The organism is Janthinobacterium sp. NKUCC08_JDC (genome assembly GCF_019345575.1).
GTDB classification, from domain to species: Bacteria; Pseudomonadota; Gammaproteobacteria; order Burkholderiales; family Burkholderiaceae_D; genus Janthinobacterium; species Janthinobacterium aestuarii.
The window spans coordinates 1,199,103-1,254,984 of the sequence record NZ_JAHKQW010000001.1 but is presented as its reverse complement, the minus strand read 5'-3'; the positions used below and the strand labels follow the sequence as shown (position 1 = coordinate 1,254,984).

The following is a 55,882-nucleotide window of genomic DNA, read 5'->3' as shown; positions in this document are numbered from 1 at the left end:
CCAAGCTGGCTTCCGCGCCTGCCGCGAAGGTGAACTAGGCACGACGATTACGTGAGCGTGGCCGGTGGCGGTGTCGCCGCCGGCCCGTAGCGTTCCAGCAGAAAATCGATGAAGGTTGTCAGCTTCGGCGTAGGCTGGCGGTCGCGCGGATACAGCACATGCATCAGGCGCGGCGCCGGCACGTAGTCGGCCAGCAGCGGCACCAGCCGTCCCGCCGCGATATCGTCGGCCAGTAAAATCTCCGCCTGCATGACGATGCCGAAGCCGTGCAGGGCCGCCATGCGCAGCGCCTGGCCATTGTTCGAGAGGAAGCGGCTCTCGGCCGCAGCGCCATCGTGGCGCGCTGTCTTGCCGCTCAGACGCCAGCGCATGTGGCGCGACCACTGCATGAAATCCACGCATTCGTGCCGCGCCAGGTCGTCCGGCGTGCGCGGCGTGCCGTGCTTTGCCAGGTAGGCGGGCGAGGCGCAGATCACCATCGCATAGGGCCGCAAGGGCCGCGCCACCATGCCGGAATCTTCCAGCTTGCCGATGCGGATGGCCGCATCGAATCCTTCCTCCACCAGGTCGACCATCCTGTCATTCAAATTGAGCTCCAGGCTCACGTCCGCATAGGCCGTCAGATAGTCGGCCATCAGCGGCGCGATGCATTCGCTGCCGAAGGACACGGGCGCCGTGATCTTCAGCTTGCCGCGCGGCGTGGCGCGCATCGCTTCCGCGCCCGTTTCGGCCGCCGCGATCTGCGCCAGGATCTGGCGGCATTGCTCCACGTATTGCCGGCCGATTTCCGTCAGGCTTTGCCGGCGCGTCGTGCGCGCCAGCAGGCGCGTGCCCAGCCGCTCTTCCAGCTGTTTGATGTGCTTGCCCACCATCACGGGCGAGATGCGGAAGGTGTCGGCGGCCGCCGTGAAACTGCCCTGGTCGACGACGGACACAAAGATCTCCATGCTGCGCAATTTATCCATGGCGCCTTGATTGCAAACTGTGGGTTGGTAATCTTGTAAATTCTAGCGCATTTATTCCTTTCTGGAAGCGGCGCATACTGGCTCCATCGTTCAACCCACACAAGGAAGCAGCATGAAAATCGTCATCATCGGCGCCAGCGGCACCATCGGCAAGGCCGTCACCGCGCAACTGGCGCAACGCCATGAAATCATCGAAGTGGGCAGCCGCACGGGCACGCACCAGGCCGACATGGGCGACATCGCGCAAGTGCGCGCCCTGTTCCAGCGCATCGGCAAGGTCGACGCCGTCGTCGTCACGGCCGGCAAGCTGCATTTCGGCCCCCTGGCAGAATTCACGCCCGAGCAGTTCCAGCTGGGCCTGGACAGCAAGCTGATGGGCCAGGTCAACGTGGCGCTGGTGGCGCAGGAATACCTGAACGACGGCGGCTCGATTACCTTGACCAGCGGCATCGTGGCCGAGCAGCCGATCCGCTTCGGCGCGGCCGCCAGCATGACGAATGCGGCCGTGGAAGGCTTTGTACGGGGCGCCGCCATCGAACTGGCGCGCGGCGTGCGCATCAATGTCGTCAGCCCGACGGTGCTGGAAGAGTCGCTGGAAGCGTATGGCCCGTTCTTCTATGGCTTCGAGCCGGCCGCCGCCAGCCGCGTAGCGCTGGCCTACAGCCGCAGCGTGGAAGGGGCGCAGACGGGGCAAGTCTACCGCGTGTGGTAGGTCTAAAGGCCTCAAAAAGGCTGCTTTTGACCGGCCTCAGGCAGCCTGCTTCCATTCATGATAAATTAACTTTTATTTCCAAATGTCAACATCATGGTGATGAAGAATTTGGACATTTTCATGAATGAATGGATGAGACGGATATGCAAAGCACCAAAATCAGCACACGGCTTTATACGGGATTCGGCCTGGTCCTGTTGCTGCTGATCATCGTTACCGCACTCGGCATCAACCGCGTGCAAAAGATCGACGCCATCCTCACCAGTATCAGCGACGTCAACAACGTCAAGCAGCGCCATGCGATCAATTTCCGTGGCAGCGTGCATGACCGCGCGATCGCCCTGCGCGACGTGGTGCTGGCGGCCGACGCGGCGTCGGCCAAGCCGGAAATCGCGCGCATCGAAACGCTGGCCGCCAATTACGCGCAGGCCGCCGCACCGCTCGACCAGATCATCGGCAGCGGCAAGGGCGTGACCGAAGCGGAACGCACGGCCCTGGCCGCCATCAAGGCCAGTGAAGCGAAGGCCCAGCCGATCATCGCCAAGGTGATTCAATTGCGCCTGGCCGATGATGTGGCCGGCGCCACCGCCTTGCTGCAGCAGCAGGGCGCCGCCGCCTTCACGGGCTGGCTTGCGTCCGTCAACCAGCTGATCGACCTCGAAGAAAAGATGAGCCGCGAACAGGCCGACAGCGCAAGCACGGTGGCGCGCAGCTTTTTCTTCTTCATGGTGCTGCTGTGCCTGGGCGCGATCGCCATCGGTACCATCGCGGCCTGGCGCATCAGCCACGGCTTGCTGCGCCAGCTCGGCGGCGAGCCCGACTACGCGGCCGCCATCGCCGGTGAAATTGCCGCTGGTAACCTGGCAGTGACCATCACTACCGGGCCGAACGACCGCAACAGTTTGCTGTACGCCATGCGCGGCATGCGCGACAGCCTGGTGGCCATCGTCAGCCAGGTGCGCGCCGGCACGCAGACCATCGCCACCAATTCGCGCGAAATCGCGGCCGGCAACCTGGACCTGTCGAACCGCACGGAACAGCAGGCTGGCTCGATCGAGGAAACCGCCACGTCGATGGAGCAATTGACGGGCACCGTCAAGCAGAACGCCGAGCACGCGATCGAAGCGAATCAGCTGGCCGTATCGGCCTCGGGTGTGGCCGTCAAGGGCGGCGCCGTCGTGGCGCAGGTGGTGCAGACCATGGCCGCCATCAACGAGTCGTCGAAAAAGATAGTCGACATTATCGGCGTGATCGACGGCATCGCTTTCCAGACGAATATTCTGGCGCTCAATGCCGCCGTGGAAGCGGCGCGCGCCGGCGAGCAGGGCCGCGGCTTTGCCGTCGTCGCCACCGAAGTGCGCAGCCTGGCCCAGCGTTCCAGCCAGGCCGCCAAGGAAATCAAGTCGCTGATCGACGACTCGGTCGAGCGCGTCGGCACGGGCGCGCGCCTGGTCGATGAAGCAGGCACGACCATGCAAGATATTGTCGACAGCGTCAAGCGCGTGACCGACATCATGGGCGAAATCAGTGTGGCCACGCGCGAGCAGTCGTCCGGCATCGAACAGGTCAACCAGGCCGTCGGCCTGATGGACCAGGTGGTGCAGCAGAATGCGGCGCTGGTGGAGCAGTCGGCCTCGGCCGCCGCGTCGCTGGAAGCGCAGGCCGGCAGCCTGTCGCAGGTGGTCAGCATCTTCAAGCTCGACAACTCGCAAGTGCCGCTGCAGGCGCCGCGTCCGGCCGCCGTGACTGCTGCCAGGCCGGTCCTCAAGGCGGCAGCGAAGCCGGCACCGAAAAAGCTGGCCTCCAAGGTGCCCGCCGATGACGCATGGGAAGAGTTTTAAGCGGCGCTCGTTTACAATCGGGACCTTACATTGTTTGCTGAGGTCCCCATGAAACGTATCCTGTTCCCCCTGCTGATGGCTGCCGCCGTCGGCAGCGCTTGCGCCGCAACGCCGGCCACCCCGGCCACCGCGCAACAACTGGCGGCCATGAGCGCCCGCTACGCGCCCGTCGCGCTGACGGCCGATGTCACGCACCTGTCTGCTGGCGACCGCCAGGCCATCGCCAAGCTGGTCGAGGCGGCCAAGCTGGTCGACGTGCTGCAGCTGCGCCAGCGCTGGTCCGGCAATGAAGCGCTGTGGGCAGCGCTGAAGAAGGATAGGTCAAAGCTGGGACAGGCCCGTCTGAACTATTTCTGGATCAATAAAGGTCCCTGGTCGGTGCTCGACGCGCATGCCTCGTTCATGCCGGCCAGCTATGCCGGCATCGCCATTCCCGCGCATAAGCCGGAAGCAGGCAATTTCTATCCGCAGGGCGCCACCAAGGCCAGCCTGGAAACGTGGATGAATGGCCTCTCGGCCGACGACAAGCAGCAGGCGCAATGGTTCTTCACGACGATTCGCGCGGGCAAGGATGGAAAATATCAGACCGTCAAGTATTCGGACGAATACAAGGTGGAACTCAAGCAACTGGCCAAGCTTCTTGATGAAGCTGCCGCCGCCACGGATAACGCGTCGCTGAAGAAATTCCTCACCCTGCGCGCCAAGGCTTTTCTCGACAACGACTATCTGCCGTCCGATTTCGCCTGGATGGACCTCGATTCGCCCGTCGACATCACCATCGGCCCGTACGAGACGTATAACGATGAGCTGTTCGGCTACAAGGCCGCGTTCGAAGCGTACGTGAACATCCGCGACCAGGCGGAAACGCAAAAGCTGAACTTCTTCGCCAAGCACATGCAGGAACTGGAAGACAACCTGCCGCTCGACGCCCGGTACCGCAACCCGAAGGTGGGCGCGCTGGCGCCGATGGTGGTGGTCAACCAGGTGTATGGCGCCGGCGACGGCAACATGGCCGTGCAGACGGCTGCCTACAACTTGCCCAACGACGAGCGCATCATCAGCGCGCGCGGCTCCAAGCGCGTCATGTTGAAAAACGTGCAGGAAGCCAAGTTCAAGGCCACCCTGACGCCGATCTCGAAACTGGTGCTGACGCCCGAAGCGCAGCAGGACGTCGATTTCAATTCCTTCTTCACGCACATCCTCGCGCATGAAATCATGCACGGCCTGGGCCCGCACGCGACCGTCGTCGACGGCAAGCCATCGACGCCGCGCCAGGACTTGAAGGAAGCGTATTCGACCATTGAGGAAGCCAAGGCCGATATCACGGGATTGTTCGCGCTGCGCTACATGATGGACAAGGGGCAGCTCAAGGATACCCTGGGCCAGGGCGACGCGGCTGAGCGCAAGCTGTACAACACGTTCCTCGCCTCCGGTTTCCGCACCCTGCATTTCGGCCTGACGGATTCGCATGCGCGCGGCATGGCCATCCAGATGAATTACATCCTCGACAAGGGCGGCTTTGTCTCGCTGGGCGACGGCAAGTTCGGCGTCGATTTTTCCAAGATCAAGCAGGCCGTGATCGACCTGGACCGTGAATTTTTGACCATCGAGGCGACGGGCGACTATGCGCGCGCGAAAGACATGATGAGCAAGTACGTGGTCATCCGCCCCGAAGTGCAAGTGGCGCTCGACAAGATGAAGGCCGTGCCCAACGATATCCGCCCGGAATTCGTCACGGCGCGTGCGCTGGACCAGGCGGCGAAGAAATAAGCTGACTTTGATTATTACCAGTCTGGAAAGCCGGCGCCTCTGCGCCGGTTTTTTTTTGGTCTTTATTTATGAAAAGTTGCCAGTTTTTCCTTGTGGAAATATTTTCACCGCTTACTCTGCAGTAGTAAATCCCCATTTCTCCTGTTGATCCCATGTTGAAACTGTTCCCGCTGTTAAGTGTGTCCCTTGCCTTGCCCGCCGTGGCTGCCGCCCAGCTTACCGATCTGGAAACCCGCTGGCTGCAGGCGGGCCAACCCGTCATCGCGTTTGCGCGTGCGCAAGGCTTGCCCATCGATATCATCGTGCAGCCGCAGGATGCGCCCGGCGCCGTGCCGCTGGCGCTGGGCTACGAAGCGGGACGCTGCAAGCTGGTGCTGTCCTTGCGCGGCAATGCGCAGGCGGACAGTGTCTTGCAGGGCGTACCGGCCGCGCGCCACGGCCTGATGATGGAAGCGATGACGGCGCATGAGATCGGCCACTGCCAGCGCTATGCACAGGGCGACTGGCATGCCTTGCCACGCGGCTTTGTCGAGCCGCGCAGCACGCAGCGGGGCAAGTTGACACCGCTGGCGCAGGAGTTGCGCGAGACGCGCCGCGAAGAGGGCTATGCGGACCTCGTGGCCTTGGCCTGGATGCATGGGCGCCACCCGGGGCAGTACCAGGATGTACTGGCCTGGATGCGCGGCGTGCGCGATGGCGGCGAGGCTGCGGGCGGCGGTGCAGGCGGTTCCCACGCCACGCAGGCATGGCTGGCGCTGGCCGATGGCGCCGGTGTATTTGATGGGTCCGCTTCAATATTTGAACAGGCGCAAGTATTGTGGCGAAAAGGCTTGAGCGGCGACAAATAAACGATGATTTTTATGTGAATGGACGGTCAGCGTGTGCTGTCGCACGGAGCTTTGCTTCCGGCAGGGGTCTAATCTGGGCATCAACTAACCAGAGAGGAACCATCATGAACAAAATGATCGCACTCATGCTGGCCGCCAGTGCCAGCGCCCTGCTTGCCGCCACGCCAGCGTATGCGCAGGATGCCTCGTACAAGAGTTTGACGGACAAGGCAACGGCCGACTACAAGCAGGCCAAGGCCGCCTGTGACGCCCAGAGCGGCAACGCGAAAAAGGTCTGCGTGGAAGAAGCCAAGGTGGCGCGCGCCAAGGCCGAATCGGATGCCGTGGCGCAATACCGCAACACGCCGCGCGAACTGGGCAAGGCCCGCAAGGACGTCGCCAATGCCGAGTATGACCTGGCCAAGGCCAAATGCGGCGACCACACAGGCGCCGACAAGACATCGTGCATGAACGATGCCAAGGCGGCGAAAACGGCGGCGCTGGCCGATGCCAACACGGGCGCCCGGGATGGCACCAACGTGGCGCAGAATCCGCCCGCCACGACGAAGGAAAACTGCGACGCCATGGATGCGACGGCCAAGGCCGCCTGCGTGACGCGCAACGCGGCCGGCAGCACCAAGACGGCCGTGGCCGACTCCGTCATCACCACGAAAATCAAGGCTGACCTCGTCAAGGACAATGACTTGAAAGCGCTCGACGTGCACGTGGAAACGGTCAACGGCGTCGTCATGCTCAGCGGCTTCGTGCCATCCCAGGCGCAAGTGCAGAAAGCCGCCGACCTGGCCCGTGGCGTGGAAGGCGTGACGGATGTGAAGAATGGCTTGAAGGTGAAATAAGCCCATTCCGCACATGTCTCAAAACGAGGACTGGAGCCGCACGCAGCAGTGTGGCTCCGGGTTTTTTTTGATTGTATAAATTACGATCATAATATAACATGAGAAAAATCCCGTCAGCTGGCACTGATCGGCATCTACTTTTTCTCATGAGGACTGCATGCTTTCCTATCCCTTTTCGCAATGGCTGGAGCGGCGCGGCGTGCACTTTGCCTGGGTCATCGTCGCCATCACTTTCCTCACGGCATTAACCTCGTCCGCCGCGCTGGGCTTGCCGGGCGCGTTGATGCAGCCTCTGAGCCGCGAGTTTGGATGGGATGCCGAGCAGATTTCCTCGGCCCTGGCCGTGCGCTTCGTGCTGTTCGGTTTGATGGGGCCGTTTGCCGCCATCCTGATGGAACGCTTCGGCTTGCGCAACGTCATCTGCGTGGCCCTGGGCTTGATCGCTGCCGGCATGCTGCTGGCCACGCGCATGACGCAGTTCTGGCACCTCGTCGCCTTGTGGGGCATCCTGCTGGGTCTTGGTTCGGGCATGACGGCGCTGGTCTTGAGCGCCGTGGTGGCGAACCGCTGGTTCGAGACGCACCGCGGCCTGGTGGTGGGCGTGCTGACGGCCAGCTCTGCCACGGGCCAGCTGCTGTTCCTGCCCGTGGGCGCCTGGCTGATCGAGCACTACGGCTGGCGCACGGCCGTCATGCCCGTGTTCGTCGCCTGCGCCCTCGTCGCCGTGCTGGCCTTCCTGTGCATGCGCAACCGTCCGCAGGATATTGCCTTGCGTCCGTATGGCGCCGACCCGGCCACGCCCCTGGTGGTGGCGCCGGCAGTAAAAATGACGTTTGCCACGCCGTTCGTGATCCTGCGCAGCGTGGCGGGGAACCGCACTTTCTGGATACTCTTCGGCACCTTCTTCATCTGCGGCCTCAGCACCAATGGTTTGATCCAGACGCACTTCATTTCCCTGTGCGGCGACTCGGGCCTGTCCGCTGTGCCGGCCGCGTCCGTGCTGGCCATGATGGGCGCGTTCGACCTGTTCGGCACGATCTTGTCCGGCTGGCTGTCGGACCGCTATGACAACCGCAAACTGCTGTTCTGGTATTACGGCTTGCGGGGCTTGTCGCTGTTCTGGCTGCCGTATTCGGAATTCACCTTGTACGGCCTGTCGCTGTTCGCCATGTTCTATGGCCTCGACTGGATCGCCACCGTGCCGCCGACCGTCAAACTGGTGGGGGCCACGTTCGGCCGGGAGCGGGCGGGCATGGTGTTCGGCTGGATTTTCGCCGGCCACCAGCTGGGCGCCGCCGTGGCCGCCTATGGCGCGGGCCGCATCCGCACCTTGATGCTGACCTACAACCCGGCCCTGTTCGCGGCCGGCGCCGCCTGCCTCGTGGCCGCGCTGCTGGTGCTGGCGATCCAGCGCCAGAAGGCGGCCGCGCCCGCCGTGCAAGCGGCATGAAAAAAGCCAGGCCCGCGTGTGCGGAGCCTGGCTTCTGTTTATCAAGAACGTTTCAGTATTTATTTGAGGTATTTAGCCAGCCACCCTTCAACCTCGCTATAGAAGAAGCGGCTGTTCTCTCCCTTCACAATCCAGTGGTTTTCGTCCGGGAACACCAGCAATTTCGCCGGCACGTTCAGGCGCTGTTGCACGGCAAAGTTCATCAAGGCATTGTTGGCCGGCACGCGGTAGTCGAGCTCGCCCACGGTGATCAGGATCGGTGTCGTGAAACCCGTGCCTTTTTCGTGGTTGCCCGCTTGCATGATGGGGCTTTGGTCGCGCCACACGGGCAAGTTCGACCAGACGGGGCCGCCCGCATTCGTTTCACGGCCGAAGCCGCCATCGCTGGTGCCCCACTGCATGATCAGGTCCATTTCGCCCGCGTGCGAGACGATGGCCTTGTAGCGCGTGGTGGTTGCCTGCAGCCAGTTGGCCAGGTGGCCGCCATAGCTGGCGCCGCCGGCGGCCAGTTTCGTGCCGTCGATGAATGGGTATTTCTTGATGGCTTCATCAACGCCCTGGTTGACTTCATCGCCCGGGCCCTTCAAGGGGTCGAACTGAATCGAGCGCGAGAATTCCTCGCCATAGCCGGTGGAACCCTTGTAGTCGGTCAGCAGCACGACATAGCCTGGCTTGGCCAGCAAGTGATAGTTCCAGCGCAGCACGAACTGGTCGCGCCACATGCTGGCCGCGCCGCCATGGATGACGGTAAACAGCGGGTATTTCTTGTTCGGATCGAAATTGGCCGGCTTGACGAGCATATTGTGGATCTTGCGGCCGTCGGCCGTGGTGAACCAGAAGTGCTCGGGCGCCTGCCAGTCGATTTTATCGGCCTTGTCCGTGTTGAAGGCCGTCAGCCGCTTCGGCTGCTTGCCGTTGAAGGCATAGATTTCCGGCGGGTTGATGGACGACTCCCACACACCGACCAGGGCCTTGCCGCCGCTGCTCAGCGAGTTGATGGTACCCGTCGGCAAGGATGGCTCCTCGCGCACGTCGCCACCCTTGGCATCGATCGAGTACAGCTTTTCCAGGCCCGCATGTTCATAGCTGAAGATGACGCGCTTGCCGCCTTCGGGCAGCACGAAGCGGGAGATTGAACGGTCCAGCTTGGCTGTCAGGATGGTCGGGGCAGGGTTGCTCATCGGCCAGGCGAAACTGGCCAGGCGCTTCACGTCATACACCTTGCCTGGCGTTTCCGCGTCGCTCAAGGCGAACAGGGTCTTGCCGTCGGCCGCGAATTTCAGGCTGCCATAGCTGTGCTTGTCTTGCGTCAAGCGCTGCGCTTCGCCACCGGCCACGGGCAGCAGATACAGTTGCGAGACGACGGCTTCGCGCTGGGCCGCGTCGCGGTTGGTGGCAGCGTTGAAGACGACAGCCTTGCCGTCCGGCGTCCAGACGGCGTCCAGTGATTGTCCTTCGTCGCCCTGGCCGCCGCCAAAGCCCGGCAGGGCGGCCAGTTGCGTGCCCGACAGGATGTCGCGCGGCTTGGCGTCCGCTTGCGCATCAACGACGAACAGGCGCACCTGCTTGTCGGTCAGCCATTTGTCGAAATAGCGCGGTGCCGTCGTTTCATACGAGCGGGCGCTGACTTTGCGCTCCTTGCGTTCTTTCGCGCTTTGCTTGACGTCGGCTTCCGTCTTGTTGCCTGGATAGATATCGCTGATGAACAGCAACTGCTTGCCGTCCGGGCTCCATTTCGGCATGCGCGCGCCCAGGGTGAGCGAGGTCAGGCGTTGCGCTTCGCCGCCGGCTGCCACGTCGAGGCGGTAGATCTGGCCCGCGTCATCGCCGTCGCGCTTGGCAACGAAGACCAGCTGGCGGCTGTCCGGCGACCAGGCCACGGCGCTTTCGCCGCCCTTGGAATAGGTCAGGCGGCGTGCGGGGCTGTCGTCAAGCAGCGACTTGATCCACAGGTCCGACCATTGCTCTTGGCTAGAGTAGGCGCTGTCGACCACGGAAAACACGGCCCACTTTCCATCGGGGCTGGCGACGGGCGCGCCCACCCGTTTCATCAGCCACACGTCTTCATGCGTAATGGCGTGTCTGGCCTGCGTTTGCGTAGCGGCAACGGGGGTGGTGGCTTTGGTATCGGCGGCCTGGGCAAGAGAGGCACAGGCCGCTGCGATCAGCAGGGAGCCGAGGGAACGGCGAAGACGGGGTGAGGTCATGGGCGTGGTCCGGAGTAGTGAAAAAAGTACAGCGGGCAACATTATTGCCCATGCTTTCCTGCACTGCCAAGGCTGGGTACCGTTACTTACCAAGCAGGATGGCAACGTATCGGGCGGGTGCGCCATGGCTGATCAGTTAAACTTGTTCTTTTACTGACGCTACCTTTGGCCGGCCATGAAAATTAGTCTACCCTTATTGAAAACGATATTGCTGGGCGCGAGCTGCCTGCTGGCGGCCCCGGTTTTTGCCGCCGCACCCGCTCCCTACCCGAACACGAGCGCCATGGGCGTCGGTCACGCGGAAAGCACGGCCTGGTATGCAGGCTGCTTGAAGGTCAAGGATGCGGCGCCGCCGCCCGCCGACCTGCCGGCGCCATCGGCCGTGGCGTCCCTGCAGCAATGCCAGGCAACGGACCTGTATTACGATACCAAGAGTATGTCCTCGCCCAAGCCGGCCGACTGGCGTCCCGTGCGCCATTGCGCCATGGCCACGCAAAACAGCGCCGTCCTGATGATGCTGTACCAGAATGGACAGGGCGTGCAAAAAGACCCGTTGCTGGCGCTCAAGTATGCGTGCAGCATCGATGCGGCGCCGGCCGAGATGCGGGGCCGTATCGAGCACTTGCAGCAGATCAATGCCAGCGGACGCGGCATGATCGACCTGTGCGACGACATCACGAGCGGCTACATGATGGGCGTGTGCAGCGCCATCGATGCGCGCCAGAAACAAAGAGTGCGCGGGCAGGCGACAGCCAAAGTCAGCGAAGCAATGCCGGCCGTGGCGCAAGCGTCGCTGCAAAAGCTGCAGGCGGCGGCAAGCAAGTTTGCCGATGCGCGTGCGGCCAATGAAACGGACTTGAGCGGCACGGCGCGCGCCGCCCTGAGCATCGCCGCCCGCACTGCCGAGCTCGATTTGCTGGCGCACGATCTGCGTGAGTACGAAGCGGGCAAGCTGCCGGCCAGCATGTCCAAGGAACAGGCTGCAGCGCTCGACAAGGAGCTCAACGCCATCTACGGCAAGCTCATGAAAAAGCCGGCGCAAACCCATGCGGGCGCCGTGAGCAAGGATGGCATCCGCGCCACCCAGCGCCTGTGGCTCGCGTACCGTGATGCCTGGATGAACTTTGGCGCCGTGCGCTATCCATCCGTGACGAGCGAGACCTGGGCCGGCCGGCTGACGTCGCGGCGCAATGTGCAACTGCAAGACTTGCTGGAGAACTAAAACATGCGGGAAGCGTACTACCACGAAGACGATTTTTGCATGATCGAACTGCTGCCGCTCGATAACTTGCAGCACTGTTTGACGCAGATGGGCGAGCAAGAGGCGTTTGCCGACGCGCACCGCAGCGGTGCCGGCTGGACGCAGATGTACGTGCCCGAGGCGCCGCCGTCGCAGATGGGTGCGCTGGGCCTCACGATGGAACAGCTGCGGCTGGCGCTGGCCGACGCCTTGCCGCCGTATGACGCCGTCTACACGGGCTACAGCACTTACCGCGTGGAATGCAAGAACGTGCTGGCCTTTGGCGGCGAGAACACGGAGACCTTGTTTGCCGGCCTGGACGACAAGGGCATCGTGTGCGACCTGTGGTGCAGCGACGCCATGCCCGAGCTATTGCTGCTGCCCTTGAAAGAGCAATTGCTGCTGGCCGACTGGGGCGCGGGGTTTGCGTGTCCGCTATCCGATGGGGAACTGTTTGCCCGTTATCTGCAGGAATACGAACTGGACTAGCGTAGGTAAACTTACTACTCGCAGGCGATGGCGTTCGGCTGCGCCACTTTGATGACCGACGCCAGGCGCGCCATGTCGTTGCCGTCGCCTTGCTCCACATATGGCTGATAGCTGTCGATGACGATGCGCGCACGCGCCTGCCAGCCGCAATTGTCGGTCTGGCGTGCGGGCACGCGCAGCAGCCGGCGCGCCTCGCCATCGTTGGAAAAACAGAACCACGCATCGTGCGTGGCGGCAGGCCGGGGCAGACGGCCCCACTGCGCCTTGTCGGGCGCGAAGCAGACGCGCTTGCCGATGATCTCCAAGCTCATCTCGTCCGTGCGCGCGCTGTACTGGCCGTCGAGCACGATCGGTGTTTGCGTTTGCGCGTGGGCGGACAGGCAGGCGGTGGCCAGGAGGAGGGTGGCAGCAAGTTTCATGCGTTTCTTTCAGGGCTGGCAAGACGAAGTGCCAGTATAACCGTGGGGGCCGGAAACGAAAAAAGCCCATCCGTGAGGATGGGCTTTTTAGTACTGCGCATTCGTGGTAGGCCGTGCGGGATTCGAACCTGCGACCAACGGATTAAAAGTCCGCTGCTCTACCAGCTGAGCTAACGACCCGAAAGAGGCCGCATTATATATCAGTTGAAAAAGAATGCAAAGCATTCCTGTGAGAAAGTGCTGGCCTGCTAGTGCAGGGCAGCCGTGAGTTTCAGCACTTCGTCGATGCTGGTCGTGCCATCGATGATTTTGCGCGCGCCGGCGATGCGCAGCGGCGTCATGCCGTCGAGGATGCTCTGGCGGCGCAGCGCGTGCAGGTCGGCGCCGGCCTTGACCAGCTGGCCGAACGTTTCCGTCACGCTCAGCAGTTCGTAGATGCCGGCACGCCCCAGGTAGCCGCTGTGCCGGCACAGGGCGCAACCGACGGGGCGGTACCCGGCGGCCGGGCGCTCCAGCTGGCCGCCCGTCAGGCGTTGCCATGTCGCGGCGTCGGGGGCGTCGTCCAGCTGTTTGCAGCCCGCGCACAGGCAGCGCAGCAATCGCTGCGCCAGCACGCCGATCAGGCACGCTTCCAGCAGATAGGCGGGCACGCCCAGTTCCAGCAGGCGCATGACGGCCGAGGGCGCGTCATTGGTGTGCAGGGTCGACAGCACCAGGTGGCCCGTCAGCGCCGCCTGGATGGCCATCTCGGCCGTGGCCAGGTCACGGATTTCTCCCACCATGATGATGTCGGGGTCTTGCCGCATCAGCGCCCGCACGCCATCGGCAAACGACAGTTCGATGCCGGCCTGGGTTTGCACCTGCATCTGGTTGAAGGCCGGCTCGACCATTTCGATGGGGTCTTCCACCGTGCACACATTGACTTCGCTGCTGGCCAGCGCCTTCAAGGTGCTGTACAGCGTGCAGGTCTTGCCCGAGCCGGTAGGGCCCGTCACCAGCACGATGCCGTGCGTGCGCGCCGTCAGCTGGCGCCAGCGTTCGGCATCCGCCGGCGGAAAGCCCAGGTCAAACAGGCTCTTGACGGCCACTTCCGGGTCGAAGATGCGCATGACGAGCTTTTCGCCGAAGGCCGTGGGCAAGGTCGACAGCCGCAGTTCGACTTCCAGGCCCTGCGCATTGCGCGTCTTGATGCGGCCATCTTGCGGACGGCGCTTTTCCACCACGTCCATACGCCCGAGTAACTTGATGCGCGCCGTCATGGCCAGCAGCACGACGGGCGGCAATTGATAGGCCTGGTGCAGGCGGCCGTCGATGCGCAGGCGCACGAGGCCCGCGTCGCGCTTCGGTTCCAGATGGATGTCGGAAGCGCGCTGGGCAAACGCGTATTGCCACAGCCAGTCGACGATGCGCACGACGTGCTGGTCGTTGGCGTCGAGGCTGCTCTTGTTGCGCCCTAGTTCCACCAGTTGTTCGAAATTGTGGCGCAGCGCCAGGTCTTGCGTGGACGCCTGCCGGGCTACCTTGACGGAACTGGCCAGGCTGAAAAATTGCGCGATGGCGTCGGCGATGTGCAGCGGGTTGGCGATGACCAGGCTCAGCTTGCGTGGCGCAAGATTCCCCAGCTGCGCCTGCCAGGCGAGCGCATACGGCTGGGCCGTGGCGATGACGATACGCTCGGGCGTGCTTTCCACGGGCAGGATGTTGAAACGGGCCGCATAGCCTGCCGTCATGATGTCGGCCACCTGGCTGAAATCGATGTGCAGGGGATCGATGCGCACATACGGCAGGGTCGAGCGTTGCGCCAGCCACGCGCACAGGGTGTCGAGCGTGAGTGCGCCGTGGGCGATGCTGCACAGTGGATGCAGGGCCGGCGCCGGCAGCAGGGCGGCCTGGGTGCCGATGGCGGCCGCCTGCACCGCATCGAGCAAGCCGTCTTCCTGCAGCCAGGCCAGCAGTTGCGGCAGTTCCAGCGGCGTGTCGGGCGAGGTGGAAGAGGGGGTAGGGGAAGCGGGCATGGCCGGTGCCTTTCCAGGCTGCCGGCCTTGCCTGGACAGGCCGGCGGTTACAGGGTGCTGACGATGCCCTTGACCCAGGATTTGGCGGGCAGCTTGGTCTCGGCGACGATCTGCTTTGCGCGCTCGAGCAGAGCGGCTTGCGCTTCGGCATCGAGCGCCACTTTCGTCTTGAACGCGATCGCCACCACGTTCCCATCATGGACTTCCGGCAGGCAGATCACCTGTTCAAACGCAAACTTCATCGCCTTGATGTTTTTCGCGTAGCTGGGATGGTCGCCAAACAGGTTGACGGTCATGATGCCGTGCGGCGCCAGGCAGGCGCAGCAGGCGGTATAGAAATCGGCGCTATCGAGCACAGGACCGCGCGCCGTGGCGTCATACAAGTCCACCTGCAGGGCGTCCAGGGTGCCGTGATTGGCGTCGTCGTTGACGTAGTCGAGCGCATCCATCTCGCGCACGTGCAGGCGCTCGTCGTTGGGCGGCAGCTTGAACATCGATTCGCAGATGGTGATGACGGACGGATTCAGTTCGATGGCCTCGACTTGCGCCTGCGGGAACTGGCGGTAGCAGAACTTGGTCAGCGCGGCCGTGCCCAGGCCCAGCTGGGCGATACGCTGCGGCTGCTCGATCCACAGCATCCACGCCATCATCTGCTGCGCGTATTCGAGTTCCGGCCAGTCCGGCTTGCGGATGCGCATGGCGCCCTGCACCCATTCCGTGCCGAAATGCAGATAGCGCACGCCATCCATTTCCGACAGGGTGACAGGGGCGTAGCGTGGCTTGCGCGCTGGGCGCGAGGATTCGACTTGTTCGATGGATTTTCGTTTGATAAGCATAAGGCGGCCTGAAAGTGTGCCGCATTATAGCCCGTGCCGGAGCGCCATAAAAAATGCCAGCCGCTGGGGCTGGCATGGTATGGGCCGGTTGCTACTCTTACTGTTGTGCGGGCTCGATCGATACACGCAGTCGGATGCGCTCGCCCGGATCGTAGGACATGATGCTCGTGTAGTTGCGGCCGCGGTAGTCGTAGGTGACCTGGTAGCCATTGTTGCGCGATTCCCAGTGGTCGACCTGGCGGCATTGCTTGACGGCTTGTTCCTGCATGCCACCCTGGTAATTGTTCTGGTTGTCGACACGGTCGCCGACGACGGCGCCGGCAATCGCGCCAGCGGCTGCGGCGGCCGTGCGGCCATTGCCGCCACCGACCTGGCTACCGAGCAGGGCGCCAGCGATACCGCCGACGATGGAGCCGCCAGCGCTGCGCTGTTGCGGCGGCGCCTGGACTTGCACGTATTCCGTACGGCATTCCTGGCGTGGACGGTTGATCTGTTCGACTTGCGGCACGACGCGCACGACCTTGCCGAAATCTTCAAAGTCGGCGGCCTGGGCGAGTGGCAATGCACCGATACAAAGGGCTGACATCATCAATTTGGCTTGCAAGTTCATTTGTAACCTCGTTATCTAGAGAATCTTTCAGGGTATTTTTTACAACTTGGGACTATAGTAATCCCGCCAGACCGGGACAAGTGTTTCGGCTGGCAACAAAATGTAACAGCCCAAGTCCCTTGCCCCACAGTCTGTAACATGCACTTTCAATCGATACAAGATGTTGAAATGACTTGAAACCAGCGGTTTGTAACAAATCTTGCGTTTGACATCATATTCGGGTTGATTCATGCAGGACAACACGTTACCCTAATACGCGTATGGCTTATATAAAATCGCACTGAATCGCATAAAAGTTGATACAGATCGAATCACCGCGTGCGCATTGACCCGCGTGCGGGGATGCAATAAGAAGAGCAGCTAGAAGAGATCCATACATAACAGGTCGATTTGAGGGAAAAATGAGTTTGTTACTAACCGTGCCGCCCAACCTTGTCCAGTCCATCCGTGCCTTTCGCGTGACCGAATTACAAGACGAGGCGATCCGTCTCGGGCAGCACTTTTTATATGCGCATTGCAACGCTGGACAGACCAAACAACAAGTCATCGGCATTATTGCAGAAGCATTCCTGTTTCCGAAAAACCTGGCGAAGAATTTCGATGCGCTGCGCCTGTGCCTGACGGACACCATGTTCAAGGCGGGCACGCAGACAGGCTTCCTGGTGGTGCTCGAGCAATTGCCAAATACGCAAAAATTCGACAAGGAAGCGCGCGAGATCCTGCTCGACGTGTTCCGCGACGCGGCCGACTACTGGGCCGAGAAAAAAGTCCCGTTCCGCGTCTTCTATTCGTTCGAGTAAACACTTACTCACGTTGTGATAGCGTAAAATCAGCCTTTTTCCGGCTTGGCAGGCAGCATTGTCCGGCGAAAGCGCTTGTTGTGCGATCATGTTGCGGCGCAACAATATCGCCGGCCTTTCTTGGTTCGCATCGCCATAGCGGGTACAATGCGCGCTATGAAAAATATCGTTATCCTCATTTCCGGACGCGGCAGCAACATGGAAGCGGTCGTACGCGCGGCGCAAGCCGAGCAATGGCCAGCCCGTATTGCCGCCGTCATCAGTAACCGGGCCGATGCCCAGGGATTGGTTTTTGCCGCGGAACATGGGATAGCGACCGCAGTCGTTGCCAACAAGGATTATGCCAGCCGCGAACAGTTCGATGCGGCGCTGCAAGCCGTGATCGACGGTTTTGCCCCCGACCTGGTCGTGCTGGCCGGTTTCATGCGCATCCTGACGCCGCCCTTCGTCGAGCATTACGCGGGGCGCATGCTCAATATCCACCCGTCGCTGCTGCCGTTGTTCCCGGGCATGGCGACACACCGCCAAGCGCTCGAGGCTCGTGTAACGGAACACGGCGCGACCGTGCATTTCGTGACTGCCGAGCTCGATCATGGCCCGGCCGTGGCAAGCGCGAAAGTCCCCGTCTTGCCAGGCGACACAGAAGAGAGCTTATCGGCGCGCGTGCTGGTACAGGAACATCTGCTTTACCCGCGCGCCATCCGCCTGTTCATTGACGATAAACTGTCAGTCGAGCATGGCCAGGTCCGCGTGGACCCTCAATAAAATATTACAGAAAGAATAACAATGAGATTGCCACCAGCGATACTTGCCAATGCTGAAGAAGTATTGCGCGAAATTTTACGTTTCACGGCCCCGGCCGACACCACTCTGTCGCGCTATTTCCGCGACCATCCGCGCCTCGGTTCGCGCGAACGCGGCGCCATTGCCGAAGGCATCTATGCCGTGCTGCGCAACAAATCGTTCTTCACGGACTTCGCCGAAGCGGGCAGTGGCCCGACCATGCGCCGTTTGACCATCCTCGGCCTGGCCGAAGCGGTGGGCGCCGATTCGCTGGGTGGCCTGACGGAAGAAGAAGTGGAATGGCTGGAACGCATCACGCAGATCGACCGCAGCCTGATGCCGTCGAACATGCGCGCCAACATGCCGACCTGGCTGTTCGACAAGCTGATCGCCCAGTTCGGCGAAGCGGAAACCATGAAGCTGGCCGATGCGCTGAACGCGCCGGCGCCGCTGGACTTGCGCGTGAACTCGCTCAAGGCCACGCGTGACGACGTGATGCTGGCCCTGGCCGAAGCGCCGATCCTCAGCACGCCGACGCCATATGCGCCGCTGGGCTTGCGCGTGATCAAGAAGCCATCGTTGCAAAACCTGCCATTGTTCCAGAGCGGCGCCATCGAAGTGCAAGATGAAGGCAGCCAGATCCTGTCGCAAATCGTCGGCGCCAAGCGCGGCGAAATGGTCGTCGATTTCTGTGCCGGCGCGGGCGGCAAGACGCTCGCATTGGGCGCACTGATGCGCAACACGGGCCGTTTGTACGCATTCGACGTGTCGGAAAAGCGTCTGGCCAAGCTGAAGCCGCGCATGGCCCGCAGCGGCCTGTCGAACGTGCATCCGGTGCAGATCGCGCATGAGCGCGATGCCAAGATCAAGCGTCTGGCCGGCAAGATCGACCGCGTGCTGGTCGATGCCCCATGTAGCGGCCTGGGTACCCTGCGCCGCAATCCGGACGTGAAATGGCGCCAGCAGCCGAACTCGATCGTCGAGCTGCAAGCCAAGCAGGCAGCCATCCTGGCCGGCGCGGCACGCCTCGTCAAGGGCGGCGGCCGTCTGGTGTACGCCACCTGCAGCTTCCTGAACGAAGAAAACGATTTTATCGCCGAGCAATTCCTGGCGGCCCATCCGGACTTCACCCTGGTGCCGATGAACAAGGTGCTGGCCGAACAGAAGATCGAGCTGGAAATGGGCGACTACCTGAAATTGTTACCGCACTTGCACCAGACCGACGGCTTCTTCGCCGCCGTGTTCGAGCGCAAGGTCATGCCGAAAAAAGTCTACGCCGATGAAAAACCGGCCGACGACGTTGACGCCGAGCCAGCCGAATAAGTTTGTCACCGGCCATCGCTGCAGCATCGCAGCGCTGGCCATGCACTTGCGCCAGCCAGTCTGGCGCAGGCTGTGGGCACCCCGCCCGTTTGTTTTCCCGCACCACCTTCCAGATTCCATCCGCCATGAATGAAACCCCGCTGCTCAACCTGATCACTGACTTTGTCGACGATTTCCGTCAACCGGCCATCCTGTGGCAGGCGCTGGTCATCGTTGCCTGCCTGGCCCTGAGCTGGCTGCTGGTGCGGCAGTTGCGCGTGTTCCTGCACCAGCGGGCCGAGGCGGCCGCCACGCCGGCCACGCCGGAAACCCTGCAGCGCACCGATAGCTTTATCCGCATCCTGACGCCCGTGCTGGCGGCCATGCTGCTGGGCATTGCGCAGCATTTCCTGGCCAAGTTCCAGTCAGTGAATCTGCTCAGCATCGCCATCCCCCTGTGCACGTCGATGGCGCTGGTGCGCTTCGGTTTTTACGTGCTGCGCCGCATTTTTGCCCGCCATGGCGATATCAGCCCCACCATGTTGCTGCTGGAAAAGATCTTCACGATCGTTGTATGGGCCGGCATGGCCCTGTACATCACGGGCCTGTGGCCGGAACTGCATACCTTCCTGGAAAGCATCGTCGTGCCGCTGGGACGCAACAAGGTGTCCGTGGCTGCCATCTTGCAAGCCGCTATTTCCGTGGCCGTGCTGCTGGTGCTGGCCATGTGGGCCGGCACTTCGCTCGACGAGCGCCTGATGAAAATGCAGGGCCTGCACACCTCCTTGCGCGTGGTGCTGTCGCGCATGGGCCGCGCCGTGCTGATCCTTGTTTCCGTGCTGGTCAGCCTGTCGCTGGTGGGCATCGACCTGACGGTGCTGTCCGTGTTTGGCGGCGCCTTCGGCGTGGCGCTGGGCTTTGGCTTGCAAAAGATCGCCGCGAACTTCGTCTCCGGTTTCATCATCCTGCTCGACCGCAGCCTCACCATCGGCGACATGATCACGGTCGGTCAATTTACGGGCAAGGTCACGCAGATCAATACGCGCTATACTGTGTTATTGGGTGGCGATGGGGTTGAATCCATCGTGCCCAATGAAATGCTGATTTCCGGCGGCGTGCAGAACATGTCGCTGAGCAACCGCATGGTCTGGCTGTCGACGGCCGTGTCGGTGGGTTACGAAACGGACCTGGACGTCATCTTCCCTTTGCTGGAAGAGGCGACCGCCAAGGTGCCGCGTGTGTCGCAAAGCAATCCGCCATCGGCTACCCTCGTGCGTTTCGGCGCCGACGGCCTCGATGTGCAGATCGGCTTCTGGATCGCGGATCCGGAAAACGGCACGGGCGGCGTGAAGTCGAATGTGAACCGCGCCATCTGGCGCACCTTGCAGGAACATAAGGTCACTGTACCGTTTCCGCAACGCGAATTGCGTATTGTTGGTACGCCTCCTGCCCCGCTCGCCAGCGCGGCAGACGGTGAGTCCGCGCCATCCGGCACCCAGCCTTAACCTCGCTGCCTGCCTCCGATTTTGCCTGATAGCACCCATTAGAGCGTACAATCACGCCTAAAATTAACTCTGCCGGACCTCCAGAGTCACTGGAGCGACCGTGCGCACGCCCTGTCCACTTGGAGTAGTAGTAATGACATTGAGTTCCGTTTTACACGACGTTTTGCAGTTCATGGCAACTGGCATTACCGATCTGTCCGCATGGCAAGTTTTCCTGTACACCATGGTGGTCACCCACATCACGATCGCCAGCGTCACGATTTACCTGCACCGCCATCAGGCCCACCGGGCGCTGGAATTGCATGCGCTGCCCAGCCATTTCTTCCGTTTCTGGCTGTGGCTGACGACGGGCCAGGTCACCAAGGAGTGGGCCGCCATCCACCGCAAGCACCATGCCAAGTGCGATACGGAAGAAGATCCGCACAGCCCCGTGACGCGCGGCATCAAGAAAGTGTTCTGGGAAGGCGCCGAGCTGTACCGCGCTGAATCGAAGAACATGGAAACCATGGCCAAGTACGGCCACGGTACGCCGGCGGACTGGATCGAGCGCAATCTGTACACCAAATACAGCTGGTTGGGCGTGGTCATCCTTTTCTTCGTGAACTTCGCCCTGTTCGGCGTGATCGGCATTTCCGTGTGGGCCGTGCAAATGATGTGGATCCCGATCACGGCGGCCGGCATCATCAACGGCATCGGCCACTACTGGGGCTACCGCAACTACGACTGCGCCGACGCGGCCACCAACATCATTCCCTTCGGCATTTTGATCGGCGGCGAAGAGTTGCACAACAACCATCATACGTATGCGACGTCGGCCAAGCTGTCGTCGAAATGGTATGAAATCGATATCGGCTGGGCATATATCCGCGCGCTGGAAATGCTGGGCCTGGCCAAGGTGAAAAAACTGGCGCCGGAACCGAAGTTCTCGCACGGCAAGCTGGAAGCGGACTTCGAGACCTTGCAGTCCGTCATCGCCAACCGCTATGACGTGATGGCCAAGTATGCGAAATCGATCAAGCATGCCTGGAAAGAAGAACTGGAACACCTGAAGCACAAGGCCGAGCTGGAAAAGCGCTTCCTGAAATCGTCGCGCAAGCTGATGCAGCGCGAACCGGGCAAACTGGCCGATGCGCATCACGAACAGTTGTCGGAACTGTTCCAGCACAGCAAGGCGCTGGAAACCATGCACCACATGCGCGTGGAGCTGGGCGCCATCTGGGAGCGTTCGCACTTTACGCGCGAGCAATTGCTGCAAAAGCTGCAAGACTGGTGCACGCGCGCCGAAGCGTCGGGCATCAAGTCGCTGCAGGATTTCTCGTTGCGCCTGCGCAGCTACGCATAATTCAGTTGTTGTGTCATATCAAGGCCCTGGATTCCAGGGCCTTTTTTTCGTCCCGGCAAAAGGGGAGGGAGCCGGCTGAAAATCAGGGCGAAAAAAAACCGCTCATCGGAGCGGCTCTTTTTACAGAACACAAGATCAATTACTTGATTTTGGTTTCTTTGTACGTTACGTGCTTGCGTGCTTTAGGATCGAATTTCATGATCTCCATTTTCGCAGGCGTCGTACGCTTGTTTTTGGTAGTCGTGTAGAAGTGACCCGTACCGGCGGTCGATTCTAACTTGATTTTGTCGCGGCCTGATTTTGCCATGATAGCTCCCTTATTCTGCTAATTAGACTTTTTCGCCACGAGCGCGCATATCGACCAATACGGCGTCGATGCCGACTTTATCGATGACGCGCAGACCGGCGTTGGACAAACGCAGGGAGACCCAGCGGTTTTCAGATTCAACAAAAATACGACGATTCTGCAAGTTAGGCAAAAAACGACGTTTGGTTTTGTTGTTTGCATGGGAAACATTGTTGCCGACCATCGGCTTCTTCCCAGTGACTTGGCAAACACGTGCCATGGCGCACTCCTTAAAGATATTCCAAATTGGAAAAACGAGAGTATATCCAAAATAAGCAGATTTATCAATGACTTGCGAAAAACAATTGTGTCATGTTGTATTGAAATAATTTAACAATTTGACTTTTACCCTTCCTCATAGGGAAAAGCACTGGTAAACAGCGCTGTTTACTGCTAGACAAGCCTGCTGCCCTTGTCACGTATGTCCTTGTTTACACATGGTTAACTGCGGTGGAGCGGGCTCTGGCCTAGATTTGCCCATGTTCCGCAAACGAATGCACTTGCCGCCCGGCTACGACGAAATGGTCGAGGATGCGCACATCCACCAGCGACAAGGCTTGCACCAGCGCGCGCGTCAGCAGCAGATCCGATTCGCTGGGCTCGGGTGTGCCGGATGGGTGGTTGTGCGCCAGCATGACGCTGGCCGCGTTGTGCAGCAGTGCCTGCTTGACCACTTCGCGCGGATACACGCTGGTGTGGGTGAGGGTGCCGCGAAACATTTCCTGGGTCGTGATCAGCCGGTTCTTGACGTCCAAAAACAACACGTGAAACGCTTCATGCGCCAGGTTGCCCAGAGTCAGGCGTAAATAGTCTTTGACGGCGTGCGGTGAATTGAGGGCCTGGCCCGCCTGCAAGTCCTCGATGATGGCGCGCCGCGCCAGTTCCAGCACGGCTTGCAACTGGGCGAACTTGGCGCTGCCCATGCCATGCACGGCGGAAAAACTCACGAGGCTGGCGCCAAACAGGCCCCGCAAGGAGCCGAAGTGCTCGACCGTATCGCGCGCCAGCTCCACGGCGCTTTTGCCGCGCACGCCAGTGCGCAGGAAGACGGCCAGCAATTCAGCGTCCGACAGCGATTGTGCGCCATCCTCGATCAGGCGTTCGCGCGGCCGTTCGCCGGCCGGCCAATCCTTGATGCCCATGTTGCCTCCCCATCGCGCCCAGCTGGTCGTGGCGCCTGCCGATGATTGTCGCGCCTTCCCCGGGCGACCATGCTGCGCTAGCTCGTCTTTATGTCGGATCATGGTAAAAAAACAAAAAACCAAGATGCCCGGCCCGGGTATTTTCAGGCGCTATCATTTGCCTGTCGTTGCATTCCATGTAAGTTGCAACGACGGGGAGTCAGGGCCCTGAACTCAATGTCTTCCACTTGTTTTACAGGAGCAGTCATGCCGTACATCAAAGTTATCAATGGAGTCATGCAAGAGTTCAACGCCGCCGGCGTCAACACGGGCAAGGTCAGCGGCATCGGCCTCAATGCGCATGCGTATCTGGAACACCGTAACTGGAGCGTTACCGCACCGCTCGCTCCGGACCCGAAGTATCCCGATTACAGCACCGATTTTCCGTATCTTGCCGCCAACGGCTTCAAGTACCTTCAGGTGATGCTGGCGCCTTTCAAGGGCAAGGATGGCTATTGGAACTGGGGCGAAGTTGTTGGTGAGCCAAAGTTCGCAAGCGACAACACGCTAACCGATGTGAATATCAAAGATTCGTACTGGCTTGCCATAACGGCGCTGCTCGATTGCGCGCTGGCCAATGGCATCGGCATCATTGCCTGCCCATTCTGGAATCCCTACGCCGTGCCGCAATTGGTGGGAGAGGCGGGCGCTGCGGGCGCTACAAAAGACGAGCAGGCCGCGGCCGCGCGGGTCGCACTGGTCAATCCACAGTCGAAAACGCGCCGCTACATGCGTGCCTTTGCGCAGGCTTTTGCGCAGCACTACAGCAACCACGCCGGCATCGCCGCCTGGATGGCCGCACAGGAACTGATGGGTGTGACCGGGATCAGCTTGACTGCTACCCGCGAAATCATCCAGGAGACGGCGCAATTGCTGCGCGCCAACGATGGTCTGGCGCGCATGATTTCTTCCGGTAATGCCGGCATTGCCCATACTTCGCCTCGTCAAGGTTCCTTGCAGCAATATATTGCGGAAACCCTGCCATTCGTGAATCCGGACCCGGTCGACTGTCTTTGTGAAAACCTGTTCCCGGGTAATGAATATGTGAGCAGCGCCTTGGGTGACAGCGCGGATTTGCCGGCCGACTTCGTCTCGTCTTCGCTCTCTTACCTGCAAGTGATGCAGCGTGCCGCACATACCTTGGGCAAGCCGTATTACCTTGGCAGCTTTTGCCTGTCGAAAAAACAGGAGCTGGCGTTGCAAGATACCGAACGGCAAGACAACTTGCATGCGTTGCTGAGCGCCATACGCCGTACGGGCGTGCAATTGGCATGCTATTGGGACTGGAATGGGGGAAAACCCATGGAGGACGACGGACTGAACCTGGTCGAGACGCCGGCCTACAGCAACGGACGCAAGGCTGTCTGGGACGCCTTGCGCGGCGAAGATGCCATGCGTCCGGCGCCGCCCACGCACTGCTTCGGCGTGACGAAGACCTTGCAGTTTCAGCCTGGTCTGATGCTCACCGTGCCTTCGTCCGTGCGCTACGAGAGTGCGGATTTTTCACTGTCGTATTGTATCCGGCAGCAGGCTTTCTCCTCGACCGTTGGTCAGGCGCAGGCTTTTGTCGCGCATCAGGCGGACAAGAAAGGATGGGCGCTGTTCAAGCAGGATATCAAGACGTTCCTGTCCATGTGGAACAGTGTTGGTACGGGCGTCAATAGCCATGGCCACGGCCTGCAGGTGGATATTGCCAACCGCTGGTTTCGCTGCACCTATACTGTCAAGCATGACGGGAGCATCAGCCTGTACGTCGATGATTTCCTGATGTACCAGAGCAACAAGATGACAAATCCATTCGTGCAGGCCGCCGGCACCCCCCTTGTGATCGGCCACCCCGTGCATGCGCTGGAGCAGGGCACGCCCGCCTGGCAGTTGTCGGACGTCATCCTGTACGACCGCGTGCTGACGCCCAAGGAAGTGTATGACTATGGCCAGTACGGCATCGTGCACCGGCCTGTGGGGCGCTGGAAGCTCGACGGCAACCTGGAAGACAGCTCGGGCTTCGGCAATCATGCGAGCACGCCTGGCCAGTTGGTGTACGTCAACGTCGGATAAGTGACAGGGCGCGCGGTCATGTTTTTTGACAAAAGCATGGCCGCGCCGAGATGGCATGGGGCGCGCTGGCTCAGGGTGGCTTACAATATCGTTTTGCACCAGTTACTTGAAAACTACTATGTCCAACGAGCAACCAGCAGTCGTCACCGAAGCGGCTTACCTCACCCTGCATTATCGTCTTGCTACTGTTGACGGTACTGACATTGTCACGACCTTCAGCGGCAATCCCGCGACCTTGATGCTGGGACAGGGCCAACTGGCGCCATTCCTCGAGCAGCGTCTGCTGGGCTTGCCTGAAGGCACGCACCAGACGTTCGAGCTGGCGGCGGGCGAAGGCTTTGGCGAGCGCAATCCCGAGCTGGTGCAGTCCGTCTCGCGCGCTACCCTGGACGAAAACTCCGTGCCGGGCGCCGACTACAAGATCGGCGACCTGGTCGACTTCGCCGCGCCGGGCGGCGGCCGCTTTGCCGGTGTGCTGCGCGAATTGCGTGACGATTCGGCCCTGTTCGACTTCAACCATCCGCTGGCCGGCCAGCCGCTGCGTTTTGAAGTCAAGCTCATTTCGGTCCTGTAAGGAGTAGCGATGGATAAAGAACTGTTACTGGCCCAGCCCCGCGGTTTTTGCGCTGGCGTCGACCGGGCGATTGAAATCGTCGAACGCGCCTTGCAGCAATTTGGCGCACCGATCTATGTGCGCCATGAAATCGTCCATAACGCCTATGTGGTGGCCGATTTGCGCAACAAGGGCGCCATTTTCATCGACGACCTCGATGACGTGCCTGCCGGCAATACGCTCGTGTTTTCCGCCCACGGCGTGTCGAAAGCCGTGCGTGCCGAGGCGGAATCGCGCGGCCTGAGCATTTTTGATGCGACTTGCCCGCTGGTCACCAAGGTGCACATGGAAGTGGGCAAGATGCGCCGCGAAGGCCGCGAGATCATCATGATCGGCCACGATGGCCATCCCGAGGTCGAGGGCACGATGGGCCAGGCCGATATGGGCATGCATCTGGTGGAAACGCTCGACGATGTGGCGAAATTGCAGGTCGCCAATCCGGAGAGCCTGGCCTATGTTTCGCAAACAACGTTGTCAGTTGACGACACCAGCGACATTATTGCGGCTTTGAAAGCGAAATATCCGAATATCGCCGAGCCGAAAAAAGGCGACATTTGCTACGCCACCACGAACCGCCAGGAAGCCGTGAAATTCATGGCGCCGCTGGTGGAAGTGGTGATCGTCGTGGGCAGCCCGAACAGCTCGAATTCGAACCGCCTGCGCGAAGTGGCAGACAAGATGGGCACGCCTGCCTACATGGTCGACAATGCCTCGCAGATCGACCCGGCGTGGCTGGAAGGCAAGCTGCGCGTGGGTGTCACGGCTGGCGCCTCGGCGCCCGAGGTGCTGGTGCAGGCCGTCATCGACCGCTTGAAAGAGTGCGGCGTGAAGAGCGTGCGCCCGCTTGACGGCGTGCAGGAAGCCGTTACGTTCCCGATGCCGAAAGGCCTCGACGGCATCAAGCGCGACGTCGCCTGAGGCTGTACGGCTGCTGAGTATCGATGAAATAGTTACCTCAAAACCGAATTTAATTCGGAAATGATTGATTTATTCCAAGCTTAGTTTTTGCAAAAGATCGTTATGATTGCCTCAAGCTTGAATATGTTGTCGTTATGACTAAGCAAGGTCACGCCCGTTTTGAGTGCGTGCACCATGCTGGTGAGAACGGTCCAGGGATGGCACTGCAGGAATTCTTCCTCCGGTGCCGTTTTTGTATCAGCGGCATGTTCTGGCGGAAGTTGTTCCCGAAAAATGCATATTTGATAGGGCAATCATGGATACATTCATCCAGCAGATCATTAACGGCTTGGTGTTGGGCAGCATGTATGCCTTAGTCGCCCTCGGTTACACCATGGTGTACGGCGTGTTGAACCTGATCAACTTCGCCCACGGCGACGTGCTCATGATCGGGGCCATGGTGGGCTTGACCATCCTCAAGCTGCTGGGCATCTATGTGCCCGACTGGCCCGGCTATCTGAAACTGGCCACCGCCATCCTCGGCGCCATACCCATCTGTATTCTGGTCAATATCATCATTGAGCGGGTCGCCTACCGCCGCCTGCGCAACGCCCCCCGCCTCGCCCCCCTGATTACCGCCATCGGCGTCTCCATCCTGCTGCAAACCTTCGCCATGATGATCTGGACGCGCAATCCCTTGCCCTTCCCGCAATTGCTGTCGACCGACCCCATCAACATAGGCGGCGCCGTGATTTCGCAAACGCAAGTGTTGCTGCTGGCCCTGGCCGCGCTGTCGATGGGCGGACTGGTGTTGCTGGTGGAAAAAACCCGCATGGGCCGCGCCATGCGCGCCACGGCGGAAAACCCCCGCGTGGCAGGGCTGATGGGCGTCGATTCCGACAAGGTCATCGTGGCCACCTTTGCCATCGGCGCCGCGCTGGCGGCCGTGGCCGGCGTGATGTGGGGCGCCAACTATGCCTCCATTCAATTCTCCATGGGCGCCATTCCCGGCCTGAAAGCGTTTTGTGCGGCGGTGCTGGGCGGCATCGGCAATATCTACGGCGCCATGCTGGGCGGTATCTTGCTGGGCATTATCGAAAGCCTGGGCGCCGGCTATATCGGCGACATCACGGGCGGCTTCCTGGGCAGCCACTACCAGGATATCTTTGCCTTCGTCGTGCTGATCATCGTGCTGACCCTGCGCCCGTCCGGCATCATGGGCGAACGCGTGGCCGACCGTGCCTGATGTGAAACTGGGAGATTAAATCATGGCACTACTCGATTTCGACGCAAAAAAGAATCCCGCCAAGGCCTACGCCGGCATGCTGGGCCTGGCCGCGCTGCTGATGGTGTTCCCGTTTTTTGCCGCCCAGTTCGGCAACTCGTGGGTACGCATCATCGACATGGCCTTGCTGTACATCATGCTGGCCCTGGGCTTGAACATCGTCGTCGGCTTTGCCGGCCTGCTCGACCTCGGCTACATCGCCTTCTACGCCGTGGGCGCCTACCTGACGGCCCTGCTGGCGTCGCCCCAGTTCGCCATTCTGCTCGAATCGGTGGTGAATCAATATCCGGTGCTGGGCGAAACCCTGGTGCAGCTGATGGGGCCGGAAATCCGCGAGAACGGCATCCATTTGTCGATCTGGATCATCGTGCCGTTGGCCGCCTTTGTTGCTGGCCTGTTCGGCGCCCTGCTGGGCGCGCCCACCTTGAAGCTGCGCGGCGACTACCTGGCCATCGTGACCCTGGGCTTTGGCGAGATCATCCGCATCTTCATGAACAATTTGAATGACCCGATCAATTTCACGAACGGGCCGCAAGGCATCAATCTGATCGATCCGATCCGCATCTTTGGCGTCAACCTGGCGGGCGAGGCGGGCACCAACAGCACCGTGACGGTGGCCGGTTTTTCCATGCCGTCAGTGAACGCCTATTACTTTTTGTTCCTCTTCCTGTGCATCGCTGTCGTGTTCGTCACCAAGCGGCTCCAGCATTCGCGCCTGGGCCGCGCCTGGGTCGCCATCCGCGAAGACGAGATCGCCGCCAAGGCCATGGGCATCAATACGCGCAACGTGAAATTGCTGGCCTTTTCCATGGGCGCCTCGTTCGGCGGCGTGGCGGGCGCCATGTTTGCCTCGTTCCAGGGTTTTGTCTCGCCGGAATCGTTTTCCCTGACGGAATCGATCGCCGTGCTGGCCATGGTGGTGCTGGGCGGCATCGGCCATATCCCCGGCGTGATCCTCGGCGGCGTGATCCTCGCTTCGATACCGGAAGTGCTGCGCCACGTGGTGGAGCCGGCCCAGCAGGCGCTGTTCGGCCACGTGGTGATCGAGGCGGAAGTGCTGCGCCAGTTGCTGTATGGCCTGGCCATGGTGTTGATCATGCTCAACCGTCCTGCCGGCCTGTGGCCATCGCCGAAGCACGAAGACCGGCCCGACCACGACGTCGACCAGCCGAACAAATCCACCGGCGTCGTGTCCGCTTAAGGGAGGGATAGCATGAGCGAACAGATCATTCTCAATATTGCCGGCGTGAATAAACGTTTTGGCGGCTTGCAAGCGCTCACCGACGTGGGCATCACCATCCGGCAAGGCCAGATCTACGGCTTGATCGGCCCGAACGGCGCCGGCAAGACGACGTTTTTCAACGTGATCACCGGCCTGTACCAGCCCGACACGGGCACTTTCGAGCTGGCCGGCAAACCGTATTCGCCATCCGCGCCGCACAAGGTGGCCAAGGCGGGCATTGCGCGCACCTTCCAGAATATCCGTTTGTTTGGCGACATGACGGCGCTGGAAAACGTCATGGTGGGGCGCCATGTGCGCTCGCACCAGGGCGTGTTCGGCGCCATCTTCCGCCACAAGGCGGCGCGCGAGGAAGAGGCGTCCATCCGCAAGCGGGCCATGGAGTTGCTCGACTTCGTCGGCATCGCCCAGTTCGCCAGCCGCACGGCGCGCTTCTTGTCGTATGGCGACCAGCGGCGCCTGGAAATCGCCCGCGCGCTGGCCACGGACCCGCAACTGCTGGCGCTCGATGAGCCGGCGGCGGGCATGAATGCGACGGAAAAGCTGGCTCTGCGCGAGTTGCTGGTGAAAATCAAAGCCGAAGGCAAGACCGTGCTGTTGATCGAGCACGACGTGAAACTGATGATGGGATTGTGCGACCGCATCACCGTGCTCGAGTATGGCAAGCGCATCGCGGAAGGCTTGCCGGCCGAAATACAACAAAACCCGGCCGTCATCGAGGCTTATCTGGGAGGGTCGCACGCATGAGTAACGCTGGCTTGAGCAAGAATATATTGAAGGTATCGGGTCTGCACGTGGCCTACGGCGGCATCAAGGCAGTGAAAGGCATCGACCTGGAAGTCAATCAGGGCGAGCTGATCGCCCTGATCGGCGCGAACGGCGCCGGCAAGACGACGACCTTGAAAGCCATCACGGGCACTTTGCCGGCCTGCAAGGTCGAAGGCACGATCAGCTACCTGGGCGAGTCGCTCAAGGGCACGAAATCGTTCCATCTGGTGGAAAGGAAACTTGCCATGGTGCCGGAAGGGCGGGGCGTATTTACCCGCATGTCGATCCGCGAAAACCTCATGATGGGCGCCTACACGCGCACGGACAAGGCCGGTGTCGAGGACGATATCGCCCGCTGGTTCGACGTCTTTCCACGCCTCAAGGAACGGGCGGCGCAGATGGCCGGCACTTTGTCTGGCGGCGAGCAGCAGATGCTGGCCATGGCGCGGGCACTAATGAGCCATCCGAAGTTGTTGCTGCTCGACGAGCCGTCGATGGGCCTGTCGCCCATCATGGTCGAGAAAATTTTCGAGGTGATCCGCAAGGTGTCGTCCGAAGGCATCACGATCTTGCTGGTCGAACAGAATGCCCGTTTGGCCCTGCAAGCGGCGCACCGCGGCTATGTGATGGATTCCGGCCTCGTCACCATGGGCGGCAACGCGGCCGCCATGCTCGACGACCCGCGCGTCAAGGCGGCGTATCTGGGAGAGTAAGCGCGCATAAAAAATGCCCCAGCTGGGCTGGGGCATAATGGCATCCGTCGGGGAAGTACGGGATGGATGCCTGGAGGAGCAGGTACAGCGGACCGCCGTAGCGGTCGCGCAAGAATTACTTGGCGGCAGCGCGTGGCACGACTTTTTCAGCTGCTTGCGTGAACTGGTTCACGGCCGAGGTCAGGTTCGCTTCGATGGCTTCGACGGCTTGCTTGCTGGTTTTCGAGAATTGCTCGTAGCCAGCATTGGCGTTGCCGATGGCGCTTTTCAGGATGGCGACGGCGTTTTCCGAACCGGCTGGCGCGTTCTTGGTGACTTCTTCCACCAGGGACAGGACTTTGCGGTTGGTTTCAGCGATTTGCGATTCAGCAGCTTTGCTGAATTCGGCTTGGGTGCCCGACGTGATGGCAGCCAGGTGACGGCCGTAAGCGATGGCTTTTTCGGCGCTAGGCTGGGCTTGAGCAGCGCTCAGCGAGAAGAATTCTTGTGGATCTTTTGCCGACAGCAATTGCTTGGCGGCGGCGGTCGATTCTTCCAGGGTCGCTTTGGCAGCGGTCAGGTTCAGTTCGACGATCTTTTCGATGCCTTCGAAGGCTTTGCCCGTCAGCGACGAGAACAGGGCGAATTGGGCTTCCAGGTTGGCTTTGGTAGCGGACGAAAATTGCTCAGGAATTGAAAACATATAAATCTCCAAAAAATCGAAATCTGGTTAATTTGATGCTGCGTGTACCGTTTGGGAAAGCAGGTGAATCTAAATTTTTCAAGCTGAACAAGAATTGTGCAACGCAACAAACCCTATTCTACGGTGAAAAAAAACGAAGTCAAGCGTTTCTTGTGCGATGCAACAATTGAATAGATTTGGATCAAAAGTCATTGTTTCTAAAGAGAAATATTTGATTTCTGGGTGTCAATGGTTTATGCCTAAACTATCGTTTCCAGCGGCTACGGGGACGATTGCGGCGCAGCATGCTAGACTTTGCCTCCCGCACTGGCGCAGCACTTGGTGCCGATCCTGTTTCCCGAGTTGATACCATGTCCAATCTTCCCGCCGCGGCTGGCGCCAGCGGCAAAGCCTCTCTTCTGACCACTCTGACGCCGATGGCCTTGCCTGGCTTCTTTGTGTTGTTATGGAGCACAGGCTTTATCGTGGCCAAGTTCGGCCTGCCGTACGCCCCCCCGCTGACTTTTTTGCTGCTGCGCTTCCTGGGCGTGCTGGTGATTCTGCTGCCGCTCGTGCTGCTGTTGCGCGCGCCGTGGCCCGTAGGACAGTTCCGCCAGATCGCCGTGGCCGGCATCTTGATGCAGGCAGGCTACTTGGCTGGCGTCTGGTGCGCCATCAAGCTGGGCATGCCGGCCGGCCTGTCCGCGCTGATCGTGGGCATGCAGCCCGTGCTGACGGCCTGCGCCGCACCGCTGATCGGCGAATCCGTGCGCCCGCGCCAGTGGCTGGGCCTGTTTTTTGGCTTGCTGGGCGTGGCCCTCGTCGTGTATGCGAAGATCAATCTCGTGGGCCTGACGGTGGAAAGCGTGCTGCTGTGCGTGTTCGCGCTGCTGTCGATGACGGCCGGCACCATGTACCAAAAACGCCACTGCCCGCAATTCGACTTGCGCACGGGCACGGTGGTGCAGTTTGCCGCCTCCATCGTCGTGGTCTTGCCATTCGCCCTGTATTACGAAGGGCTGGACCTGCATTTCAGCAATGTGCAATGGACGGCGAATTTCATCGGAGCCTTGCTGTGGTCGGTACTCGTGCTGTCCATCGGCGCCATCTTTCTGCTGTTCGCCCTGATCCGCCGCAGCGATGCCACGAAAGTGACGGGCTTGCTGTACCTGACGCCGCCCACGACGGCCGTGATGGCCTGGCTGATGTTCGGCGAAGCGTTCAATATGCTGGGCATCGCCGGCATGCTGGTGGCCGTGGTCGGCGTGGTGTTTGTCGTCAAGAAGTAGAGATAGCGGGAGAGCAGGGCAGTGAACAAGCAAGCATCCGAAACACCGTCAGCGCAGCAAGCCGTCGACGCCGTCATCCTGTCGCGCCGTTCGATCCGCGCCTTTTTGCCCACGCCGGTGGCGCAGGACGATATCGCGCGCATCCTGGAAGTGGCGGCGCGCGCGCCTTCGGGCGCCAACATGCAGCCGTGGAAAGTGTATGTGCTGTCGGGCGAGGCGCGCGCGCGGCTGTCGCGCCGCATCCTCGACGCCTATGCCGCACCGAAGGCTCCCGATGCGCCCGCGCGCACGGCGTCGTATATCTATTACCCGCGCCAGTGGACGGCGCCGTTCATCGAGCGCCGGCGCAAGATCGGCCTGGACCTGTACCAGCTGCTGGGCCTGGAGCGGAGCGACACGGCCGGCATGGCGGCTCAGCATGGACGCAACTTCCAGTTTTTCGATGCGCCCGTCGGGCTGATCTTTACCATCGAACGGGTGCTGGAGCAGGGTTCCTGGCTCGACTACGGCATGTTCTTGCAAAATATCATGCTGGCGGCGCGCGCGCGGGGACTCGACACGTGCCCGCAAGCGGCCTTCATCCACTACCATGACATCATCCGTGACGAGCTGGGCGTGTCGGCCAGCGAAATGGTGGTGTGCGGCATGGCCCTCGGCTATGCCGACCCGGACAAGGTCGAGAACCGCTTGAACACTGAACGCGAGCCGCTGGCCGGTTTTGTTAAATTCATGGACAAATAGACACGTCAGCGATGAGCACAAGCAAATAGCCGTCAAGGATGAGCTTGTTTGCTGATCGCTAACGATTTGTATTTCAGTACTGCAATAAATACTGTCCTAACTGTTAAATAGGCTTGCGAATACTCTGCATTTCGCTACACTGCAATAAGGCAACAGCTTCACGGGGAATTATCGAATGGCTAAGTTTAAACTTGCGCTGGGTATCCTGGCTTCCCTGCTGTTTGCACTGGCGCCGGCTGCGGCCGTGCACGCCAAGGAAGCGAACGGCAAATCCTCAGCCTCCAAGAAACAGAACACCAAGAAAGTCAAAGTCGTGCTGCGCAAGAGCGCGACGGCCGCGCCGCGCGAAAAGAGCGTGCGCCGGGTCGTCATGGTGCGCGGCAAACGCAAGGTCATCTATCAAAAAATCAGCAGCGTGGCCGTGCCCATGGCCGCACCGATGCCGACCATGGGCGACCTGGCGGGCCTGAATCTCACGCGCGATCCGCTCGACCTCAAGTCGAGCGTGGCGCTGGTGCTGGACCAGGCCAATTCGGAAGTGCTGTTTGAAAAGAATTCGAATGTGGCCCTGCCCATCGCCTCCATCACCAAGATGATGACGGGCCTGGTGGTCGTCGAAGCGCATCAGGACATGGATGAATTGCTGACGATCACGGACGAGGATGTCGATCGCGCCAAGTTCAGCAGCTCGCGCCTGAAAGTGGGTTCGCAATTGACGCGGGCGAATATGCTGCACATCGCCTTGATGAGCTCGGAAAACCGTGCCGCCTCGGCGCTGGGCCGCAATTATCCGGGCGGCTTGTCGGCGTTTGTCGACGCGATGAACAGCAAGGCGCGCCAGCTGGGCATGATGGATACGCATTACGTCGATTCCAGCGGCTTGTCGAAAATGAACGTGGCCAGTGCGCGCGACCTGGGCAAGCTGGCCATGGCCGCCTTCCGCCATCCGCTGCTGCGCGAGTACTCGACGGACCCGAAAGCCATCGTCGAAGCCAGCGGCCAGCCCATGCAGTTTGGCAATACGAATCACCTGGTGGCGAATCCCGGCTGGGAAATCGGCTTGCAAAAGACGGGCTTTATCAATGAGGCGGGACGTTGCCTGATGATGCAGGCTGTCATCGAAGGACGGGCCGTGATCATGGTCTTCCTCGATTCCAAGGGAAAACAGTCGCGCACGGCCGATGCGGGGCGCATGCGCAAGTGGCTGGAAGCCCTCAAGCCTGCCAACATGAGCTTGCCTGGCGGCTAAAAGAAACAGGGCAGCGTTGCTGCCCTGTTTCTTTAGTCTTGGGGTATAAAACCCAAAGTCACTGAAATCTGGTTCGCCGTTTCCACCAGGTCCACCAGCCACTCATCCTGCAGGCGGTCGGCTGGCGCCGAGATCGACAGGCCGGCGATCAGCTTGCCTGTATCGTCGCGGATGCCGGCGGCCATGCAGCGCACGCCCAGTTCCAGCTCTTCATTGTCGCGCGCATAGCCGCGCTCGCGCACCAGGCTCAGTTCGCGCTCAAGTTTTTGCAGATCCGTGATGGAATTCTTGTTGTGTCCGGCCAGGCCCGTGCGCGTGGCGTACGCGCGGATGGCTTTCGGCTCGTCCACGGAGAGGAACAGCTTGCCGGTCGAGGTCAGGTGCAGCGGGCCGCGGCCGCCGATGGCGCGCACCACCTGCATGCCCGAGCGTTCGGAAAAGGCACGGTCGATGTAGACGATCTCATCGCCCTGGCGCACGGACAGGTTGATCGTTTGCTGGGTTTTCTTGTGCAGCTGGCGCATGAAGTCCAGCGCCGCTTCGCGCACGCTGAGGCGGCTTTTCACCACATTGCCCAGTTCCAACAGGCGCATGCCCAGCCGGTACGTGCCCGGTTCGATGCGGTCGACAAAGCGCGTCAGCACCATGTCGTTGAGGATGCGGTGCGCCGTCGAGGGGTGTAGGCCCGATACTTTGGACAATTCCTTCAGGCTGACCGGGTCGGAATATTTGGCCAGGGCATCGAGCAGGGCGACCATGCGTTCGATGACCTGGATCGTCGTCTTCGGGGCAGCGACCGGTTCAATTTTCATGATGGATTTGGTGCAATGCAGTATTCATCCTTCTTTATACCATGATGTGAAAAAATAGTGAAATGTTCCGAGATAGATAGCGAATAAATTGTCACAATCCCTATTGTGCCCGTCATAATGCGTGGATAGCATGTGCTTTGAACCATGGAAAACTATGCAACCTGTAAATGAATTCAAGAGCAAAAGCGGCTTGAAACGGATTTTCTCCGCCTTTTTCTACTCGCTCGATGGCTTGAAAGCGGCCTGGCGCCACGAACATGCGTTCCGGCAGGAACTGGGCCTGTTCGTCGTCGGCACGGTGATCGCCTTGCTGCTGCGCGTTTCCGCGTTTGAAAAGCTGGTGCTGATCGGCGTGCTGCTGCTGGTGCTGATCGTCGAACTGATCAATTCGGCAATTGAAGCCGTGGTTGACCGCATTTCGCTCGAACGTCATCCGCTGTCGAAAAACGCCAAGGACTTTGGCAGCGCCGCCGTGCTGCTGACCTGCATCCTGGCCTTCGCCACCTGGGCCGTCATTTTGTTTAACCGTTTTTATTAACTGCTAAATCCCCGTTGCGCGCCGTCCATATGTGAAAAACGCATATCAAACGGCGAAACGCTTCGTTCTCTTTGCGGCCATGGCGCCGTAATCTGGTGGCTCTGCAAGTTCAACCACACGGGGATCTTAGATGCTGTCGAAAAAAATCATCATTGCCGCCGCCATCAGCGCGTTTGCCATTCTGCAAACGGCGCAGGCTGCCGATATCACCCTGCTCAACGTGTCGTACGACCCGACGCGCGAGCTGTATCAGGATGTGAATACGGCGTTTGCCAAGGAGTGGAAAGGCAAGACGGGCGACAACGTCAAGATCAAGCAATCGCACGGTGGTTCGGGCAAGCAGGCGCGCGCCGTCATCGACGGCCTGGAAGCGGATGTCGTCACCCTGGCCCTGGCCTATGACATCGATGCGCTGGCCGAGCACAAGCTGCTGGCCGGCGACTGGCAAAAGCGCTTGGCGCACAACAGCTCGCCTTACACCTCGACCATCGTCTTCCTGGTGCGCAAGGGCAACCCGAAAGGCATCAAGGATTGGAACGACCTGATCAAGCCAGGCGTCTCCGTCATCACGCCGAATCCGAAAACCTCGGGCGGCGCCCGCTGGAACCATCTGGCCGCGTGGGGTTACGCGCTGCGCCAGCCGGGCGGCAACGAAGCGAAGGCCAAGGATTTCCTCGGCAAGCTGTATAAAAACGTGCCCGTGCTCGATTCCGGCGCGCGCGGCGCCACCACCACTTTTGTTGAGCGCGGCATCGGCGACGTGCTGATCGCCTGGGAAAACGAGGCTTACCTGGCCGTCAAGGAACTGGGCCCGACCAAGTTCGACATCATCACGCCATCCGTCAGCATCCTGGCCGAGCCGCCCGTCGCCGTCGTCGACAAGTTTGCCGACAAGCATGGCACGCGCAAGGTGGCCGAGGCTTACCTGAACTACCTGTACACGGATGAAGCGCAAGACATCATCGCGAAGAATTACTACCGTCCGGCAACGGACAAGGCGGCGAAGAAATACGCGTCGCAGTTCGCCAAGGTCAACCTGTTCACCATCGAGCAAGTGGCGGGCGGCTGGACGGCTGCACAGAAGGCGCACTTTGCCGACGGCGGCATCTTCGACCAGATCTACCAGCCTAAGTAATACCGGATGGCACGATTGCCAGACCGTTACTAAAAGGACACATCATGGCGCTGCGCAGCTTTTCCGATTACCGGGTACTGATCGTGCCGGGCTTGCATAACAGCGGTCCCGAGCATTGGCAGAGCCGCTGGCAGCGCCTGTATCCGCAATTCGAGCGGGTCGAGCAGGACGACTGGAACGCGCCCGACCTGGCCACCTGGTCGGCGCGGCTGGACCAGGTGCGGCGGCAGGATGCGCGCCCGACCCTGATCGTCGCCCACAGCTTCGGCTGCCTGACGACGGCGCACAGCCTGGCCCGCGATCCGCAGGGCGTGGCCGGCGTGCTGCTGGTGGGACCAGCCGATCCCGACAAGTTTGGCGTGGCAAAGGCATTGCCGCAAAAGCGGCTGCCTTGCCCCGGCATCCTGATCGCCAGCCAGACCGATCCGTGGATGACGGCCGAACACGCGGCGCAGTGGGCACGGCGCTGGAATTGCAAGTATATTGATGGCGGTGCGCTGGGCCATATCAACGCCGAGTCGCGCCTTGGCGACTGGGTCTACGGCCAGGCGCAATTGCAAACGCTGTTTGATCTGGCGCAAAGCGACAAGCGCCACCGTCAGGCAGCCTGATTCGACCAACATCCCGATACACAACCTCACAGGAGATCACGATGACTTTACGCCTGGGCGATGTCGCCCCTGATTTTGAACAAGACAGCTCGATCGGCCCGCTCAAGTTCCACGAGTGGGCGGGCAATTCCTGGGTGGTGCTGTTTTCCCATCCGGCCGACTTTACCCCCGTATGCACGACGGAACTGGGCTTGACGGCCAAGCTCAAGCCGGAATTCGACAAGCGCAACGTAAAGGCCATCGCCCTGTCCGTGGACGCGGCCGAGTCGCACAAGAGCTGGATCAAGGATATCGAAGAGACGCAAAACACGGTCGTGGGCTTCCCCATCATCGCCGACGTCGACAAGAAAGTGTCGGTGCTGTACGACATGATCCACCCGGAACAGTCCGTAACGGCCACCGTGCGCTCCGTCTTCATCATCGACCCGAACAAAAAGGTGCGGCTGATCCTCACATATCCGCTGAGCACGGGCCGCAACTTCAATGAAATCCTGCGCGTCATCGACGCCCTGCAACTGACGGATGGCTACACCGTGGCCACCCCAGGCAACTGGAAAGACGGCGACGACGTCATCATTCCATTGACCGTGCAAGACCCGGACGTGATCAAGCAGAAGTATCCGAAGGGGTTTACGGCAGCGAAACCTTATCTTCGTCTGACGCCGCAGCCGAACAAGTAAGAACGGGGTCAGTCGCTTCGCGATTGAAATGCGTCCTACTAGGACGCATTTCCCCGTCGGGTCTGACCCCAGCCGTCAAGGTGTTGGGTTAAGTGTGTGCCCACCCCAACCCCACCCCAAAAGCCGGGGTCGGACCCGCAGGGTCCGACCCCTTTTTTTCGCCCATAGATTCCGCCAGCAAGTATGCAAAATCCATCTAAGCAAATGAGAAATGGTTAGTTCTTTTTATAACGGTTGCATGTGATTATTACGCCCTATAACTCAAAAATGTAATAAGAAGGGGTTTCTATGTCTGCAGCATCAGCAGCACCGCTCAAGGCGCGCGGAGCGCCGTTTCGGGTCATGCCGGGGTTTAAGCTGTCTCTGGGCTTCACGCTCTTTTACCTGGCCCTGATCGTTCTCATCCCGCTGTCGTCGGTGTTCCTGAAGACCTTCACCATGACATGGGACGCCTTCTTCAGCGCCGTCACGTCCGACCGCGTGATGGCGTCCTACCGCCTGACGTTTGGCGCGTCGTTGATCGCCGCCCTGTTGAACGTGGTGTTTGGCGGCATCCTGGCCTGGGTGCTGGTGCGTTATAAATTCCCCGGCAAGCGCATCATCGACGCGCTGGTCGACTTGCCGTTCGCCTTGCCGACGGCCGTGGCCGGCATCACCCTGACGGCCCTGTATTCCTCAAATGGCTGGTTCGGCCAGTTCATCGAAGGTGTGCTGGGCATCAAGGTGGCGTTCACGCCGCTGGGCGTGGTGGTGGCGCTGACCTTCATCGGCTTGCCTTTCGTCGTGCGCACGGTGCAACCGGTGCTGGAAGACGCGGAAAAGGAACTGGAAGAAGCGGCAGCCAGCCTGGGCGCCAATTCCCTGCAAACGTTTATCCGCGTCATCTTCCCCACGATCTTGCCGTCCTTGCTGACGGGCTTTGCGCTGGCCTTTGCCCGCGCCACGGGCGAGTACGGTTCCGTGATCTTTATCGCCGGCAATATGCCGATGGTGTCGGAAATCACGCCGCTGTTCATTATTACCAAGCTGGAACAATACGATTACGCAGGCGCCACGGCCATCGCCGTGGTGATGCTGGTGGTCTCCTTTTTGCTGTTGTTGACGATTAACCTGCTGCAAGCATGGACGCGCGGAAAGGCGAAGAAATCATGAGTACGAATACGACTGCCGCCGCTGGCGTGGACAAGGCGCTGCCGACAGCGCGCCGCTTCGAACCGAATGTCGGCCCCGTTGTGCTGGAACCATTGTGGGTACGAACGGTATTGATCACCATCGCCTTGCTGTTCCTGACAGCCTTCCTCATCGTGCCCCTGGTGGCCGTGTTTGCGGAAGCGTTCAAGAAGGGCTGGGAAGCGTATATCGCCGCCATCATCGATCCGGACGCGATTTCCGCGATTAAATTGACCCTGATCACGGCCGCCATCGCCGTGCCGCTGAACCTGGTATTCGGCGTGGCCGCTTCCTGGTGCATCGCCAAGTTCGAGTTCCGCGGCAAGAGCATCTTGCTGACCCTGATCGACTTGCCGTTTTCCGTCTCGCCCGTCATTTCCGGCCTGATCTACGTGCTGATGTTCGGTGCCCAAGGCTGGTTCGGCCCGTGGCTGCAGGCGCACGACATCAAGATTTTGTTTGCCGTGCCCGGCATCGTGCTGGCCACCATCTTCATCACCTTCCCGTTCGTCGCGCGTGAATTGATCCCGCTGATGCAGTCGCAGGGCAGCGAAGAGGAAGAGGCCGCCATCGTGCTGGGCGCGTCGGGCTGGAACACTTTCCGCCGAGTCACCTTGCCGAATATCAAGTGGGGTCTGCTGTATGGCGTGATCCTGTGTAACGCCCGCGCCATGGGCGAGTTCGGCGCCGTGTCCGTGGTCTCCGGCCATATCCGCGGCGAAACGAACACCATGCCGCTGCAAGTGGAGATTCTGTACAACGAGTACAACTTCGCCGCCGCATTTGCCGTCGCCTCCCTGCTGGCCTTGCTGGCCTTGGTGACCCTGGCCTTGAAAGCTTTCATTGAGTGGCGTTTGAACGAGAGCGACGCCGACGATTCCGCCTTACGTTCTACGGAGCACTGACATGACCATCGCAGTTAAAAACATCCACAAGCGTTTTGGCGATTTCGTCGCCCTCGACAATATCTCGCTGGACTTTCCCGCCGGCGAATTGACGGCCCTGCTGGGCCCTTCGGGTTGCGGCAAGACCACCTTGCTGCGCATCATTGCCGGCCTCGAACATCCGGACAGCGGGCAAGTGCTGCTGGACGCGGAAGATGCGTCGAACCGCCACGTGCGCGAGCGGCAAGTCGGTTTCGTCTTCCAGCACTATGCGCTGTTCAAGCACATGACCGTGTTTGAAAACGTGGCCTTTGGTTTACGCGTGAAGTCGCGCAGCGAGCGCCCGTCGGAAGACCAGATCCGTCGCAAAGTGAAAGATTTGCTGGAGCTGGTGCAGCTCGATTGGCTGGCCGACCGCTATCCGCCGCAGTTGTCGGGCGGGCAACGCCAGCGTATCGCCCTGGCGCGCGCCCTGGCTGTCGAGCCGCGCGTGCTGCTGCTTGACGAACCGTTCGGCGCCTTGGATGCCAAGGTGCGCAAGGAATTGCGCCGCTGGCTGCGCCGCCTGCATGACGACTTGCACGTGACCAGCATTTTCGTCACGCATGACCAGGAAGAAGCGCTGGAAGTGGCCGACCAGGTCGTGCTGATGAACAAGGGCACCGTCGAGCAGCTGGGTTCCCCTGAGCAAGTCTACAACCACCCGGCGTCCCCGTTCGTCTATGGCTTCCTCGGCAACGTCAACCTGTTCCACGGCCGCGTGCATGACGGCGTGATGGCCACCGGCGACGCCAGCTTCGAAGTGCCCGATTATGCGGGCGTGAGCGACAGCAAGGGCACGGCCTATGTGCGCCCGCACGACCTGGAAATCGACCGCTATACGCAGGGCGCGGAAGGCATCGTCGTCAAGCTGAGCCGCGCGCATGCGATCGGTCCGCTGGCCCAGCTGGACTTGCAGCGCGTCGATAACAGCGAGCTGATCGAAGCGGTGATGTCGAACGAGCGTTTTACGCATCTGCAGCTGAAAGAAGGCGAGACGTTAGTTGTCCGCCCGAAACGTCTGCACGTATTCGTTGAACCGACAAGAACCTGAGAGGCTGGAACACTATGAATTTTCAACAACTGCGTTCGATCCGCGAAGCGGCCCGCCGCGGCTATAACCTGACGGAAGTGGCCAACGCCCTGTTCACGTCGCAGCCGGGCGTAAGCCGGCAAATCCGCGAACTCGAGGACGAGCTGGGCGTCGTGATTTTCGAGCGCAACGGCAAGCGCTTGACGGGCTTGACGGAGCCGGGCAAGGGCATCCTGAAGATCGTCGACCGCCTGTTGATCGAGGCGGAAAACCTGCAGCAGGCAAGTCTCGAATACAGCGGCCAGACCAGCGGGACGTTATCCGTGGCGGCCACGCACACGCAGGCGCGCTATGCGCTGCCGAAAGTGGTGCAGGGCTTCCGCGCCGCCTTCCCCGAGGTCCGCATCGCGCTGCAGCAAAGCGCGCCCGAACACATCGCGGAATGGGTGCTGTCGGGTAAGACCGATATCGGCATCGCCACGGAAGGCTTGAGCCAGTTTCCCGACCTCGTGTCATTTCCGTGCTACCGCTGGAGCCATCTGATCGTCGTGCCGGACGGCCACCCGCTGCTCGAGCACTCGCCGATCCGCCTGGAAGACCTGGCGAAATACCCGTTGATCACCTACGACAAGGGCTTCACGGGACGCGGCCATATCGACGATGCATTCGCCAAGGCAGGCGTGACGACCGACATCATTTTGACGGCCATGGATTCGGACGTCATCAAGCAATACGTGGCGCTGGGCCTGGGCGTGGGCATCGTGGCTTCGATGGCCTTCGATCATGGCCGCGACAAGGGGCTAAGGGCCGTGGAAGCGTCGCACCTGTTCGCCACCAACACGACGCGCCTGGCCGTGCGCCGCGGCGCCTACCTGCGCGCCTACGCCTACGAGTTCATCCTGCAGCTGGCGCCGGACTTGACGCGCGAAGACATCGACCGCGCCATGGCGGGAGAGGAAGCGCTCTAGGCGATGGCTGCCCTTTGCGCGCGCGTCAGGCTGGTCACGGCGCGCGCGTAGCTATCTTGCACCAGTTCCGCCAGGTAATCGGCGGGGAAGCGCGCCACGTCGACGATGGTCACCCAGTGAAAGCGGCCCATGTAGCGGGCCGGTTTCACGCCCGGCATGTCCGTCAGTTCGATAAAGCGCTCGGCGCTGACCCGCAGGCTGAAGCGCCACTGCTCGGGTGCGCTGGTCTTGAAATAGACAAATTTCTTGCCGCTCACTTCACACACGAGGATGTTCGACGGTGGGCCATGCAGCACGGCTTGCGCGCCGGGCAGGGCCGCGCAAAATTGCTTCAGTTCATCTGTTGTCATTCGTCCACCGCGATGAATTGTTGCGTGTTGTGGTCGAAGGCATAGGCCGATCCGGCCGGAGAATCCAGCAGCGCAATACAACGATCGTCCACGCTGAGCACGGCGCCCAGCGATACGAGGGCCACGTTGGCGCTGTCGTTCATGTAGTCGTCGCTCTCGTCGTTGGCCGTGAAGCGCCAGCCGCTGTCGTCGTCGTTGTCCGGTTCCTCGCGGTACAGATAGCCGACGGGCGCGCCGTCTTCCAGCACTTTTTTCGTCACGAAGCACAGGCCCGCGTAGCGGTTGACGAGGTTATCGTCATCGTCGTGCTGGGTATTGATGATGTGGCGCGCCGCGAAGGCGATGGGGTCTTTCGCCTGCAAATCGGCGATATAGCCGGGCATGTTGTCGAGCTTGCCAGTGAAGTGCCCATACGGCTCGACCGTATCGACTAGCACCCACATGCGCTCGGCACCCGGCGTTTGCGGGTCGTCGCTGTGGAAGGCGAAGATCAGCTTGACCACTTCGCCGGGGCGCACCTGGGCGATGGCCTCGGGCGGTGATTTATAAAAAGTATAGGGATGGCGCGCCGCCAGTTCGGCGGCGTCGGCCAGGTGCCAGCTGGGCATGGTGGTCCGTCATCGGAGTCGAAGAGCTCCCATGGTAGCTGATTGCCCGCCGGCCTGGCTACTCCCCACGCCAGTTCAGGCCGCCTTGCGGGAAAACAGCCTGGCCGCCAGCAGTACGCCAGCCGCGCCCATGACCCAGGCCGTGGTGCTGCTGGAAAAACCGACCAGCGTATTGGCGGCGATCTTGCCCGCTTGGGGCTTGACCAGTGCCATGCGGCGCTGAGTCATCTGTGCGCCCAGCTCGCTCAAGCGCCTTGCTGTCAGCTGCGTCTCGGCTTCCGGCAGCAGCACGGTTTCTTCATCGGCGACATGGTGCAGCACGCCGCGCATCATTTCCAGCAGCAGGGTGTCATGGCGCGTAGTCGCCGCATCGGTTGCGCGCAATTCGGCGATCAGGCGGCGCATTTCCTGGTGCTCTGGCACGCTTTTCTGGCGAACCGCGGCGTCGCCGTCCAGCTGGCGCATCTGCGGATAGAAAATTTCCTCTTCCAGCTGCGCGTGGATGTCCAGTGCGCTACAGATGGTTTCTGCCAGGGCTTTTTTGACGGCAGGCTTTTTGCTGGTGGTGTACTGATGGAAGGCCAGCAGCACGTGGCTATGGTCGAAGCGGATCATGTCGGTGATGGAGGGACTCAATTTGCTTAAAGTCAGCATGGCGTGCTCCGTGATGGATGTCGGCAGGAGCATGCATGATAGGGCGCGGCGAGGGGCCGTCCGGCAGGAAGCATGACGTTTGTCTGCGCTGGCGCAAGACGGCGTGCGATAACGCCGGCCGGGCTTGCCTGAACGGCGCATGCGTCTGTGTGAATTAACAACACTTCCATCCAGTCAGCAGGTTTCGTTGCCCAGGTTGTACGAAGCATGACACTACGCAAAGCAGGCTCATGCATTCAATGCATGAGACCGATTGAAATTTTCAATGACTCAAGATGTTTCTTTTATTGCATTTTGATTTCCTGAATGATATCTTTTGTCCAATCGCAAAGAAGTGTAATAAAAATATAAGCAACATTGTAATTTTTGAAATTTATCAATAGGGGAAACTATGAACATGACTAAACGTGCTGTACTGGGTCTCTGCCTTGCTGTCTCGGCTTGCCTGGCGCCATTGGCCCAAGCTGCGAGCTGGGTGGAAATTACCGATCCTGCCATGAGCGGCTTCGCTGTGGGCAGCAAGACCGTCACCTACGGCAGCGTGGCAGCGGACTCGGTCTGGGTCTTTGACGGCGCCAACCCGTCGGGCGCGCAAAGTGCGGCCGCCATCAAGAGCTTGGTCAGCAGCAAATTTGGTCTGCCATCGAGCGGCACCGGTTCGCTGGTCTTGGCCGCCCAAGGCGACCTGGTCAGCAGCAAGTCCGGTTCGTTCACCGTCAACTCCAGCTTCGACTACCTGGCCGTGCATTATGGCCGTGGCGAACTGTTGTTCCACTGGGATACGCCGCTGGCCGCCAATACGGTTTTCAGCCTGGGCAACCTGCCGCGTGGCCTGAGCAATTTCCGCGCGTTCAACTCGGTCTCGGCCGTGCCTGAGCCAACGACCTACGGCATGCTGCTGCTGGGTCTGGGCCTGGTCGGTTTTGCCGCGCGCCGCCGCCGCGCCTGAGCCTGATGCGCCTGCGGGCGCAAGACATGAAAAAGCCCGGAAACGCACTGTGCGTTCCGGGCTTTTTACATGGCAGAGCGTTATTTACCAGCTATAGCCAGCCTTGGCGTAGTAGTAGCGGCCGTTGAAACCGTTCGGCGCGAAAATGCTGTAGGGCTGGGTGCCGTTGACGTTCAGGTTGCCGGCGCTCGTTACTTGCGCCGGGTAGCGGTTGGTCACGTTGTCGATGCCGGCCACGAGGCGCCAGTTCTTGCCCAGTTTCACGGAACCGGACACGTCCAGCACCCATTGCGGGTCATACGTCTGGTCCAGCTTGACGTCGTTCTGCGGCACGGTGAAGCTGCCGTAGCGCGTCACGACGCCATGCGCATTCCAGATGCCGAAACCGTAGTCGGCGGCCAGGCTGAACTTGTCCTTTGGCGACGCCACCGTGATGCGGTCGATGCTCTGGCGGTCGATCAGTTTCAGGTTGTTGGCCGTCAGGATGGCCGGATTGTCGGCGATTTTCTGAACCTTGCTCTTGTTGTGGTTGTACGCCACGGTGAGGTCGAGGCGGTCCTTGTCCTGCAGGTCGATGCGGTAGGTGCTGACGATGTCGACGCCTTCCGTGCGCGTGTCGACGGCGTTGGTGAAATAGCGTCCCGAGCCCACAGGCGTGCCTTGCGCGGCCAGGACGCTTTTCAAGGCATTGTTGAGGACCAGATTGGCCGAGAACAGGATGCGGTTGTCGATGTCGATGCGGTAGGCATCCACCGTCGTCGTGAAGTTGCGGTTAGGCTGGAACTGCAGGCCCAGGCTGTAGTTGCGGGCCTTTTCCGGTTTCAGATCCTGTGCACCGAGGGCGCGCGCCTGCGGCGTGTTGACGGCGAAGGTACCCGTCTCGATCGGTGTGTTGACGCCGTTGACGACCTGGAAGTTGGTGGTGGTGATGGTGTAGTACTGCTGCGCCAGCGATGGCGCGCGGAAGCCGCTCGACACCGTGCCGCGCAGGGACAGGGCATCCGTGAACGCATAGCGCGCGGAACCCTTGGCCGAGGTGGTGCTGCCGAAATCGCTGTAGCGCTCATGGCGCAGGGCCACGCCGCCCGACAGTTTCTTCGTCGCTTCCGCTTCCAGGTTGACATAGATCGACTCGTTGTGGCGCGAATGGCTGCCCGCGTTGGCAGGACGGAAGCCGGCAAAGCCTTGCGAGCCGCCGCCCGTGTACGACGCTTCGTCGCCGGCGCCGATGCTGTACTTTTCATGGCGCGCTTCGGCGCCGACGGCTACCGTCAGCGGACCCGTAAAGTAAGAGACGGGAAATTCGCGCGCGGCATCGAGGTTGAATACGGTTTGTTCGTTTTTCAGCGAGCCGGCATAGAAATGCGTGGGGCTGTTCGCGCCCAGCGACTGGTTGACCGTGTTGTCCAGGTCCAGTTCGAACTTGTTGCTGCCGTAGTTCAGGCTGGCATCCCAGCGCCAGCCGGCCGCCTCGCCGCGCAAGCCCGTGACGATGGACTGGTCCGTCAGGGTGCTGTTTTGCAGCGGCAGGAAGCCTTCCGGGAACAGCGGCGTGCGTTGGACAAACAGCTTCGAATTATTCGGGTCCGCGATCAGCGCCGTGCGCCAGGTGGCGGCGGCCGACGTGTCGCGCTTGCCATAGTTGCCGAAGGCGTACCAGTCGATATTGTCGTTGATGCGGTATTCGCTGTTGAGGAAAATCGTCGCCGGCTTGCTTTCCGGATCGCCATAGCGCTGGTTGACCTTGCCGTAGCGCGGCTCCAGCGGATTGCGGAAGTCGGCGCCGGCGCGGTTGGTCGGATCGCGTTCCGCCACTTCCGCCGAGACGCGCACCCAGCCGTCGTCGCCGAGCGCGAAGCCGGCCGAACCCTTGATGGATTTCTGCTTGCCGTCGCGTTCCTGCGTCTGGCCATAGCCCACTTCGACGTCGCCGCCGGCCGCGCCTTTTTTCAGGATGATATTGATCACGCCGGCAATCGCATCGGAACCGTACTGGGCCGCCGCGCCATCGCGCAGCACTTCCACGTGGTCGATGGCGGCCAGCGGAATGGCGTTCAGGTCGACGGGCGCCGAACCGCGGCCCAGCGAACCGTTGACGTTGACGACGGCCGACGTGTAGCGGCGCTTGCCGTTCACCAGCACCAGGGTCTGGTCGGGCGACAGGCCGCGCAGCTGGGCCGGACGCACGGCGTCGCTGGCGTCGGCGCCCGTGGCGCGGGCAAAGTTCAGCGATGGCAGCAGGCGCGCCAGTACGGTGGCCAGTTCGCCCGAACCCGTGCTTTGCAGGTCGCGCGAGGTGAGGATGTCGATCGGCGATTCGGAATCGATGGTGCGGCGGTTCTTGGCGAAGGTGCCGGTAACCACCACCGATTGCAATTCGCCTTCGGCCGGCAGCTCTTGCTGCGCTTGCGCCTGCATCGGTAGGCTGAAGCAGGCGACCAGGCTGGCGGCGATAACGGTTTTGACGGGGAGGGCGGGAAGCTGGGAGCGGGCGGTGCTTGAACTCATCGACGATATCTCTTCGGTTGGTGGTTGCGCGGACCATGGCGGTCCGATGATGCAATCAGATTAACAGTGGGCACGCGGCGTGCTTACGAATCGTTCTGTCTATCGATATGCAATAAATATCTGAAAGGCGTCAACATGGCGCGAGTAGCGCATATGGCCTCGTTTCCAGCATACGACCGGGCAAGGCAAGGCCGCAATGCTGCACAGCAGTAAATTGCCAGCTGTTGTATAAATACGACTAGTTGCGATGAAAGGGGGGAGCCTGGCGGCGGCCTGCGCCGCCAGGAGGGGCGCGCTTACTGCCCAGGGTTGGGCAGGCTGGCGTGGATGGCGTCGACGGCCGCCACGAGGTCCGGCGACAGGCTGACTTGATGGGCATCGATATTTTGCTGCAACTGCGCCACGCTGGTGGCGCCGATGATGGTCGAGGCCACGAACCAGCGCGAGTAGCACCAGGCCAGCGCCAGCTGCGCCGGCGTCAAGCCGTGCGCGCGGGCCAGCGCCGCATACTGGGCGGCTGCCGCTATGGTAGCGGGGCGCACGTAGCGGGGACTCCAGCCGGGCGGGAAAATCGTCAGGCGGCCCCTGGCTTGCGGATCGTCGAGGTATTTCGCCGTCAGCTGGCCGAACGCCAGCGGGCTGTAGGCCAGCAAGCTGACATTTTCCCGGTGGCAGGTCTCGTCGAGCAAGCTCGTCTCGAAATGGCGTGCCGTCAGGTTGTACAGGTTCTGGACCGAGGCAATGCGCGGCAAGCCTTTCAGCTCGGCCTGCTTGATGTATTCGCACACGCCCCACGACGATTCGTTCGACACGCCGATGTGGCCGATCTTGCCCTCGTCGACCAGCTTGCCCAGCACGGCCAGCGTGTCTTCGATGGCGACCGACGCATGTTCCTTGCGCGGGTTGTACACGCTGGCGCCGAAGATGGGCAGGTTGCGGCTGGGCCAATGCAACTGGTACAGGTCGATGTGCTCCGTCTGCAGCCGGCGCAGGCTGTCCTCGACGGCGGCACGGATGTTGACGGCGTCGTGGTCCGTCTTGCCATTGCGTATCCAGTGCATGCGCGAGTTCGGCCCGGCCACCTTGCTGGCCAGCACGATCTGGCTGCGCTTGCCGCTTTTCTTCAGCCAGCTGCCGATGTAGCGCTCGGTGCTGCCCTGCGTTTGCGCGCTGGCCATCACCGGATACATCTCGGCCGTGTCGATGAAGTTGATGCCGCGTTCGAGCGCGTAATCGAGCTGGCTGTGCGCTTCGGCTTCGCTATTCTGTTCGCCGAAGGTCATCGTGCCCAGGCAGATCGTGCTCACTTCCAGGCTGCTGGAGCCCAGCTTGACCTTGTCGATCATTTCGCCTGCTTGCCGCGCAGCGCGCGGGCGCAATCCTTGATCAGGGCGGGGCCCGCGTAAATCAGGCCGCTGTACAGCTGCACCAGCTGCGCGCCCGCTTCAAACTTGGCCACGGCGTCCAGGCCCTGCATGATGCCGCCCACGCCGATGATGGGCAAGGCGTCGCCCAGTTCCGCTTTCAGCAAGCGGATGACATTGTTCGACAGCTCGAACACGGGCGCGCCCGACAGGCCGCCCGCTTCCGCGCCGTGCGGCATGCCTTCGACGGCGCTGCGCGACAGGGTCGTGTTGGTGGCAATGACACCGTCGATCCGGTGGCGCGTGAGCGACTCGGCGATGCTTTTTACCTGTTCACCATCCATGTCCGGCGCGATTTTCAGGGCCAGCGGCACGTAGCGCTTGTGCTTGTCCGCCAGGCGCGCCTGGGCTTCCTTGAGCTGCGACAGCAGGGCGTCGAGTTCCGACGCGCCCTGCAGCTGGCGCAAATTTTTCGTGTTCGGCGACGAGATGTTCACCGTCACATAGCTGGCGTATGGATAGACTTTTTCCAGGCACAGCAGGTAATCGTCGGCCGCCCGCTCGATGGGCGTGTCGGCGTTCTTGCCGATGTTCAGGCCCAGCACGCCCGCGCGGTTCTGGTAGAACTTCGACGCCTGCACGTTGGCGACAAAGGCGTCCACGCCGCCATTATTGAAACCCATGCGGTTGATGATGCCCTGCGCCTGCGGCAGGCGGAACATGCGCGGTTTCGGATTGCCCGCCTGCGCGCGCGGCGTGACGGTGCCCACTTCGATGGAACCAAAACCCAGGTCGGCCAGCGCGTCGATATAGGCGCCATCCTTGTCCAGACCGGCGGCCAGGCCGACCGGGTTGGGGAAGGTGATGCCCATCACCGTGCGCGGGTCCGCCGCCGGTTTGCCGGCCAGCTTCGTCAGGCCCAGCGCGCTGGCGCGTTTCAGGGCGGGCAGGGTCAGATGGTGGGCCGCTTCGGCATCCATCGAGAACAGCAGCGGGCGGGCGAGGGAGTACAGGAATTTTTCAGACATGGGGCGCTTTGAGTAGGTATGCGGGCTGCCGGGAAGGGCTGGCGGCGCGCGAAATAAGTGCCGTATTTTACCGTGTTCCGCACGGCTGCCGGGTGTATAGTTCTCTTTGGTCTAAAGCAACATTAATTCATTCATAATTTGCATTGGGCCGTGGACCTTCCTTTTTTTTCTCTGTTCTGTTGACTTCATAAGCGAGACATCGATTGAAAAAGACACGCATCTTGACGGCCATCGCGGCCGCCAGCGCACTGCTGCTGAGCCACCCGGCCCTGGCCCTGCCCAATACGCAAGACACCCGCATGCTGAGCGAACCGGCCGTCTCCAGCAGCCACATCGCCTTCATCTATGCGGGAGATTTGTGGCTGTCCAACCTCGATGGCGGCGGCGCGCGGCGCCTGACCTCCGATCTGGGCGACAAGTCCAATCCCGTGTTCTCGCCCGACGGCAGCCTGATCGCGTATAGCGCGAATATCGACGGCAATATCGACGTGTATGTGATCGCGGCGGCCGGCGGCGTGCCGCGCCGCCAGACCTTCCACCCGGGCGTGGACCTGGCGCAGTCGTTCACGCCCGATGGCCAGGCCGTGATGTTTACCTCGCCCCGCGCCGCCTTCAACAACCGCTTCCAGAAACTGTTTACGGTGCCCGTGGCGGGCGGCGTGGAAACGCCGCTGGAAATTCCGAACGCGTCGCGCGCCACGTATTCGCCCGATGGCAAGCGCATCGCCTACAACCCGCTGGCGCCCGCCTTCAAGCAGTGGAAGCGCTACCGGGGCGGCACCAATTCCTGGCTGTGGCTGTTCTCGTCGTCCGACAAGTCGATTGAAAAAATCCCCCAGCCGACGACGCGCTCGAACGACGTCGACCCGATGTGGATAGGCGACACCGTGTACTTCCGCTCGGACCGCAACGGCGAATTCAACCTCTTTGCGTATGACGTGAAAACGAAGGCCGTGCGCCAGTTGACGCGGCATGCGGATTTCCCCGTGTTGAACGCGTCGGCCGCGAACGGTAAGATAGTCTACGAGCAGGCCGGCTATCTGCACGCGTTCGACATCGCCAGCGGCCAGGCGCACAAGCTGACCATCGCCGTGGCCAGCGACCTGGGGCAGACACGCCCCCGCTGGGTCAAGAACGCGAAATACATCCGCGACGCGTCGATTTCGCCATCGGGCGCGAGGGTCGCCTTCGAGTACCGGGGCGAGATCGTCACCATCCCCGCCGACAAGGGCGACGTGCGCAATCTGACGCAGACGGCCGGCGCCCACGAGCGCACGCCGATCTGGTCGCCCGATGGCCGCTCGGTCGCGTATTTCTCGGACGAGTCGGGCGAGTATGAATTGCACGTGCGGTCGCAGGACGGCAAGGGCGCGGTGAAGAAACTCAAGCTCAATGGCAGCGGCTTCTATGACAACGCCGTCTGGTCGCCCGACAGCAAAAAGATCGCGTTTGCCGACAATGGCTGGAGCATGTACGTGATCGACGTCGGCACGGGCAAGGTGCAGAAGGTCGCCACGGAGCCGATGTATGGCGTCGACAAGAGCATGCGCGCTTCGTGGGCGCCCGACTCGCGCTGGCTGGCCTACACGCTCAACTCGCCCACCTACACGCGCAGCGCCTACATCTATTCCGTCGAGCAGAACAAGTCGATGCCGGTGACCGACGGCCTGTCCGACGTGGCCGAACCTGTGTTCGACAAGAGCGGCAAGTACCTGTACTTCTTCGCGTCGACGAATGCGGGCCCCAGCAACAACTGGTTCTCGCAGCAGAACGAAGACAATCTGGTGACGCGCACCGTGTGGATGGCCGTGCTGCGGCGCGACCTGCCGTCGCCCCTGATCAAGGAAAGCGACGAGGAAAAGGCCGCCAACGCGGACGCGAAAAAAGACACGGCGAAGGCAGAAGCCGAGCCGAAGACTGAACCGAAGATCGATCCGAAGACGGGCCGCGACGATCCGAAAGTGGTAGTCGCACCGGTGGCGCCGATCAGCATCGACTTCGACGGCATCGCCACGCGCATCGTCGACTTGCCGCTGCCGGCCGCGCAGTTCTCCAGCCTGGCCGCTGGCGCTGCGGGGCAGATCTTTTTGCTGCGCGAAAGCGATGGCAAGAAGGCCGTGCAGCGCTTCGATCTGAAGGAGCGCAAGGCGGAAACCGTGGTGGCGGAAGCCGACGATTTTGAAGTGTCGGCCGACGGCAAGAAGCTGCTGTACCGCCAGAAGGATAACTGGGTCATGGGGTCCGCCACGGGCAAGCTGCTGATGCCTGGCGAAGGCAAGATCAAGGTCGACGCCATCGAAGTAAAAGCCGACCCGCGCGCCGAGTGGACGCAGATTTTCAACGAGGTGTGGCGCATCAACCGTGATTATTTCTATGATCCGGGCATGCATGGCGTGGACTGGAAAGCCATGCGCGACAAGTACGCCGTGTTCCTGCCCGAGCTGTCGAGCCGCGCGGACCTGAACCGCCTGATTCAATGGATGTGCAGCGAGCTGGCCGTGGGCCATCACCGCGGTGGTGGCGGCGACGATTTTATCGAGGCGAAGAAGGTGCCGGGGGGCTTGCTGGGCGCCGACTATGACGTGAGCGATGGCCATTACCGCTTCAAGAAAGTGTATGGCGGTTTGAACTGGAATCCGGCCCTGCGCGCGCCGCTGACGGAGCCGGGCCTGAACGTCAAGGCGGGCGAATACCTGCTGGCCGTCGACAGCCGCCCGCTGGCGCCGCCGACGAATATCTACAGCGCCTTCGAGAACACGGCCGGCAAGGCCATCGACCTGACCGTCGGTCCATCGGCCGACCGCAAGGGCGCGCGCACGATCACCGTCGTGCCCGTGCCGACCGAGGATGCCTTGCGCAACCGCGACTGGATCGAAGGCAATATGCGCAAGGTCAATGCGGCCACGGGTGGCAAGGTCGCGTACGTGTACGTGCCGAATACGGCGGGCCTGGGCCACACCTACTTCAAGCGCTATTTCTTCCCGCAGGCGGACAGGCAGGCCATCATCGTCGACGAGCGTTTCAATGGCGGCGGCAGCGTGGCCGATTACTACATCGAGATCCTGCAGAAGAAGGAAATCGCCTGGTGGACCATGCGCTACGGCGCCGACATGAAGACGCCGTCCGCGTCGATCCAGGGCCCGCGCGCCATGCTGATCGACGAGACGGCCGGTTCGGGCGGCGACCTGCTGCCGTGGATGTTCCGCAAAAATAATATGGGCCCACTGATCGGCAAGGCAACGTGGGGCGGCCTGGTGGGCATCCTCGGCTTCCCCGTGCTGATGGATGGCGGCACCATCACGGCGCCGAACCTGGCGTTCTGGACCCGCGAAAACGGCTGGGGCGTGGAAAACGAAGGCGTGCCGCCCGATATCGAAGTCGAGCAAACGCCGGCCGACGTCATCGCCGGCCGCGATCCGCAGCTGGAAAAAGCGATCGAGGTGATACAGGCCGAGCTGGCGAAAAACTCGCCCGTGCTGCCCAAGCGTCCGGCGTTTCCGGACAAGAGCAAGTGAAAGAGTAGGTCGGATTAGCGGAGCGTAATCCGACAATATTGTTGGCGCCGCCGGTGGTGTCGGATTACGCGCTTGGGCGCTAATCCGACCTACCAACTGCCCTCCCAGCGACATGCGCTTGGTTTTACATCACCACCCACTGTCCTTTGATTCTGGCTTCCAGCGGCTTGAAATTGATTTTATAAGCCATCTTCGGGCTCTGTTCGATCCAGTAGCCGAGATACACATACGGCAGCCCCAGCTCGCGCGCCTGGGCGATTTGCCACAGCACGTTGTAGGTGCCGTATGAGGCGCCCGGCACGTCGGGGTCGAAGAACGTATAGACGGACGACAGGCCGTCGGCCAGCACGTCGATGATGCTGACCATGCGCAGGATACCGTCGGCATCGCGGAACTCCACCAGGCGCGTGTTGACCCGGCTTTGCAGCAGGAATTGCGCATACTGGTCGCGGCTGTCCTGGTCCATGCCGCCGCCCGCGTGGCGCGTGCTCTGGTAGCGCAGATACAGTTCGTAGTGTTCGTCGAGGAAGGACAGGGTGGCCACGCCCGCTTGCAGGCCGGCGTGCCGGCTCCAGGCGCGGCGCTGGTTGCGGTTGGGCGTGAAATCGCCCGTCACCACGCGCACGGGGATGCAGGCCTGGCAGCCGTCGCAATACGGGCGGTAGGTAAAAATGCCGCTGCGGCGAAAGCCGTTGCGCACCAGTTCCGAATACACGTCGCTGTTGATCAGGTGCGAAGGCGTGGCTACCTGCGAGCGGGCCTGGCGGTCGTCCAGGTAGCTGCACGGGTACGGTGCCGTCGTGTAGAACTGCAGGGTGGCAAACGGTAGTTCGTTCAGGTGCGTCATGCTGATCCTGTCTGGTCTGTCCGCGGCGGTGTGCCTTGATCTATCATAGCTTTTTTACGCCGGGGGCGCAGCATGCCAATCGGTGATTTGCGCTGCTTCAATGGCGATCCGTACATGGGCCAGGAAGCGCGCGCGCGAAATGGGCGCCGCGCCCAGCGAGGCCAGGTGTCTGGTTTCTTGCTGACAGTCAATCATGGCCACGCCGCGCGCCTGCAAAAACCGTACGAGGTGGGCCAGCGCGATCTTCGAGCCATCGGAAACGCGGGCGAACATCGATTCGCCATAGAACATGCGACCGATCGACACGCCATACGCGCCGCCCACCAGTTCACCGTCAAACCACAGTTCCGACGAATGCGCGTAGCCCAGCTTGTGCAAGCCCGTGTAGCCGGCGATGATCTCGTCCGAAATCCAGGTGCCCGGGCCATCCTTGCGCGGCGCCGCGCAGGCGCGCATGACGGCCTCGAAATCGCCGTCGAAGCGCAACTGCCAGCGGCCATCCGTGGCGGCGCTGCGCTCGACCTTGCGGATCGCCTTGGCCAAACTGTCGGACACCTTGAAGTCTTCCGTCATCAGCACCATGCGCGGATCGGTGCTCCACCACAGTATGGGCTGGCCTTCGGAAAACCAGGGGAAGATGCCGCGCCGGTAGGCGTCGAGCAGGCGCGCGGGCGACAGATCGGCGCCGGCCGCCAGCAGGCCGGGCGCCTCGTCGGTCAGGGCGTGCGAGACGTCGGGGAACGGGGTGTGGATGTCGAGCCAGGGAATCATGCGGCGGTTGCTTATTCTGCGTCCGCGCGGGCCATCGGGCGCGTGATGTCGCCCGTATGGACGCCATAGCTGCCGCCTTCGCGGATTTTCACGCGGTCGGCAAAGAACAGTTCCAGGGTGGCGCGGATGGTGGGGAAGGCCAGGTCATCCCAGGGAATCTGCGCTTCCGTAAACAGCTGCACGTCCAGGCTTTCGATGCCGGGCGCGAAATCGAGGTCGCGCAAACGCGCCAGGTAGAACAGGTGCACCTGGTGCACGCGCTGCACGTTGAGCAGCGAAAACAGGGGGCCCAGTTCGATATTCGCGCCTGCTTCCTCCACCGTTTCGCGTTCGGCCGCGTCGGACGTCGTTTCATCGTTTTCCATGAAGCCGGCCGGCAGGGTCCAGTAGCCGAGGCGCGGCTCGAT

The 55,882-nt window shown here is 61.3% G+C and carries 54 protein-coding genes and 1 tRNA gene (2 of these 55 only partly in view); 34 read left to right on the top strand and 21 right to left on the bottom strand.

Annotated features, from left to right (window positions below; all coding sequences use genetic code 11):
• A protein-coding gene (locus KO538_RS05810; protein ID WP_219327678.1) for an efflux transporter outer membrane subunit crosses the window boundary here: on the top strand, positions 1 to 38 show its 3' portion. It extends 1,435 nt beyond the left edge of the window; 38 of the gene's 1,473 nt are visible here — the last part of the coding sequence; the start codon falls outside the window, past its left edge; its stop codon occupies positions 36 to 38.
• 9 nt (positions 39 to 47) lie between these two features.
• Here KO538_RS05810 and KO538_RS05805 read toward each other — a convergent pair whose 3' ends face one another.
• On the bottom strand, positions 48 to 965 hold the full coding sequence (locus tag KO538_RS05805) for a LysR family transcriptional regulator (protein WP_219327677.1): 918 nt from the start codon (positions 963 to 965) through the stop codon (positions 48 to 50).
• Positions 966 to 1,077: 112 nt separating this feature from the next.
• Between KO538_RS05805 and KO538_RS05800 the strand changes: the two genes are divergently transcribed.
• The 6 genes from KO538_RS05800 to KO538_RS05775 all read left to right on the top strand — a co-directional run bounded on the left by KO538_RS05800 (position 1,078) and on the right by KO538_RS05775 (position 8,422).
• Positions 1,078 to 1,677, top strand: coding sequence for a short chain dehydrogenase (locus tag KO538_RS05800; protein ID WP_034747417.1), 600 nt, complete (start codon positions 1,078 to 1,080; stop codon positions 1,675 to 1,677).
• A 143-nt stretch (positions 1,678 to 1,820) separates the two neighbouring features.
• Entirely contained in the window at positions 1,821 to 3,518 is a 1,698-nt protein-coding gene (locus tag KO538_RS05795; RefSeq protein WP_257620162.1) for a methyl-accepting chemotaxis protein, read from the top strand.
• A 48-nt stretch (positions 3,519 to 3,566) separates the two neighbouring features.
• Entirely contained in the window at positions 3,567 to 5,288 is a 1,722-nt protein-coding gene (locus KO538_RS05790; protein WP_219327675.1) for a hypothetical protein, read from the top strand.
• Between the two features lie 152 nt (positions 5,289 to 5,440).
• The gene (locus KO538_RS05785; RefSeq protein ID WP_219327674.1) at positions 5,441 to 6,136 is read left to right on the top strand and encodes a hypothetical protein; all 696 of its coding nucleotides are present in this window, start codon (positions 5,441 to 5,443) and stop codon (positions 6,134 to 6,136) included.
• Between the two features lie 104 nt (positions 6,137 to 6,240).
• Positions 6,241 to 6,972, top strand: coding sequence for a BON domain-containing protein (locus tag KO538_RS05780; protein ID WP_034747429.1), 732 nt, complete (start codon positions 6,241 to 6,243; stop codon positions 6,970 to 6,972).
• 157 nt (positions 6,973 to 7,129) lie between these two features.
• Positions 7,130 to 8,422, top strand: coding sequence for an MFS transporter (locus KO538_RS05775; protein ID WP_219327673.1), 1,293 nt, complete (start codon positions 7,130 to 7,132; stop codon positions 8,420 to 8,422).
• Between the two features lie 59 nt (positions 8,423 to 8,481).
• On the opposite strand, the gene KO538_RS05770 is transcribed toward KO538_RS05775, so the two are convergent.
• Positions 8,482 to 10,629, bottom strand: a complete 2,148-nt coding sequence (locus KO538_RS05770) for a S9 family peptidase (protein WP_219327672.1) — start codon at positions 10,627 to 10,629, stop codon at positions 8,482 to 8,484.
• A gap of 175 nt (positions 10,630 to 10,804) precedes the next feature.
• On the opposite strand from KO538_RS05770, the gene KO538_RS05765 reads away from it, so the two are divergent.
• Together KO538_RS05765 and KO538_RS05760 are read left to right on the top strand one after the other, a co-directional pair.
• A complete protein-coding gene (locus KO538_RS05765; RefSeq protein WP_083292512.1) occupies positions 10,805 to 11,851 on the top strand; it encodes a lysozyme inhibitor LprI family protein in 1,047 nt (348 codons plus the stop codon).
• Between the two features lie 3 nt (positions 11,852 to 11,854).
• Complete coding sequence (locus KO538_RS05760; RefSeq protein ID WP_219327671.1) at positions 11,855 to 12,358, top strand: hypothetical protein; 504 nt, start codon at positions 11,855 to 11,857, stop codon at positions 12,356 to 12,358.
• A 14-nt stretch (positions 12,359 to 12,372) separates the two neighbouring features.
• On the opposite strand, the gene KO538_RS05755 is transcribed toward KO538_RS05760, so the two are convergent.
• The 5 genes from KO538_RS05755 to KO538_RS05735 all read right to left on the bottom strand — a co-directional run bounded on the left by KO538_RS05755 (position 12,373) and on the right by KO538_RS05735 (position 16,238).
• Complete coding sequence (locus tag KO538_RS05755) at positions 12,373 to 12,777, bottom strand: hypothetical protein (RefSeq protein WP_219327670.1); 405 nt, start codon at positions 12,775 to 12,777, stop codon at positions 12,373 to 12,375.
• A gap of 104 nt (positions 12,778 to 12,881) precedes the next feature.
• A tRNA-Lys gene (locus KO538_RS05750) sits at positions 12,882 to 12,957 on the bottom strand.
• Between the two features lie 68 nt (positions 12,958 to 13,025).
• Complete coding sequence (locus KO538_RS05745; protein ID WP_219327669.1) at positions 13,026 to 14,792, bottom strand: GspE/PulE family protein; 1,767 nt, start codon at positions 14,790 to 14,792, stop codon at positions 13,026 to 13,028.
• Between the two features lie 47 nt (positions 14,793 to 14,839).
• Positions 14,840 to 15,628 (bottom strand): spermidine synthase, encoded by a 789-nt coding sequence (locus KO538_RS05740; protein ID WP_034747444.1) that lies wholly within the window; start codon positions 15,626 to 15,628, stop codon positions 14,840 to 14,842.
• 97 nt (positions 15,629 to 15,725) lie between these two features.
• Positions 15,726 to 16,238 (bottom strand): glycine zipper 2TM domain-containing protein, encoded by a 513-nt coding sequence (locus KO538_RS05735; RefSeq protein WP_034785134.1) that lies wholly within the window; start codon positions 16,236 to 16,238, stop codon positions 15,726 to 15,728.
• 401 nt (positions 16,239 to 16,639) lie between these two features.
• On the opposite strand from KO538_RS05735, the gene KO538_RS05730 reads away from it, so the two are divergent.
• From KO538_RS05730 to KO538_RS05710, 5 genes are all read left to right on the top strand, one after another.
• Entirely contained in the window at positions 16,640 to 17,038 is a 399-nt protein-coding gene (locus tag KO538_RS05730; protein WP_034747450.1) for a barstar family protein, read from the top strand.
• Positions 17,039 to 17,194: 156 nt separating this feature from the next.
• Entirely contained in the window at positions 17,195 to 17,803 is a 609-nt protein-coding gene (purN, locus tag KO538_RS05725; RefSeq protein WP_034747453.1) for a phosphoribosylglycinamide formyltransferase, read from the top strand.
• 21 nt (positions 17,804 to 17,824) lie between these two features.
• A complete protein-coding gene (locus tag KO538_RS05720) occupies positions 17,825 to 19,144 on the top strand; it encodes an RsmB/NOP family class I SAM-dependent RNA methyltransferase (protein ID WP_219327668.1) in 1,320 nt (439 codons plus the stop codon).
• Between the two features lie 125 nt (positions 19,145 to 19,269).
• Entirely contained in the window at positions 19,270 to 20,628 is a 1,359-nt protein-coding gene (locus tag KO538_RS05715) for a mechanosensitive ion channel family protein (protein WP_219327667.1), read from the top strand.
• Between the two features lie 172 nt (positions 20,629 to 20,800).
• Complete coding sequence (locus KO538_RS05710) at positions 20,801 to 21,970, top strand: fatty acid desaturase (protein ID WP_374106827.1); 1,170 nt, start codon at positions 20,801 to 20,803, stop codon at positions 21,968 to 21,970.
• 139 nt (positions 21,971 to 22,109) lie between these two features.
• Here KO538_RS05710 and rpmG read toward each other — a convergent pair whose 3' ends face one another.
• The 3 genes from rpmG to radC all read right to left on the bottom strand — a co-directional run bounded on the left by rpmG (position 22,110) and on the right by radC (position 23,458).
• Complete coding sequence (gene rpmG / locus KO538_RS05705; protein WP_010400929.1) at positions 22,110 to 22,277, bottom strand: 50S ribosomal protein L33; 168 nt, start codon at positions 22,275 to 22,277, stop codon at positions 22,110 to 22,112.
• A gap of 22 nt (positions 22,278 to 22,299) precedes the next feature.
• Complete coding sequence (rpmB, locus tag KO538_RS05700; RefSeq protein ID WP_010400928.1) at positions 22,300 to 22,536, bottom strand: 50S ribosomal protein L28; 237 nt, start codon at positions 22,534 to 22,536, stop codon at positions 22,300 to 22,302.
• A 247-nt stretch (positions 22,537 to 22,783) separates the two neighbouring features.
• The gene (radC, locus tag KO538_RS05695) at positions 22,784 to 23,458 is read right to left on the bottom strand and encodes a DNA repair protein RadC (protein ID WP_070301434.1); all 675 of its coding nucleotides are present in this window, start codon (positions 23,456 to 23,458) and stop codon (positions 22,784 to 22,786) included.
• Between the two features lie 90 nt (positions 23,459 to 23,548).
• On the opposite strand from radC, the gene KO538_RS05690 reads away from it, so the two are divergent.
• The 7 genes from KO538_RS05690 to KO538_RS05660 all read left to right on the top strand — a co-directional run bounded on the left by KO538_RS05690 (position 23,549) and on the right by KO538_RS05660 (position 31,071).
• Positions 23,549 to 25,555 carry a LamG domain-containing protein gene (locus tag KO538_RS05690; protein ID WP_219327665.1) on the top strand — a complete coding sequence of 669 codons (2,007 nt, stop codon included), beginning with the start codon at positions 23,549 to 23,551 and terminating at the stop codon, positions 25,553 to 25,555.
• Positions 25,556 to 25,673: 118 nt separating this feature from the next.
• Positions 25,674 to 26,129, top strand: coding sequence for a peptidylprolyl isomerase (locus KO538_RS05685; RefSeq protein ID WP_034747468.1), 456 nt, complete (start codon positions 25,674 to 25,676; stop codon positions 26,127 to 26,129).
• Between the two features lie 9 nt (positions 26,130 to 26,138).
• Entirely contained in the window at positions 26,139 to 27,086 is a 948-nt protein-coding gene (gene ispH, locus KO538_RS05680) for a 4-hydroxy-3-methylbut-2-enyl diphosphate reductase (RefSeq protein ID WP_034747471.1), read from the top strand.
• 295 nt (positions 27,087 to 27,381) lie between these two features.
• Complete coding sequence (locus KO538_RS05675; RefSeq protein WP_034747477.1) at positions 27,382 to 28,311, top strand: branched-chain amino acid ABC transporter permease; 930 nt, start codon at positions 27,382 to 27,384, stop codon at positions 28,309 to 28,311.
• 22 nt (positions 28,312 to 28,333) lie between these two features.
• Positions 28,334 to 29,551, top strand: a complete 1,218-nt coding sequence (locus KO538_RS05670; protein ID WP_034747480.1) for an ABC transporter ATP-binding protein — start codon at positions 28,334 to 28,336, stop codon at positions 29,549 to 29,551.
• A 12-nt stretch (positions 29,552 to 29,563) separates the two neighbouring features.
• Positions 29,564 to 30,337 carry an ABC transporter ATP-binding protein gene (locus KO538_RS05665; protein WP_034747484.1) on the top strand — a complete coding sequence of 258 codons (774 nt, stop codon included), beginning with the start codon at positions 29,564 to 29,566 and terminating at the stop codon, positions 30,335 to 30,337.
• Positions 30,338 to 30,348: 11 nt separating this feature from the next.
• A complete protein-coding gene (locus KO538_RS05660) occupies positions 30,349 to 31,071 on the top strand; it encodes an ABC transporter ATP-binding protein (RefSeq protein WP_219327747.1) in 723 nt (240 codons plus the stop codon).
• Between the two features lie 115 nt (positions 31,072 to 31,186).
• Here the strand turns inward: KO538_RS05660 and KO538_RS05655 are convergent, their stop codons facing one another.
• Positions 31,187 to 31,753, bottom strand: coding sequence for a phasin family protein (locus KO538_RS05655; protein ID WP_034747490.1), 567 nt, complete (start codon positions 31,751 to 31,753; stop codon positions 31,187 to 31,189).
• 350 nt (positions 31,754 to 32,103) lie between these two features.
• Between KO538_RS05655 and KO538_RS05650 the strand changes: the two genes are divergently transcribed.
• The 3 genes from KO538_RS05650 to pbpG all read left to right on the top strand — a co-directional run bounded on the left by KO538_RS05650 (position 32,104) and on the right by pbpG (position 35,011).
• On the top strand, positions 32,104 to 33,021 hold the full coding sequence (locus tag KO538_RS05650) for a DMT family transporter (RefSeq protein WP_034747493.1): 918 nt from the start codon (positions 32,104 to 32,106) through the stop codon (positions 33,019 to 33,021).
• A 21-nt stretch (positions 33,022 to 33,042) separates the two neighbouring features.
• Positions 33,043 to 33,762: a nitroreductase gene (locus KO538_RS05645; RefSeq protein ID WP_219327664.1), complete on the top strand. Its 720-nt coding sequence runs from the start codon at positions 33,043 to 33,045 to the stop codon at positions 33,760 to 33,762.
• Between the two features lie 175 nt (positions 33,763 to 33,937).
• Positions 33,938 to 35,011: a D-alanyl-D-alanine endopeptidase gene (gene pbpG / locus KO538_RS05640; RefSeq protein WP_219327663.1), complete on the top strand. Its 1,074-nt coding sequence runs from the start codon at positions 33,938 to 33,940 to the stop codon at positions 35,009 to 35,011.
• 32 nt (positions 35,012 to 35,043) lie between these two features.
• Here pbpG and KO538_RS05635 read toward each other — a convergent pair whose 3' ends face one another.
• A complete protein-coding gene (locus tag KO538_RS05635) occupies positions 35,044 to 35,823 on the bottom strand; it encodes an IclR family transcriptional regulator (RefSeq protein ID WP_034747499.1) in 780 nt (259 codons plus the stop codon).
• A gap of 154 nt (positions 35,824 to 35,977) precedes the next feature.
• Between KO538_RS05635 and KO538_RS05630 the strand changes: the two genes are divergently transcribed.
• From KO538_RS05630 to KO538_RS05595, 8 genes are all read left to right on the top strand, one after another.
• Positions 35,978 to 36,361, top strand: a complete 384-nt coding sequence (locus KO538_RS05630) for a diacylglycerol kinase (RefSeq protein ID WP_034747502.1) — start codon at positions 35,978 to 35,980, stop codon at positions 36,359 to 36,361.
• Positions 36,362 to 36,491: 130 nt separating this feature from the next.
• Positions 36,492 to 37,496, top strand: coding sequence for a sulfate ABC transporter substrate-binding protein (locus KO538_RS05625; RefSeq protein WP_034747505.1), 1,005 nt, complete (start codon positions 36,492 to 36,494; stop codon positions 37,494 to 37,496).
• 44 nt (positions 37,497 to 37,540) lie between these two features.
• A complete protein-coding gene (locus KO538_RS05620; RefSeq protein WP_034747509.1) occupies positions 37,541 to 38,107 on the top strand; it encodes an alpha/beta hydrolase in 567 nt (188 codons plus the stop codon).
• A 41-nt stretch (positions 38,108 to 38,148) separates the two neighbouring features.
• Positions 38,149 to 38,787, top strand: coding sequence for a peroxiredoxin (locus KO538_RS05615; protein WP_034747512.1), 639 nt, complete (start codon positions 38,149 to 38,151; stop codon positions 38,785 to 38,787).
• Between the two features lie 342 nt (positions 38,788 to 39,129).
• Positions 39,130 to 39,939 carry a sulfate ABC transporter permease subunit CysT gene (gene cysT / locus KO538_RS05610; RefSeq protein ID WP_099408869.1) on the top strand — a complete coding sequence of 270 codons (810 nt, stop codon included), beginning with the start codon at positions 39,130 to 39,132 and terminating at the stop codon, positions 39,937 to 39,939.
• Entirely contained in the window at positions 39,936 to 40,862 is a 927-nt protein-coding gene (gene cysW / locus KO538_RS05605) for a sulfate ABC transporter permease subunit CysW (protein ID WP_070301500.1), read from the top strand. Before cysT ends, cysW begins: the two co-directional genes overlap by 4 nt.
• 1 nt (position 40,863) lies before the next feature.
• Positions 40,864 to 41,934, top strand: coding sequence for a sulfate/molybdate ABC transporter ATP-binding protein (locus KO538_RS05600; RefSeq protein WP_034747519.1), 1,071 nt, complete (start codon positions 40,864 to 40,866; stop codon positions 41,932 to 41,934).
• A gap of 14 nt (positions 41,935 to 41,948) precedes the next feature.
• Complete coding sequence (locus KO538_RS05595) at positions 41,949 to 42,881, top strand: CysB family HTH-type transcriptional regulator (protein ID WP_070301441.1); 933 nt, start codon at positions 41,949 to 41,951, stop codon at positions 42,879 to 42,881.
• Here KO538_RS05595 and KO538_RS05590 read toward each other — a convergent pair.
• The 3 genes from KO538_RS05590 to KO538_RS05580 form a co-directional block, all read right to left on the bottom strand.
• A complete protein-coding gene (locus KO538_RS05590; protein ID WP_219327662.1) occupies positions 42,878 to 43,231 on the bottom strand; it encodes an MmcQ/YjbR family DNA-binding protein in 354 nt (117 codons plus the stop codon). The two genes, KO538_RS05595 and KO538_RS05590, sit on opposite strands and share 4 nt — an antisense overlap.
• Positions 43,228 to 43,839 (bottom strand): DUF2185 domain-containing protein, encoded by a 612-nt coding sequence (locus tag KO538_RS05585; RefSeq protein WP_219327661.1) that lies wholly within the window; start codon positions 43,837 to 43,839, stop codon positions 43,228 to 43,230. The genes KO538_RS05590 and KO538_RS05585 overlap by 4 nt, the downstream gene beginning before the upstream one ends.
• A 75-nt stretch (positions 43,840 to 43,914) precedes the next feature.
• Positions 43,915 to 44,493, bottom strand: a complete 579-nt coding sequence (locus KO538_RS05580) for a hemerythrin domain-containing protein (protein ID WP_219327660.1) — start codon at positions 44,491 to 44,493, stop codon at positions 43,915 to 43,917.
• A gap of 397 nt (positions 44,494 to 44,890) precedes the next feature.
• Here KO538_RS05580 and KO538_RS29315 point away from each other — a divergent pair, with 397 nt between their 5' ends.
• Positions 44,891 to 45,442 (top strand): PEP-CTERM sorting domain-containing protein, encoded by a 552-nt coding sequence (locus tag KO538_RS29315; RefSeq protein WP_257620161.1) that lies wholly within the window; start codon positions 44,891 to 44,893, stop codon positions 45,440 to 45,442.
• A gap of 84 nt (positions 45,443 to 45,526) precedes the next feature.
• On the opposite strand, the gene KO538_RS05570 is transcribed toward KO538_RS29315, so the two are convergent.
• From KO538_RS05570 to KO538_RS05560, 3 genes are all read right to left on the bottom strand, one after another.
• A complete protein-coding gene (locus KO538_RS05570; protein ID WP_219327659.1) occupies positions 45,527 to 47,950 on the bottom strand; it encodes a TonB-dependent siderophore receptor in 2,424 nt (807 codons plus the stop codon).
• 296 nt (positions 47,951 to 48,246) lie between these two features.
• Positions 48,247 to 49,293, bottom strand: coding sequence for an aldo/keto reductase (locus KO538_RS05565; RefSeq protein ID WP_034747971.1), 1,047 nt, complete (start codon positions 49,291 to 49,293; stop codon positions 48,247 to 48,249).
• Positions 49,293 to 50,342, bottom strand: a complete 1,050-nt coding sequence (locus tag KO538_RS05560) for a quinone-dependent dihydroorotate dehydrogenase (protein ID WP_219327658.1) — start codon at positions 50,340 to 50,342, stop codon at positions 49,293 to 49,295. The genes KO538_RS05565 and KO538_RS05560 overlap by 1 nt, the downstream gene beginning before the upstream one ends.
• Before the next feature lie 203 nt (positions 50,343 to 50,545).
• Here KO538_RS05560 and KO538_RS05555 point away from each other — a divergent pair, with 203 nt between their 5' ends.
• Positions 50,546 to 53,857: a S41 family peptidase gene (locus KO538_RS05555; protein WP_219327657.1), complete on the top strand. Its 3,312-nt coding sequence runs from the start codon at positions 50,546 to 50,548 to the stop codon at positions 53,855 to 53,857.
• Between the two features lie 124 nt (positions 53,858 to 53,981).
• Here the strand turns inward: KO538_RS05555 and KO538_RS05550 are convergent, their stop codons facing one another.
• The 3 genes in view from KO538_RS05550 to KO538_RS05540 are tightly spaced (at most 54 nt apart) and all read right to left on the bottom strand, a layout consistent with a single transcriptional unit that may run on beyond the window.
• Entirely contained in the window at positions 53,982 to 54,704 is a 723-nt protein-coding gene (locus KO538_RS05550) for an arginyltransferase (protein ID WP_219327656.1), read from the bottom strand.
• Between the two features lie 54 nt (positions 54,705 to 54,758).
• On the bottom strand, positions 54,759 to 55,475 hold the full coding sequence (gene aat, locus KO538_RS05545; protein ID WP_072455458.1) for a leucyl/phenylalanyl-tRNA--protein transferase: 717 nt from the start codon (positions 55,473 to 55,475) through the stop codon (positions 54,759 to 54,761).
• 11 nt (positions 55,476 to 55,486) lie between these two features.
• Positions 55,487 to 55,882, bottom strand: the 3' portion of a protein-coding gene (locus KO538_RS05540; protein ID WP_034747557.1) for an NUDIX hydrolase. The gene runs 183 nt beyond the window's last position; the window shows 396 of its 579 coding nt (coding positions 184–579); its start codon lies beyond the right edge, outside the window — the gene reads right to left on this strand; its stop codon occupies positions 55,487 to 55,489.

Bases quoted from the DNA above. Each gene is read 5' to 3' on its own strand.
- KO538_RS05805 (WP_219327677.1), bottom strand. From the start codon at position 965: ATGGATAAATTGCGCAGCATGGAGATCTTTGTGTCCGTCGTCGACCAG.
- KO538_RS05800 (WP_034747417.1), top strand. From the start codon at position 1,078: ATGAAAATCGTCATCATCGGCGCCAGCGGCACCATCGGCAAGGCCGTC.
- KO538_RS05795 (WP_257620162.1), top strand. From the start codon at position 1,821: ATGCAAAGCACCAAAATCAGCACACGGCTTTATACGGGATTCGGCCTG.
- KO538_RS05790 (WP_219327675.1), top strand. From the start codon at position 3,567: ATGAAACGTATCCTGTTCCCCCTGCTGATGGCTGCCGCCGTCGGCAGC.
- KO538_RS05785 (WP_219327674.1), top strand. From the start codon at position 5,441: ATGTTGAAACTGTTCCCGCTGTTAAGTGTGTCCCTTGCCTTGCCCGCC.
- KO538_RS05780 (WP_034747429.1), top strand. From the start codon at position 6,241: ATGAACAAAATGATCGCACTCATGCTGGCCGCCAGTGCCAGCGCCCTG.
- KO538_RS05775 (WP_219327673.1), top strand. From the start codon at position 7,130: ATGCTTTCCTATCCCTTTTCGCAATGGCTGGAGCGGCGCGGCGTGCAC.
- KO538_RS05770 (WP_219327672.1), bottom strand. From the start codon at position 10,629: ATGACCTCACCCCGTCTTCGCCGTTCCCTCGGCTCCCTGCTGATCGCA.
- KO538_RS05765 (WP_083292512.1), top strand. From the start codon at position 10,805: ATGAAAATTAGTCTACCCTTATTGAAAACGATATTGCTGGGCGCGAGC.
- KO538_RS05760 (WP_219327671.1), top strand. From the start codon at position 11,855: ATGCGGGAAGCGTACTACCACGAAGACGATTTTTGCATGATCGAACTG.
- KO538_RS05755 (WP_219327670.1), bottom strand. From the start codon at position 12,777: ATGAAACTTGCTGCCACCCTCCTCCTGGCCACCGCCTGCCTGTCCGCC.
- KO538_RS05745 (WP_219327669.1), bottom strand. From the start codon at position 14,792: ATGCCCGCTTCCCCTACCCCCTCTTCCACCTCGCCCGACACGCCGCTG.
- KO538_RS05740 (WP_034747444.1), bottom strand. From the start codon at position 15,628: ATGCTTATCAAACGAAAATCCATCGAACAAGTCGAATCCTCGCGCCCA.
- KO538_RS05735 (WP_034785134.1), bottom strand. From the start codon at position 16,238: ATGAACTTGCAAGCCAAATTGATGATGTCAGCCCTTTGTATCGGTGCA.
- KO538_RS05730 (WP_034747450.1), top strand. From the start codon at position 16,640: ATGAGTTTGTTACTAACCGTGCCGCCCAACCTTGTCCAGTCCATCCGT.
- purN (WP_034747453.1), top strand. From the start codon at position 17,195: ATGAAAAATATCGTTATCCTCATTTCCGGACGCGGCAGCAACATGGAA.
- KO538_RS05720 (WP_219327668.1), top strand. From the start codon at position 17,825: ATGAGATTGCCACCAGCGATACTTGCCAATGCTGAAGAAGTATTGCGC.
- KO538_RS05715 (WP_219327667.1), top strand. From the start codon at position 19,270: ATGAATGAAACCCCGCTGCTCAACCTGATCACTGACTTTGTCGACGAT.
- KO538_RS05710 (WP_374106827.1), top strand. From the start codon at position 20,801: ATGGCAACTGGCATTACCGATCTGTCCGCATGGCAAGTTTTCCTGTAC.
- rpmG (WP_010400929.1), bottom strand. From the start codon at position 22,277: ATGGCAAAATCAGGCCGCGACAAAATCAAGTTAGAATCGACCGCCGGT.
- rpmB (WP_010400928.1), bottom strand. From the start codon at position 22,536: ATGGCACGTGTTTGCCAAGTCACTGGGAAGAAGCCGATGGTCGGCAAC.
- radC (WP_070301434.1), bottom strand. From the start codon at position 23,458: ATGGGCATCAAGGATTGGCCGGCCGGCGAACGGCCGCGCGAACGCCTG.
- KO538_RS05690 (WP_219327665.1), top strand. From the start codon at position 23,549: ATGTCGGATCATGGTAAAAAAACAAAAAACCAAGATGCCCGGCCCGGG.
- KO538_RS05685 (WP_034747468.1), top strand. From the start codon at position 25,674: ATGTCCAACGAGCAACCAGCAGTCGTCACCGAAGCGGCTTACCTCACC.
- ispH (WP_034747471.1), top strand. From the start codon at position 26,139: ATGGATAAAGAACTGTTACTGGCCCAGCCCCGCGGTTTTTGCGCTGGC.
- KO538_RS05675 (WP_034747477.1), top strand. From the start codon at position 27,382: ATGGATACATTCATCCAGCAGATCATTAACGGCTTGGTGTTGGGCAGC.
- KO538_RS05670 (WP_034747480.1), top strand. From the start codon at position 28,334: ATGGCACTACTCGATTTCGACGCAAAAAAGAATCCCGCCAAGGCCTAC.
- KO538_RS05665 (WP_034747484.1), top strand. From the start codon at position 29,564: ATGAGCGAACAGATCATTCTCAATATTGCCGGCGTGAATAAACGTTTT.
- KO538_RS05655 (WP_034747490.1), bottom strand. From the start codon at position 31,753: ATGTTTTCAATTCCTGAGCAATTTTCGTCCGCTACCAAAGCCAACCTG.
- KO538_RS05650 (WP_034747493.1), top strand. From the start codon at position 32,104: ATGTCCAATCTTCCCGCCGCGGCTGGCGCCAGCGGCAAAGCCTCTCTT.
- pbpG (WP_219327663.1), top strand. From the start codon at position 33,938: ATGGCTAAGTTTAAACTTGCGCTGGGTATCCTGGCTTCCCTGCTGTTT.
- KO538_RS05635 (WP_034747499.1), bottom strand. From the start codon at position 35,823: ATGAAAATTGAACCGGTCGCTGCCCCGAAGACGACGATCCAGGTCATC.
- KO538_RS05630 (WP_034747502.1), top strand. From the start codon at position 35,978: ATGCAACCTGTAAATGAATTCAAGAGCAAAAGCGGCTTGAAACGGATT.
- KO538_RS05625 (WP_034747505.1), top strand. From the start codon at position 36,492: ATGCTGTCGAAAAAAATCATCATTGCCGCCGCCATCAGCGCGTTTGCC.
- KO538_RS05620 (WP_034747509.1), top strand. From the start codon at position 37,541: ATGGCGCTGCGCAGCTTTTCCGATTACCGGGTACTGATCGTGCCGGGC.
- KO538_RS05615 (WP_034747512.1), top strand. From the start codon at position 38,149: ATGACTTTACGCCTGGGCGATGTCGCCCCTGATTTTGAACAAGACAGC.
- cysT (WP_099408869.1), top strand. From the start codon at position 39,130: ATGCCGGGGTTTAAGCTGTCTCTGGGCTTCACGCTCTTTTACCTGGCC.
- cysW (WP_070301500.1), top strand. From the start codon at position 39,936: ATGAGTACGAATACGACTGCCGCCGCTGGCGTGGACAAGGCGCTGCCG.
- KO538_RS05600 (WP_034747519.1), top strand. From the start codon at position 40,864: ATGACCATCGCAGTTAAAAACATCCACAAGCGTTTTGGCGATTTCGTC.
- KO538_RS05595 (WP_070301441.1), top strand. From the start codon at position 41,949: ATGAATTTTCAACAACTGCGTTCGATCCGCGAAGCGGCCCGCCGCGGC.
- KO538_RS05590 (WP_219327662.1), bottom strand. From the start codon at position 43,231: ATGACAACAGATGAACTGAAGCAATTTTGCGCGGCCCTGCCCGGCGCG.
- KO538_RS05585 (WP_219327661.1), bottom strand. From the start codon at position 43,839: ATGCCCAGCTGGCACCTGGCCGACGCCGCCGAACTGGCGGCGCGCCAT.
- KO538_RS05580 (WP_219327660.1), bottom strand. From the start codon at position 44,493: ATGCTGACTTTAAGCAAATTGAGTCCCTCCATCACCGACATGATCCGC.
- KO538_RS29315 (WP_257620161.1), top strand. From the start codon at position 44,891: ATGACTAAACGTGCTGTACTGGGTCTCTGCCTTGCTGTCTCGGCTTGC.
- KO538_RS05570 (WP_219327659.1), bottom strand. From the start codon at position 47,950: ATGAGTTCAAGCACCGCCCGCTCCCAGCTTCCCGCCCTCCCCGTCAAA.
- KO538_RS05560 (WP_219327658.1), bottom strand. From the start codon at position 50,342: ATGTCTGAAAAATTCCTGTACTCCCTCGCCCGCCCGCTGCTGTTCTCG.
- KO538_RS05550 (WP_219327656.1), bottom strand. From the start codon at position 54,704: ATGACGCACCTGAACGAACTACCGTTTGCCACCCTGCAGTTCTACACG.
- aat (WP_072455458.1), bottom strand. From the start codon at position 55,475: ATGATTCCCTGGCTCGACATCCACACCCCGTTCCCCGACGTCTCGCAC.